The 57,128-nt window shown below is 71.5% G+C and carries 50 protein-coding genes and 1 riboswitch (1 of these 51 cut by a window edge); of the genes, 35 read left to right on the top strand and 15 right to left on the bottom strand.

The features are described 5' to 3' along the window. Nucleotides 1-378, top strand: partial view of a S1 family serine peptidase gene (locus AC069T_RS13820; protein WP_478782929.1) — the final stretch only. The gene continues 441 nt to the left of window position 1, outside the view; the window shows 378 of its 819 coding nt (coding positions 442-819); the start codon falls outside the window, past its left edge; the stop codon is at nucleotides 376-378. 112 nt (nucleotides 379-490) lie between these two features. On the opposite strand, the gene AC069T_RS13815 is transcribed toward AC069T_RS13820, so the two are convergent. After that, complete coding sequence (locus tag AC069T_RS13815) at nucleotides 491-721, bottom strand: DUF7455 domain-containing protein (RefSeq protein WP_358851474.1); 231 nt, start codon at nucleotides 719-721, stop codon at nucleotides 491-493. Between the two features lie 438 nt (nucleotides 722-1,159). On the opposite strand from AC069T_RS13815, the gene AC069T_RS13810 reads away from it, so the two are divergent. The 6 genes from AC069T_RS13810 to AC069T_RS13785 all read left to right on the top strand — a co-directional run bounded on the left by AC069T_RS13810 (nucleotide 1,160) and on the right by AC069T_RS13785 (nucleotide 7,804). Then, nucleotides 1,160-3,283 carry a DNA gyrase/topoisomerase IV subunit B gene (locus AC069T_RS13810; protein ID WP_478782928.1) on the top strand — a complete coding sequence of 708 codons (2,124 nt, stop codon included), beginning with the start codon at nucleotides 1,160-1,162 and terminating at the stop codon, nucleotides 3,281-3,283. Nucleotides 3,284-3,533: 250 nt separating this feature from the next. Then, nucleotides 3,534-3,749, top strand: a complete 216-nt coding sequence (locus tag AC069T_RS13805; RefSeq protein ID WP_478782927.1) for a hypothetical protein — start codon at nucleotides 3,534-3,536, stop codon at nucleotides 3,747-3,749. Then, nucleotides 3,746-4,897, top strand: coding sequence for a sensor histidine kinase (locus tag AC069T_RS13800; RefSeq protein ID WP_478782926.1), 1,152 nt, complete (start codon nucleotides 3,746-3,748; stop codon nucleotides 4,895-4,897). Before AC069T_RS13805 ends, AC069T_RS13800 begins: the two co-directional genes overlap by 4 nt. After that, a complete protein-coding gene (locus AC069T_RS13795; RefSeq protein ID WP_478782925.1) occupies nucleotides 4,894-5,580 on the top strand; it encodes a response regulator transcription factor in 687 nt (228 codons plus the stop codon). The genes AC069T_RS13800 and AC069T_RS13795 overlap by 4 nt, the downstream gene beginning before the upstream one ends. Before the next feature lie 68 nt (nucleotides 5,581-5,648). Then, a complete protein-coding gene (locus tag AC069T_RS13790; RefSeq protein WP_478782924.1) occupies nucleotides 5,649-6,215 on the top strand; it encodes a DUF485 domain-containing protein in 567 nt (188 codons plus the stop codon). Then, entirely contained in the window at nucleotides 6,212-7,804 is a 1,593-nt protein-coding gene (locus AC069T_RS13785) for a solute symporter family protein (protein ID WP_478782923.1), read from the top strand. Before AC069T_RS13790 ends, AC069T_RS13785 begins: the two co-directional genes overlap by 4 nt. Before the next feature lie 153 nt (nucleotides 7,805-7,957). Here AC069T_RS13785 and AC069T_RS13780 read toward each other — a convergent pair whose 3' ends face one another. From AC069T_RS13780 to AC069T_RS13765, 4 genes are all read right to left on the bottom strand, one after another. Further along, on the bottom strand, nucleotides 7,958-8,635 hold the full coding sequence (locus AC069T_RS13780; protein WP_478782922.1) for a response regulator: 678 nt from the start codon (nucleotides 8,633-8,635) through the stop codon (nucleotides 7,958-7,960). Next, on the bottom strand, nucleotides 8,632-10,419 hold the full coding sequence (locus AC069T_RS13775; protein ID WP_478782921.1) for an ATP-binding protein: 1,788 nt from the start codon (nucleotides 10,417-10,419) through the stop codon (nucleotides 8,632-8,634). Before AC069T_RS13775 ends, AC069T_RS13780 begins: the two co-directional genes overlap by 4 nt. Nucleotides 10,420-10,551: 132 nt before the next feature. Then, the gene (locus AC069T_RS13770) at nucleotides 10,552-11,496 is read right to left on the bottom strand and encodes a sucrase ferredoxin (RefSeq protein ID WP_478782920.1); all 945 of its coding nucleotides are present in this window, start codon (nucleotides 11,494-11,496) and stop codon (nucleotides 10,552-10,554) included. Nucleotides 11,497-11,628: 132 nt separating this feature from the next. Further along, entirely contained in the window at nucleotides 11,629-12,891 is a 1,263-nt protein-coding gene (locus AC069T_RS13765; protein WP_478782919.1) for a citrate/2-methylcitrate synthase, read from the bottom strand. Nucleotides 12,892-12,999: 108 nt separating this feature from the next. On the opposite strand from AC069T_RS13765, the gene AC069T_RS13760 reads away from it, so the two are divergent. After that, nucleotides 13,000-14,178: a citrate synthase gene (locus tag AC069T_RS13760; protein ID WP_478782918.1), complete on the top strand. Its 1,179-nt coding sequence runs from the start codon at nucleotides 13,000-13,002 to the stop codon at nucleotides 14,176-14,178. A 334-nt stretch (nucleotides 14,179-14,512) separates the two neighbouring features. Next, complete coding sequence (locus tag AC069T_RS13755; RefSeq protein WP_478782917.1) at nucleotides 14,513-15,646, top strand: CobW family GTP-binding protein; 1,134 nt, start codon at nucleotides 14,513-14,515, stop codon at nucleotides 15,644-15,646. Nucleotides 15,647-15,653: 7 nt separating this feature from the next. On the opposite strand, the gene AC069T_RS13750 is transcribed toward AC069T_RS13755, so the two are convergent. Beyond that, the gene (locus tag AC069T_RS13750) at nucleotides 15,654-18,110 is read right to left on the bottom strand and encodes a DNA gyrase/topoisomerase IV subunit A (protein ID WP_478782916.1); all 2,457 of its coding nucleotides are present in this window, start codon (nucleotides 18,108-18,110) and stop codon (nucleotides 15,654-15,656) included. A 475-nt stretch (nucleotides 18,111-18,585) separates the two neighbouring features. Between AC069T_RS13750 and AC069T_RS13745 the strand changes: the two genes are divergently transcribed. The 4 genes from AC069T_RS13745 to AC069T_RS13730 all read left to right on the top strand — a co-directional run bounded on the left by AC069T_RS13745 (nucleotide 18,586) and on the right by AC069T_RS13730 (nucleotide 23,404). Next, nucleotides 18,586-19,953 carry a M16 family metallopeptidase gene (locus AC069T_RS13745; RefSeq protein WP_478782915.1) on the top strand — a complete coding sequence of 456 codons (1,368 nt, stop codon included), beginning with the start codon at nucleotides 18,586-18,588 and terminating at the stop codon, nucleotides 19,951-19,953. Beyond that, nucleotides 19,950-21,338 carry a M16 family metallopeptidase gene (locus AC069T_RS13740; protein ID WP_478782914.1) on the top strand — a complete coding sequence of 463 codons (1,389 nt, stop codon included), beginning with the start codon at nucleotides 19,950-19,952 and terminating at the stop codon, nucleotides 21,336-21,338. The genes AC069T_RS13745 and AC069T_RS13740 overlap by 4 nt, the downstream gene beginning before the upstream one ends. Before the next feature lie 246 nt (nucleotides 21,339-21,584). Beyond that, a riboswitch (cyclic di-AMP (ydaO/yuaA leader) is annotated at nucleotides 21,585-21,744 on the top strand. 12 nt (nucleotides 21,745-21,756) lie between these two features. Next, nucleotides 21,757-22,524: a M23 family metallopeptidase gene (locus AC069T_RS13735; protein ID WP_478782913.1), complete on the top strand. Its 768-nt coding sequence runs from the start codon at nucleotides 21,757-21,759 to the stop codon at nucleotides 22,522-22,524. A 184-nt stretch (nucleotides 22,525-22,708) separates the two neighbouring features. Then, nucleotides 22,709-23,404: a GntR family transcriptional regulator gene (locus AC069T_RS13730; RefSeq protein WP_478782912.1), complete on the top strand. Its 696-nt coding sequence runs from the start codon at nucleotides 22,709-22,711 to the stop codon at nucleotides 23,402-23,404. A gap of 243 nt (nucleotides 23,405-23,647) precedes the next feature. On the opposite strand, the gene AC069T_RS13725 is transcribed toward AC069T_RS13730, so the two are convergent. Then, nucleotides 23,648-23,929, bottom strand: a complete 282-nt coding sequence (locus AC069T_RS13725; protein ID WP_389461127.1) for an HPr family phosphocarrier protein — start codon at nucleotides 23,927-23,929, stop codon at nucleotides 23,648-23,650. A gap of 205 nt (nucleotides 23,930-24,134) precedes the next feature. Between AC069T_RS13725 and AC069T_RS13720 the strand changes: the two genes are divergently transcribed. From AC069T_RS13720 to AC069T_RS13705, 4 genes are all read left to right on the top strand, one after another. Further along, nucleotides 24,135-27,014, top strand: coding sequence for a bifunctional acetate--CoA ligase family protein/GNAT family N-acetyltransferase (locus AC069T_RS13720; RefSeq protein WP_478782911.1), 2,880 nt, complete (start codon nucleotides 24,135-24,137; stop codon nucleotides 27,012-27,014). 87 nt (nucleotides 27,015-27,101) lie between these two features. After that, nucleotides 27,102-27,689, top strand: a complete 588-nt coding sequence (locus AC069T_RS13715) for a DUF5998 family protein (protein WP_358851493.1) — start codon at nucleotides 27,102-27,104, stop codon at nucleotides 27,687-27,689. Beyond that, a complete protein-coding gene (locus AC069T_RS13710) occupies nucleotides 27,689-28,876 on the top strand; it encodes an alkaline phosphatase family protein (RefSeq protein ID WP_478782910.1) in 1,188 nt (395 codons plus the stop codon). Before AC069T_RS13715 ends, AC069T_RS13710 begins: the two co-directional genes overlap by 1 nt. A 70-nt stretch (nucleotides 28,877-28,946) precedes the next feature. After that, complete coding sequence (locus tag AC069T_RS13705) at nucleotides 28,947-29,594, top strand: thymidine kinase (protein WP_478782909.1); 648 nt, start codon at nucleotides 28,947-28,949, stop codon at nucleotides 29,592-29,594. Between the two features lie 34 nt (nucleotides 29,595-29,628). On the opposite strand, the gene AC069T_RS13700 is transcribed toward AC069T_RS13705, so the two are convergent. Next, a complete protein-coding gene (locus tag AC069T_RS13700; protein ID WP_478782908.1) occupies nucleotides 29,629-30,432 on the bottom strand; it encodes a VOC family protein in 804 nt (267 codons plus the stop codon). 314 nt (nucleotides 30,433-30,746) lie between these two features. On the opposite strand from AC069T_RS13700, the gene AC069T_RS13695 reads away from it, so the two are divergent. After that, on the top strand, nucleotides 30,747-31,574 hold the full coding sequence (locus AC069T_RS13695) for a sulfurtransferase (protein WP_478782907.1): 828 nt from the start codon (nucleotides 30,747-30,749) through the stop codon (nucleotides 31,572-31,574). 125 nt (nucleotides 31,575-31,699) lie between these two features. Here AC069T_RS13695 and sepH read toward each other — a convergent pair whose 3' ends face one another. Next, nucleotides 31,700-32,758 carry a septation protein SepH gene (sepH, locus tag AC069T_RS13690; protein ID WP_478782906.1) on the bottom strand — a complete coding sequence of 353 codons (1,059 nt, stop codon included), beginning with the start codon at nucleotides 32,756-32,758 and terminating at the stop codon, nucleotides 31,700-31,702. Between the two features lie 471 nt (nucleotides 32,759-33,229). Between sepH and AC069T_RS13685 the strand changes: the two genes are divergently transcribed. Beyond that, a complete protein-coding gene (locus tag AC069T_RS13685; RefSeq protein WP_478782905.1) occupies nucleotides 33,230-34,027 on the top strand; it encodes a hypothetical protein in 798 nt (265 codons plus the stop codon). Here the strand turns inward: AC069T_RS13685 and AC069T_RS13680 are convergent. Together AC069T_RS13680 and AC069T_RS13675 are read right to left on the bottom strand one after the other, a co-directional pair. After that, on the bottom strand, nucleotides 33,951-35,270 hold the full coding sequence (locus AC069T_RS13680; protein WP_478782904.1) for a D-arabinono-1,4-lactone oxidase: 1,320 nt from the start codon (nucleotides 35,268-35,270) through the stop codon (nucleotides 33,951-33,953). The genes AC069T_RS13685 and AC069T_RS13680 overlap by 77 nt on opposite strands. Further along, entirely contained in the window at nucleotides 35,230-36,468 is a 1,239-nt protein-coding gene (locus AC069T_RS13675) for an MFS transporter (protein ID WP_478782903.1), read from the bottom strand. Before AC069T_RS13675 ends, AC069T_RS13680 begins: the two co-directional genes overlap by 41 nt. 128 nt (nucleotides 36,469-36,596) lie before the next feature. Between AC069T_RS13675 and AC069T_RS13670 the strand changes: the two genes are divergently transcribed. Further along, nucleotides 36,597-37,724 carry a ferrochelatase gene (locus AC069T_RS13670; RefSeq protein ID WP_478782902.1) on the top strand — a complete coding sequence of 376 codons (1,128 nt, stop codon included), beginning with the start codon at nucleotides 36,597-36,599 and terminating at the stop codon, nucleotides 37,722-37,724. A gap of 8 nt (nucleotides 37,725-37,732) precedes the next feature. Beyond that, nucleotides 37,733-38,545, top strand: coding sequence for an inositol monophosphatase family protein (locus AC069T_RS13665; protein WP_478782901.1), 813 nt, complete (start codon nucleotides 37,733-37,735; stop codon nucleotides 38,543-38,545). 119 nt (nucleotides 38,546-38,664) lie between these two features. On the opposite strand, the gene AC069T_RS13660 is transcribed toward AC069T_RS13665, so the two are convergent. Then, nucleotides 38,665-38,838, bottom strand: coding sequence for a hypothetical protein (locus AC069T_RS13660; protein WP_476750106.1), 174 nt, complete (start codon nucleotides 38,836-38,838; stop codon nucleotides 38,665-38,667). A gap of 420 nt (nucleotides 38,839-39,258) precedes the next feature. Here AC069T_RS13660 and AC069T_RS13655 point away from each other — a divergent pair, with 420 nt between their 5' ends. The 4 genes from AC069T_RS13655 (at nucleotide 39,259) to AC069T_RS13640 (ending at nucleotide 42,771) form a co-directional block, all read left to right on the top strand. Continuing rightward, entirely contained in the window at nucleotides 39,259-39,912 is a 654-nt protein-coding gene (locus AC069T_RS13655) for a response regulator transcription factor (protein WP_358853048.1), read from the top strand. Then, nucleotides 39,912-41,156: a sensor histidine kinase gene (locus tag AC069T_RS13650; RefSeq protein WP_478782993.1), complete on the top strand. Its 1,245-nt coding sequence runs from the start codon at nucleotides 39,912-39,914 to the stop codon at nucleotides 41,154-41,156. Before AC069T_RS13655 ends, AC069T_RS13650 begins: the two co-directional genes overlap by 1 nt. Nucleotides 41,157-41,549: 393 nt before the next feature. After that, complete coding sequence (locus AC069T_RS13645) at nucleotides 41,550-41,846, top strand: DUF4193 domain-containing protein (RefSeq protein ID WP_005481602.1); 297 nt, start codon at nucleotides 41,550-41,552, stop codon at nucleotides 41,844-41,846. A gap of 13 nt (nucleotides 41,847-41,859) precedes the next feature. Next, nucleotides 41,860-42,771 carry a hypothetical protein gene (locus tag AC069T_RS13640; protein ID WP_478782900.1) on the top strand — a complete coding sequence of 304 codons (912 nt, stop codon included), beginning with the start codon at nucleotides 41,860-41,862 and terminating at the stop codon, nucleotides 42,769-42,771. A gap of 54 nt (nucleotides 42,772-42,825) precedes the next feature. Here the strand turns inward: AC069T_RS13640 and AC069T_RS13635 are convergent, their stop codons facing one another. Further along, complete coding sequence (locus tag AC069T_RS13635; protein ID WP_478782899.1) at nucleotides 42,826-43,290, bottom strand: DUF3093 domain-containing protein; 465 nt, start codon at nucleotides 43,288-43,290, stop codon at nucleotides 42,826-42,828. A gap of 58 nt (nucleotides 43,291-43,348) precedes the next feature. Between AC069T_RS13635 and AC069T_RS13630 the strand changes: the two genes are divergently transcribed. The 8 genes from AC069T_RS13630 to AC069T_RS13595 all read left to right on the top strand — a co-directional run bounded on the left by AC069T_RS13630 (nucleotide 43,349) and on the right by AC069T_RS13595 (nucleotide 51,218). Beyond that, nucleotides 43,349-43,933 (top strand): PaaI family thioesterase, encoded by a 585-nt coding sequence (locus AC069T_RS13630; RefSeq protein WP_476750103.1) that lies wholly within the window; start codon nucleotides 43,349-43,351, stop codon nucleotides 43,931-43,933. After that, the gene (dut, locus tag AC069T_RS13625; RefSeq protein WP_476750102.1) at nucleotides 43,930-44,454 is read left to right on the top strand and encodes a dUTP diphosphatase; all 525 of its coding nucleotides are present in this window, start codon (nucleotides 43,930-43,932) and stop codon (nucleotides 44,452-44,454) included. Before AC069T_RS13630 ends, dut begins: the two co-directional genes overlap by 4 nt. Before the next feature lies 1 nt (nucleotide 44,455). Beyond that, on the top strand, nucleotides 44,456-45,217 hold the full coding sequence (locus tag AC069T_RS13620; RefSeq protein WP_478782898.1) for a DUF3710 domain-containing protein: 762 nt from the start codon (nucleotides 44,456-44,458) through the stop codon (nucleotides 45,215-45,217). Between the two features lie 205 nt (nucleotides 45,218-45,422). Next, nucleotides 45,423-46,643 carry an alginate lyase family protein gene (locus AC069T_RS13615; protein ID WP_478782897.1) on the top strand — a complete coding sequence of 407 codons (1,221 nt, stop codon included), beginning with the start codon at nucleotides 45,423-45,425 and terminating at the stop codon, nucleotides 46,641-46,643. Nucleotides 46,644-46,797: 154 nt separating this feature from the next. Further along, on the top strand, nucleotides 46,798-49,350 hold the full coding sequence (locus AC069T_RS13610; protein ID WP_478782896.1) for a DUF4118 domain-containing protein: 2,553 nt from the start codon (nucleotides 46,798-46,800) through the stop codon (nucleotides 49,348-49,350). After that, complete coding sequence (locus AC069T_RS13605; RefSeq protein ID WP_478782895.1) at nucleotides 49,338-50,054, top strand: response regulator; 717 nt, start codon at nucleotides 49,338-49,340, stop codon at nucleotides 50,052-50,054. The genes AC069T_RS13610 and AC069T_RS13605 overlap by 13 nt, the downstream gene beginning before the upstream one ends. A gap of 45 nt (nucleotides 50,055-50,099) precedes the next feature. After that, complete coding sequence (locus AC069T_RS13600; RefSeq protein WP_478782894.1) at nucleotides 50,100-50,498, top strand: OB-fold nucleic acid binding domain-containing protein; 399 nt, start codon at nucleotides 50,100-50,102, stop codon at nucleotides 50,496-50,498. A gap of 3 nt (nucleotides 50,499-50,501) precedes the next feature. Then, nucleotides 50,502-51,218, top strand: coding sequence for a DUF3159 domain-containing protein (locus AC069T_RS13595; protein WP_478782893.1), 717 nt, complete (start codon nucleotides 50,502-50,504; stop codon nucleotides 51,216-51,218). A gap of 289 nt (nucleotides 51,219-51,507) precedes the next feature. Here AC069T_RS13595 and AC069T_RS13590 read toward each other — a convergent pair whose 3' ends face one another. Both AC069T_RS13590 and AC069T_RS13585 read right to left on the bottom strand, forming a co-directional pair. Beyond that, a complete protein-coding gene (locus AC069T_RS13590) occupies nucleotides 51,508-52,185 on the bottom strand; it encodes a potassium channel family protein (protein WP_358853058.1) in 678 nt (225 codons plus the stop codon). Then, nucleotides 52,185-52,856, bottom strand: coding sequence for a potassium channel family protein (locus AC069T_RS13585; protein ID WP_478782992.1), 672 nt, complete (start codon nucleotides 52,854-52,856; stop codon nucleotides 52,185-52,187). The genes AC069T_RS13590 and AC069T_RS13585 overlap by 1 nt, the downstream gene beginning before the upstream one ends. A gap of 378 nt (nucleotides 52,857-53,234) precedes the next feature. On the opposite strand from AC069T_RS13585, the gene AC069T_RS13580 reads away from it, so the two are divergent. Both AC069T_RS13580 and AC069T_RS13575 read left to right on the top strand, forming a co-directional pair. Next, nucleotides 53,235-55,286 carry an APC family permease gene (locus AC069T_RS13580; protein WP_478782892.1) on the top strand — a complete coding sequence of 684 codons (2,052 nt, stop codon included), beginning with the start codon at nucleotides 53,235-53,237 and terminating at the stop codon, nucleotides 55,284-55,286. A gap of 92 nt (nucleotides 55,287-55,378) precedes the next feature. Further along, the gene (locus AC069T_RS13575; RefSeq protein ID WP_478782891.1) at nucleotides 55,379-56,707 is read left to right on the top strand and encodes a class I SAM-dependent RNA methyltransferase; all 1,329 of its coding nucleotides are present in this window, start codon (nucleotides 55,379-55,381) and stop codon (nucleotides 56,705-56,707) included. Nucleotides 56,708-57,128 lie beyond the last annotated feature (421 nt).

Here is a 57,128-nt window from a genome sequence, read left to right as displayed (position 1 = left end):
ATCAGTCCGGCGCCGAAGGGCGACCCCTCGTACGCCCCCGGGACGGTCGCCGAGGTCTATGGCTGGGGAGACACCACGGGCGCCGGGGACTACGCGGGCAGCCTGCGGGCCGCACGCGTGAGGGTGCTGCCCGACGCGGACTGCGCGGAGGCGTACCCGGGCAGCTCGGACGGCACGTACCGGGCCGCCTCCATGCTGTGCGCCGGGGAACTCGCAGGCGGCCGGGACGCCTGCCAGGGGGACAGCGGGGGGCCGCTGGTCGCTCACGGGCGGCTGATCGGCCTGGTGTCGTGGGGCAGCGGCTGCGGGCGGGCGGGGAGCCCCGGCGTCTACACGCGGGTGTCGGACGCGATCCGCAGGCTCGACGGAGGTCGCTGAGCGCCGAAAACGCGATGCGGTACGAGTACGGGCGGCCACCCCCTGTGTAGAGGGGGTGGCCGCCCGCAGACCGGCCTGATGCCGGGCACTCGCTCGTCGTCGACGCGAAGTGTCAGCGTTCCTCTTCGTTGACGCTCGCAGGAACGGTCGTCAGCCGCTCCGTCTCGTCCTGTATCTCAGCGGCGATCTTCTTGAGTTCCGGCTCGAACTTGCGACCGTGGTGGGCGCAGAAGAGCAGTTCTCCGCCGCTCAGGAGGACGACGCGCAGATATGCCTGGGCGCCGCAACGGTCGCAGCGGTCAGCGGCCGTCAGCGGGCTCGCGGGGGTCAGAACAGTAGTCACGTCGCCTCTTCTCTAGCTCGACGAGCTGTCGTACCAGGGTCAACATCCAACCAGGCCGAAAACGTTCCCGCTCGCGGCTTCTCCTTGAAAATTTCTTTCCGAGGTGGCTGTCTGCTGCCGGTTGGCGGCGAATGTGCCGTATTACGTGGTTCGCGTCGTACGGGTTCGCGTTGTCTGTCAGTGTCGGTCCTCCGGCTGGCTTGCCGGTTGTTCATGAGGACGTGCCCGGAGCCTAAATGGTTCATGCCCGGAAGGGAACGTGATATGTACTTCACTCCATCGAGGGATCGAACACCTATGCGACTCTCGACTAGTCTAAGTTCGGACGAGGGTGGCGCTACAACGGCTCTACCAGGCCTCGGTACCCTCTGAGCGGCGAACCAAGCCGGGCCCTTACCCAAAAGGGTGCCATGTGAAATTCAGCGAGGAGCGAACCGCGTGACCGCCGAGACGTCCGTGCCGTCCACAGCGTTGCTGACCGGAGCAGACCGGGACGGTTCCAACTACACCGCGCGGCACCTGCTCGTCCTGGAAGGACTCGAGGCCGTACGCAAGCGCCCTGGCATGTACATCGGCTCGACCGACAGCCGTGGCCTGATGCACTGCCTCTGGGAGATCATCGACAACTCGGTGGACGAGGCCCTCGGAGGGTACTGCGACCACATCGAGGTGATCCTGCACGACGACGCGTCCGTCGAGGTGCGGGACAACGGCCGAGGCATTCCCGTGGACGTCGAGCCCAAGACCGGCCTCTCCGGCGTCGAGGTCGTCATGACCAAGCTGCACGCCGGCGGCAAGTTCGGCGGAGGCTCGTACGCCGCCTCGGGCGGTCTGCACGGTGTGGGCGCCTCGGTGGTGAACGCGCTGTCCGCCCGGCTGGACGTCGAGGTCGACCGCAACGGCTACACGCACGCCATCAGCTTCCGCCGCGGTGTGCCGGGCGCATTCGCCGGCATGGGGGCGGACGCCAAGTTCGACGCCGGCAGCGGCCTGCGCAAGACGAAGAAGATCCCCAAGGCGCGTAACGGCACACGCGTGCGTTACTGGGCCGACATCCAGATCTTCCTCAAGGAGGCCAAGCTCTCCCTGGAGAACCTGCACCAGCGCGCCCGCCAGACCGCCTTCCTCGTGCCGGGCCTCACCATCGTCGTCCGGGACGAGTTCGGGCTCGGTGAGGGCGGCAGCAAGGGTGAAGAGTCGTTCCGCTTCGACGGCGGCATCAGCGAGTTCTGCGAGTACCTGGCCGCCGACAAGCCCGTCTGCGACGTGCTGCGCTTCTCCGGGCAGGGCAGCTTCAAGGAGACTGTTCCGGTCCTCGACGACCACGGTCAGATGACGCCCACCGAGGTCACCCGTGATCTCGGTGTCGACGTCGCCCTGCGCTGGGGTACCGGCTACGACACGACGCTCAAGTCGTTCGTGAACATCATCGCCACCCCCAAGGGCGGCACCCACGTCGCCGGCTTCGAGCAGGCCGTCGCCAAGACGGTCAACGAAGTGCTTCGGGCGAAGAAGCTGCTGCGCGTCGCCGAGGACGACATCGTCAAGGACGACGCCCTGGAGGGCCTCACCGCCGTCGTCACGGTGCGTCTCGCCGAACCTCAGTTCGAGGGGCAGACCAAGGAGGTGCTCGGCACCTCGGCCGCCCGCCGCATCGTGACGAACGTGGTCTCCAGGGAGCTCAAGGCGTTCCTGACGTCCACGAAGCGGGACGCGGCCGCGCAGGCGCGGGTCGTCCTGGAGAAGGCCGTCTCCGCCGCCCGTACGCGCATCGCGGCCCGCCAGCACAAGGACGCGCAGCGTCGCAAGACGGCGCTGGAGTCCTCCACGCTGCCCGCCAAGCTCGCGGACTGCCGCAGTGACGACGTCGAGCGCAGTGAGCTGTTCATCGTGGAGGGCGACTCCGCGCTCGGCACCGCGAAGCTGGCACGGAACTCCGAGTTCCAGGCGCTGCTCCCTATTCGCGGCAAGATCCTCAACGTGCAGAAGTCGTCCGTCACTGACATGCTCAAGAACGCCGAGTGCGGTGCGATCATCCAGGTCATAGGGGCGGGGTCCGGGCGGACCTTCGACATCGACGCGGCGCGTTACGGGAAGATCATTCTGCTCGTCGACGCCGATGTGGACGGTGCGCACATCCGGTGCCTGCTGCTGACGCTGTTCCAGCGCTACATGCGGCCGATGGTGGAGGCCGGGCGGGTGTTCGCCGCGGTGCCGCCGTTGCACCGCATCGAACTCAGTCAGCCCAAGAAGGGGCAGGACAAGTACGTCTACACGTACTCGGACCGTGAGCTGCGCGAGACGCTGCTGGAGCTGCAGCGCAAGAACGTGCGCTACAAGGACTCGATCCAGCGGTACAAGGGTCTCGGTGAGATGGACGCCGACCAGCTGGCCGAGACGACGATGGACCCGCGCCACCGCACGCTGCGCCGGATCAACATCTCCGACCTCGAAGCGTCCGAGCAGGTGTTCGACCTGCTGATGGGGAACGATGTGGCGCCGCGCAAGGAGTTCATCTCCAGCTCGGCGGCTACGTTGGACCGGTCGCGGATCGACGCGTAGGGAGCTGTCCGGCGGGGGCCTTTCTTCCGTGGGCGGGAGCGGGCGCGTGCCCCGGGATCCGAGGCCCGGCAACGCGAGTGACCAGGTGGAACTACTCAGCGTGTCCACCCGTGGGTGGAGGTCTTGGCCGTGGGAGATCCACCCTTGATCCACCCGGGGGCCGATCTGCCGGCCACGCGATCTCCGTAGCGTCGAAGGCGTCGACAGCTTCCGCTGACGGCACTCGCTCTCTTCGCCCGCGGAGGCCCGGATGCCGGGGTTTGCCAACGACACCGAGCCAGACCCCGGCGCCGTACAGACCGGCCCGCAGGCCGATGCCTCCGCCCTGCTGCTCGCCCTGGCGGCCACCCTGCTCGTCCGCTCCGGGATCCTGCTCCGGCGCTCTCAGGCGCTGCCTGTGGTGGCCACGGGGAGTGCGCCCTGCGGTGACCGCGTACCGCGCGCCGCGTGGAAGGAGTCCGTATGACGGAGAACGCGTGGACGCGCTGGCCCTCCCGCGAGGCTCTGTCCCCGGACGGGGTGCCGAGGCCCCGTCGAGCGCTGGCCTGGGCCGTCCGCCTGCTGGCCCTCGGCGCCCTCCTGTGGACGACGTTCTCGGACGATCGGCTTCAGGGCTGGGGCGTCGCTGCGGCGGCGCTGGGCGTCGTGTTGTGCGCCCTCGCCGCCTGGGGCTTCTTGCACAACACACTCGAACACCGCCTCCTGCCCTCGCTGGGCCTGTTCGCGCTGTTGCTCGTGGTCGCGACGGCGGCCCAGGGGACGGGCTTGCAGATTCCCGCCCTCGTCCTGTGCTGTGCGTGTGCCGTCAGTGCCATCGAGCGGCTGCCTCTCGCGGCCGCACTGCCCACCACCTCCGTGGCGCTCACCGGGTACGCGCTGATCAACGACGACGGCCGGCTGACGACCCTGGCGACGGTCGGCGGCCTCGCCCTGGCCGGCTACGTCCTGCGGCTCGACGCCGAGGCGCGCGGCAGCGCCCAGCGGCTGCTCGCCCAGGAGCGGGCGGCGCGCGCGGCCGAGGCGGAGTCGGCCGCCCTCGCGGAACGGGCCAGGATCGCCCGGGAGATCCACGACGTGCTGGCGCACAGCCTCTCCGCACAGCTCGTGCACCTGGAGGCGGCCCGGCTCCTGATCGAACGGGGCGCCGGCCAGGACCGGGTACTCGAACGGGTGGTGGCCGCCCGGGGGATGGCCAGGGAAGGCCTCGCCGAGACACGACAGGCTCTTTCCGCGCTGCGCGGTGAGATGTCCCCGCTGGAGGACTTCCTCAGCGAACTCGTCGCCACGGCCGACGCCGCGGACGTCACGGTGACGGGTGAGCGACGGCTGCTGCCCGCGGAGGCGTCACAGGCGGTGCGCAGGGTCGCACAAGAGGCCCTGACGAACGTCCGGAAGCACGCGCCGGGGGCCGAGATCCACATGTGCCTGGACTACGGGGACCACGAAGTGCGGCTGGACGTGCGGGATTCGGGCGGGCCGCCGGGAGAGATGACCGGCTCCGGTGCCGGGTACGGTCTGCTGGGCATGCGGGAGCGTGCCGAGTTGCTGGGCGGTTCGCTGGAGGCCGGACCGCGGGAGGAGGGATTCGTGGTGACGCTGAAGGTGCCCCTATGACGGAGGACCCGGGGCGGAAGCCGGCGCGGGTCGTCGTGGCGGACGACCAGACCGTGGTGCGCGAGGGCATCGTCATGCTGCTGGGGCTGCTGCCCGGAGTCGAGGTCGTCGGAGCGGCGGCCGACGGTGACGAGGCTGTGGCGCTCGTCGCCGAACTGGCTCCGGATGTGGTCCTGATGGACCTGCGGATGCCGCGCTGTGACGGAGTCGAGGCGACCCGGCGCATCAGGGCCGAGTATCCCGGCACCCAGGTCGTCGTACTCACCACATTCGGGGACGACGACTCGCTGTTCCCCGCGATCAGAGCCGGCGCCCGGGGCTATCTCACCAAGGACGCGGGCGGCGACGAGATCGTGCGAGCGGTGCAGAGCGTGTGCTCCGGGGATGCCGGGCTGTCGCCCAGCATCCAACGGCGCCTGCTGGAGCGGCTGTCGCAGACCGAGCCGGAACCGCCGGCAGGGCCGTCGGAGGCGCCCGACGGGCTCACCACCCGCGAGGTGGAGGTGCTGGTCCTGATCGCCGAAGGCCTCTCCAACCATGAGATCGCCCGCAAGCTGCATGTGTCCACGGCCACCGTGAAGACCCACATCAACAATATGTTCGCCAAGACGGGACTCAAGGACCGTGCACAGGCGGTCCGTTATGCCTACGGGAAGGGGCTGGTGCGGCCATCACTGACGTGAGTCACCTGATGGAGTGAAGACCACGGATTGAAGAGGCCGGGATCTTCCCGTTCTGTCCATCCTTGGGCATGCAGTCAAGGAACGATCGGCACCGCCTGCGCGGAGAGGGTCCTGAAGGCCCGACCGAGGACCACGAGCGGCGTGAGCGTGTCCCCGTCCAGGCGGCGAAGGGCGGAAGTGTCGGGTACGACGACCCCTGGTACGACGCTCTGGCGTCCGGCTGGGGCGAGATGGACGGTACGGGCGCGCCCGCTCCCGTCGACCCGCCCGCGCGCCGGGAGGACGAGGGGAGGGCAGGCGGTGCGGCCGAGGTCTATCTCGAAGTGCAGCGCAGCGCGGCCTTCCAGGAAGTACGGAGCCGGTACCGGCGGTTCGTGATCCCGGGTGTCGCGGTCTTCCTCACCTGGTACGTGGGCTACGTGGTCACCGCGACGACCGCGCCCGGGCTGATGGCGCGCCCCGTGGCGGGCGCGGTGAACGTGGCGATGCTCGCGGGGCTCGGGCAGTTCCTCACCACCTTCCTGCTCACCTGGGCGTATGCGCGTCACGCACGGCTGCGCAGGGACCGGGCCGCGCTCGACCTGCGCTGGGACACTCAGGAGCTGACGCGAAGTGCCGGGGGTGGGCAGCGGTGACGGGACACCACCAGACGCTGGCGCTGCTGCTGTTCAGCGTGTTCGTGGCGGTGACGCTCGGGATCACGACGTGGGTCAGCCGCAACCGGCATGGTTCCGCCGAGGAGTTCTACGCGGGCGGGCGGCTCTTCTCCCCCATGGAGAATGGTTTTGCCATCTCAGGTGACTATATGTCGGCCGCGTCCTTCCTCGGCGTGACGGGACTCATCGCGCTCTTCGGGTACGACGGGCTGCTGTACGTCGTGGGCTTTCTCGTGGCCTGGCTCGTGGTGCTCTTCCTGGTCGCCGAACTGGTGCGCAACTGCGGCCGGTTCACGCTCGCCGACGTGGTCGCGGCGCGCATGAGCGAGCGTCCGGTGCGCATCGCAGCGGGAACTTCGTCGGTGACCGTGTCCGTTCTGTATCTGGTGGCGCAGATGGTCGGAGCGGGCAGCCTGGTCGCCCTGCTCCTCGGAGGCACCAGCGAAGCGGCGCGGAACTGGACGGTGATCGGCGTCGGCGCGCTCATGGTGATCTATGTGTCGATGGGAGGGATGCGGGCGACCACGTGGATCCAGATCGTCAAGGCAGTCCTGCTGCTGGGCGGGGCGGTCGCGCTGACGGTGCTCGTGCTCGTGCGCTTCCACGGGGACTTCGATCAGCTGCTGCGCACCGCGGCCGCGCGCAGCGGGCACGGTGACGCGTTTCTCGTACCGGGACTGAAGTACGGGGAGACCTGGACCGCGCGCTTCGACTTGATCAGCCTGGGGCTCGCCCTGGTGCTCGGTACGGCCGGGCTGCCGCACATCCTGTCCCGTTTCTACACGGTGCCGACCGCGAGGGCGGCGCGTCGCTCGGTGGTCTGGGCGGTCGGACTCATCGGCGGTTTCTACCTGATGACGATCGTGCTGGGCTTCGGAGCAGCCGCGATCGTCGGCCCCGAGGCGCTACGCGGGTCGAACGCCGCCGGGAACACGGCGATGCCGCTGCTGGCGCTCGATCTGGGGGGTGGTGCGTCCTCCACGGGGGGGACGGTTCTGTTCGCGATCGTCGCCGCGATCGCCTTCGCCACGATCCTCGCCGTGGTCGCGGGGATCACCCTCGCCTCCTCGGCGTCCGTGGCCCACGATCTGTACGCGTCGCTCAGACGACGGCGTGCGAAACCGCGCAGCGAGGTCGCCGTGGCACGCGTCGCGGCGGTCGGTGTCGGGGTGGTCGCGATCGCGCTCGGACTGCTGGCCCGCGACCTCAATGTGGCGTTCCTGGTGGGCCTCGCGTTCGCGGTGGCCGCGTCGGCGAACCTGCCGGTACTGATGTACTCGCTGTTCTGGCGGAACTTCACGACGCGCGGCGCCGTCTGGGCGGTGTACGGCGGTCTGGTGCCGGCGCTGCTTCTCGTCGTGCTGTCGCCGGTGGTGTCGGGAAGCCCCGAGTCGTTGTTCCCGGGCGTCGACTTCCAGTACTTCCCGTTGCAGAACCCGGGACTGGTCTCGATTCCGCTGGGCTTCCTGGCGGGCTGGATGGGCACGGTCACCTCGGCGGAGCCGCCGGACGCAGCCAAGCACGCCGAGGCCGAGGTGCGGTCACTCACCGGCGCCGGAGCGGTCTGAGGGCGCGGCCAATCCACGTACGGAGGCGTGGGGCCCATGGCCGGGGCGCAGCTCGCCCGACGGGCCGACCAGCTCGGCGTGGACGCGCTCGTGGCTGGGTGATGGGTACCGGGGTGCCGGGTGTCATTCGGGCGCCTCGCCCGGCGAAGCTGCCTACGGGGTCACCCACGCGTACCGGTGCTCCGGGCGGCCCGCGTCGCCGTACTTGAGGGTCAGCCTGGTGCGTCCCGTACGTTCCAGGAGCTTCAGGTAGCGCTGGGCGGTCTGCCGGCTCAGTCCGGTCCGCTCGGCGATCTCCAGGGCGGACAAGGGGCCCTCGGCGTTCACCAGGACGCGGCGCACGAGTTCGGCGGTGGTGGGGGAGTGCCCTTTGGGCAGCTCGGGTGCGGCGCCCGTGGACAGGGCGCCGAACATCCGGTCCACCTCGGCCTGTTCGGCCAGGCCGCCGCCGTCGAGCGTGCGGCGCAGCTGCGCGTACGCCTCCAGCTTGGCGCGCAGCCCCGCGAAGGCGAACGGCTTGACCAGATACTGCAGTGCGCCCTGCCGCATCGCCGCCTGAACGGTCGCGACGTCCCGCGCCGCGGTCACCATGATGACGTCGGTCTGGTGACCGCGCCGCCGCATCTCCTGCACGACGGCGAGACCGGTGCCGTCCGGCAGGTAGTGGTCCATCAGGACCAGATCCACACGCGGGAGCAGCTCCATCCGGCGCAGCGCCTCGGCGGCGGTGTGCGCCTCGCCGGCCACATGGAAGCCGGCCACCTTCTGCACGTACGCGGCGTGCACGCGCGCGACGCGGACGTCGTCGTCCACGACCAGTACTTCGATCATCGCGACCTCTCCTCGGCGGGGGCGGCCTCCGGAGAGGACCCCGGCGCGTCCGGCCCGACGGCACCCGGGGCGGGTGCGGGCTCCGCCCCCGGCACCGCTCCCGCAGCCGCTCCGCGCCCCGGTCCGGCGGTCGTGCCCGGCGTCGGGATCTGCCCCGACCCCGGAGCGAGACCCGGTTCGGTGAGGGCCTCCGGCAGGACGACGGTGAACTCCGCGCCCCCGCCGGCCGCCTCCGCCACCTGCGCGCTGCCCCCCTGCCTCTCGGCCAGCCGGCGCACGAGGGAGAGGCCGATTCCGCGCTTGCCGTACGCCGGGGGCTTCTTCGTGGACCATCCGTCCGTGAAGATCAACTGCCGTCGCTCGGCCGGAACGCCGGGTCCGGTGTCCCGCACCCGCAGCACGGCCGTGCGTCCCTCGACGCGCAGTTCGACCTCCACGCGTGCGTGGGGCGTGCCCGCCACGGCGTCCAGCGCGTTGTCGACGAGATTCCCGACCACGGTGACCAGTCCTCCGGGATCGATCAGCAGGTCCGGCAGGAACGTTCCGTCCGATATCCACAGGGTCACTCCGCGTTCGGCGGCGACGGTGGCCTTGCCCACCAGCAGGGCGGCGAGCAACGGATCGTGGATCTTCTCGGTGACCTCTTCCGCGGTGGCCCGGTGGTCGCCGACCACCTCGCCGACGAACTCCACCGCGTCCTCGTACATCTCCAGTTCGAGCAGTCCCAGGAGCGTGTGCATGCGGTTGGCGTGTTCGTGGTCCTGGGCGCGCAGGGCGTCGATGAGTCCGCGCGTCGAGTCGAGCTCGCGGCCCAGCTGCTCGAGCTCGGTGCGGTCCCGCAGGGTGGCGACGGCGCCGCCGTCGTCGGTGGGCATCCGGTTGGCGACCAGCACGCGCTGACCGCGGACGGTGAGGAGATCCGTGCCGGTGAACCTTCCGGTCAGCACGTCGGTGGTACGGCCCGGCCCGAGCGTGTCGTCGAGCGGCCGCCCGACGGCGTCCGCGTCGAGCCCCAGCAGGCGCTGCGCCTCGTCGTTCAGCAGCCGTACCCTGCCACCGCGATCGAGGGCGACCACGCCCTCCCGGATGCCGTGCAGCATGGCCTCACGTTCCGCGAGGAGTGCCGAGATGTCCGAGAAGGCGAGGTCCCGGGTCTGCCGCTGCACTCTGCGGGAGATCAGATACGCGGCCAGCGCGCCGACGGCCATGGCCCCGCCCGCGTACGCGAGGAGTTCGGGGATCGCGTGGATCAGCCGGGCGCGCACGCTGTCGTACTCGATGCCGACCGAGACGGCACCCACGATGTCGCCGTCGGCGTCGCGCAACGGCACCTTGCCGCGGGCGGAGCGGCCCAGGGTGCCGGTGTCGATCTGCATGACGTCCTTGCCCGCCAGAGCCTGGCGGGGGTCGGTCGAGACGACGTCCCCGATCTGTGCGGGGTCGGTGTGCGACCAGCGCACGCCCCGCATGTTCATCACGACGACGTACTCGGCGCCACTGGCCCGCCGGATGCGCTCCGCCGCCCGCTGGACGGGTCCGTCGGCCGACGGCCGGGTGGACCGCAGATCGTCGGCGATCTGCGGCTGGGCCGCCGTGGTCTGCGCGATCGCGAGCGCCCGGCGCATCGCCTGGTCGTCCAGCTGGTCACTCAGCGGCGCGAGGAAGAGCCCGGTCGCGAGCACGGCGACTCCGGCGGCGATCGCCACCTGCATCAGCAGCACCTGCGAGAACATGCGCCGCGGCAGACCGAGGCGAAGGCGTCGCGCGGGGGGAGTGGAGCTCATGCCTAGACGGTACGGGGGCGGCGGGGGAGGCCGTAGGGGGTGTGGCGGGGATCTCGTGGGGACACGCGCGTGTGCCGGGCCGAACGGTGATCCGAGGGTGCGGCGGGCCCGGCCGAGTGGCGTCGGCCCCGGTCAGTGCAGGACGGGCAGATCGGCCCGGTGCAGTTCACGTACGGCCACGACGTCCATGCGGGCCGGGGAGCCGAGCGCCGAGCCGCAGCTCTCCTGGCGGGGTGGCTCGGACGCGCCCATGGCGACGACGACACGCCACACGCGGCCGTCGCTGTGGGCGACCGTCACCTCCCACCTCGGCGCCGTCCCGTCCGTCCGGATGACGGTCAGCGCGTCGGCCGCGTGTTCCCGGGCCGCCTCGCGCACCGCCAGCTCGGCCGCTTGTGCCGGGCGTTCCCAGGCGGAACTGCCCCGGCACCCCTCGGTCACGACGCGCCCTTCCCGTACGCCCCGGAGGACCTCCTTGACGTGATGGGCCCCCGCGCGCCCGTACGCGTATCCGAAGGGCAGGACGAGCAGCGTGGGCGAGAAACGGTGGCCGCCGAGGTGGGTGACCTCCCAGGCGCCGTCCACGCCGGAGGCGGCGAGTTCGGCGGCCAGGGGGCGGCCGAGGAGCGCGCAGCAGCGGTCGCGCTTGCCGTTGGTGCAGACGAGCGCGAGCGGACCGGCCGTGTGCGGGCGGCCCCGCAGAGCCGAGTCGAAGGTGAGGTGCTCGCCGCGGCCGAGCGCGGCGAAGTCGAGGCCGAGCAGGCGCTCCGGATCGGACACCGTTGCGCCGTGGAGCCAGGTGTTTCCGGGGGCGGTGTGAGCCGCGTACACCCGGCGCTCGGCAGTGGTGCCGCAGTCGGCGTGCCTGCCCGGGCGCCGGATGAGTGCGATCCGTACGCCGGTGCCCTCCGCGGCGGCTTCGAGGGCACGGCCCAGCGCGGGGTCCAGATGGCTCGAGGTGAGCGCTTTGGCACCCCAGGGTCCCGACTGCTCCAGCAGCAGCCAGGTCCTCGCGGTGGCCGCGGTGCCCGCGAGGGGCTCGTCGAGCTCCCGGGACGCGGTCGTGCACGTACTCACAGAGGTGAGCCTAACCTGACTTGCCCGTCAAAAGCTTCCGGCCGCGCTAAGAGGGGCGCATTGACGTGACACCCCCGGCGCGCGAGGGGGCGTGAAGCCCACGAGCCCACCGGGTTCCCCGCAGCGTCCCGCTCACCCACCGGGGAGCGGCTGAGGCGGTCGTGCTCCTACGTAGTGCCCGCTCGGCCGCATGCGCAGGGGCCGTTCCTCGTACTCCTCCAGGGTGTGGGCGATCCAGCCGGCCGTGCGGGCCACGGCGAAGACGGTCTCGCCCGCCGTGGAGGGCATACCGGAGGCGACCGTCAGGACGGCCAGGGCGAGGTCGACGTTGGCGTGCAGGGGGGTGTGGCGGGCGGCGGTGGCCGCGACGTCCTGGGCGGCGGCGAGGGCCGGTGCGGCGTGCGGCACCTCGGCGAGGAGAGCGAACAGGGCACGCGCGCGGGGATCCTCGCCGGGGTAGAGGCGGTGTCCGAGCCCGGGGACACGGCGACCGGCGCGGAGTTCGTCGGCGATCACGGGGACCGCGGTGCCCCGGTCCAGCACCTCCAGCAGCAGTCGGTGCGCAAGTCCACTGGCCGATCCGTGCAGGGGGCCCTCCAGGACGCCGAGGCCCGCCGAGACGGCGGCGTAGGCGTGTGCCCGGGCCGAGGCGGCGACACGGACGGCGAGCGTCGAGGCGGCCAGGTCGTGGTCGACGAGCAGCCCGAGCGCCGTGTCCAGCGCGCGCAGGGAGGCCGCGTCGGGGCTGCGGCCGGTGAGGCGTGCCCACAACCGGTGGGCCAGCGGTCCCTCGTCGCGGTGGTCGTACCGCAGCGGGGCCAGCGCGGCCACGAGGGTGGGGATGAGAGTGCGTGCGGTGCCGAGTACCGCGCTCTCGGAAAGGTCGAAGCGCAGAGGGTCCGCGGCCGCGGCGGCGATGGCCGCGACCCGCAACCGGTCGGTGGGACTGCTGTGTTCGGGCAGCGCGTCGACGGCGCGGCGGGCCAGGGCGACGGAGGCTTCCGGGGCGGTGAAGGTGACACCGGGGCGCAGCTGTCCGGTCCACAGCCACTCGGCGATCTCCTCGTAGGAGTGGCGCGCGGCGAGTTCGGTCGCGTCGACCCCCCGGAAGTAGTAGCGGTCCTGGTCGATCAAGGTGATGCGGGTACGAACCGAGAAGTCAGCCGCGCTCGAACTCCCTCCCGCCCCGCGCCCGTTGCGGCGTGCGAGCGCCTCGACCTCGTGGGCGTCGAAGGTGCTGCCGCGCCCGCCGGGCTCGCGCCGACTGCTGAGCTGGCCCCGGCTGACGTACGCGTAGACCGTCTCCGGCTTCACGCCCAGCAGCTCGGCGGTCTCTCCGGTGCTGATCCGCCGTTCCACGTCGCGGGTGGGCGACGACAGTTCTCGATCCCTCATGGCGTCACCGTATCCATACCTCGACAACCTTGATGTTCATTGACTGAATCAATATTGACAGCGATTGAGTCAAGCATGGACAGTCGAATCAAGTACAGGGAGGAAACCATGCCGAACAACCGGGCCGCTGCCACCACGTCCTTCACTCCCGTCGATGTCCCCCGAGGGCTCGCGGGTGTCGTCGTCACCGACACCGCTCTCGGGGACGTCAGAGGACGGGAGGGCTTCTACCACTACCGCCAGTACTCGGCCGTCGAACTCGCGCAGACCCGGGGCTTCGAAGACGTCTGGCACCTGCTGCTCCACGGCGAACTGCCCGACGCGGCTCAGCGCGCCGCGTTCCTCGGGAGGACGACGGCGCTGCGACGGCTGCCGGACGAGGTGCGCGCGGCACTGCCGGCCGTCGCCGCGGGAAGCGCCGGCAGCGGGCCCCTTGCCGGAATGCGCACCGCCCTGTCGCTGCTCGGAGCGTCCCTGGGGTTCCGGCCGGTGTACGACACCGGCGCCGACCGGCGTCGCGCCGACACCCTCGCCGCCTCCGCGGCCGTGCCGACACTGCTCACGGCGCTGTACCGGCTCGGGCAGGAGCTCGATCCGGTGGAGCCGCGCGAGGATCTCTCGTACGCGGCCAACTACCTCTACATGCTCACGGGCACGGAGCCGGACAAGACGCGGGCCAGGGCGATCGAGCAATACCTCATCTCCACCATTGACCACGGATTCAATGCGTCAACGTTCACGGCGCGGGTGATCGCGTCGACAGGCGCGGATGTCGCCGCGTGTCTGGTCGGCGCGGTGGGAGCACTCTCCGGCCCCCTTCACGGTGGCGCTCCGAGTCGTGCCCTGGACACCCTCGACGCCATCGGCACGCCCGAACGCATCGATTCCTGGATCCGCGAACGCGTCCTCGCAGGCGACCGCATCATGGGTTTCGGCCACCCCGTCTACCGCACGGAGGACCCCCGCTCCCGCATGCTCCGGGGTATCGCCGAGGGTTTCGGCGGGCCGCTGGTCGACTTCGCGGTGGAGGTCGAACGCCGGGTGGAGGCGATCCTCGCCGAGCTGAAGCCGGGCCGGGAACTTCACACGAACGTGGAGTTCTACGCGGGCGTCGTCATGGAACTGTGCGGGCTGCCCCGTGAGATGTTCACGCCGACCTTCGCCGCGGCGCGGGTCGTCGGCTGGAGTGCCAACATCCTGGAACAGGCGGAGGACCCGAAGATCATCCGGCCGGCGGCGCGGTATGTCGGGGAGCCGGCACCTCAGCGAGTGCCGGCGGCGGCCTGAAGGCCGGTCCTGTCCGGCGCCCGGCGCCCGCGTCCGGCGCCCGGCGCCCGCGTCCGGCGTCCGGCGTCCGGCACTCGGCGTCCGGCGATCCGAGCCGGCCGGCGCAGCAGTTCTGCCGAGCGGCGCCGATCGGCAGGGGGGCGCAGAGGAGGCGTACGGAGGGAAGTGCAGGTGGGTGTCCCGGCGCCAGGCCCGACGTGTGGCCGACGAGCGCTGCGGGCGACGGTTCACTTCGGGGCGTTTTCTCCCGCTCGTATCCTGGGTCGGCATTCGTCGCGAGCACGGGAATCCGGTCCATGAGCCGGTGCACGCTCAGGTCCAGAGAGGGCGCACGTTGAGTCAGCCGAGTGAGTCGAGTCCGCAGATCCCGGTCGTGGTCCTCGCCGGGTTCCTGGGTTCCGGCAAGACCACCTTGCTCAACCATCTGCTGCACCACAGCGGAGGCAGCCGTATCGGCGCGATCGTCAACGACTTCGGGGCGATCGAGATCGACGCCATGGCGGTGGCCGGAGCACTGGGCGACTCCACCGTCGCTCTCGGGAACGGCTGTCTGTGCTGCGCCGTCGACGCCAGCGAGCTCGACGACTATCTGGAGCGGCTCGCCCGGCTCTCGGCCGGGATCGACGTCATCGTCATCGAGGCGAGCGGGCTCGCCGAGCCGCAGGAACTCGTGCGGATGGTGCTGGCCGGCGAGAATCCGCGGGTCGTCTACGGCGGTCTCGTCGAGGTCGTCGACGCCGCCGAGTTCGACGCCACTCGCGCAAGACACCCCGAGATCGACCGGCATCTGGGCCTCGCCGACCTCGTCGTCGTCAACAAGCTGGACCGGGCAGTCGCGGGGCGCGGGGCCGGCCGGCACGCCTCCGGCGCGGAGGGCACCGGGGACGAGCCGGTCGCCGACGGTGAGCACGTGCTCCGGGTCGTCCGTGAGCTCGCCGACCGCGCCGCCGTCGTCCCGGCGACCTTCGGCCGTATCGACCCCGAGTTCCTCTTCGACTGCAGGCCGACAGAGGAGCGCATCGGGCAGCTGTCCTTCGACGACCTCCACGTCCACGGCGACGGAGAGGGGCACGGCGACGGGGGCGGCGACCACGGCGGGCATCTGCACTCCGCCTACGAATCCGTGTCCTTCACCTCCGAAGTCCCGCTCGGACCCCGCCGGCTGATGGACTTCCTCGACAGCAGGCCCGAGGGGCTCTACCGCATCAAGGGGTACGTCGACTTCGGCGCCGCCGACCCGCGCAACCGGTACGCCGTGCACGCCGTCGGGCGGTTCCTGCGCTTCTATCCGGAGCCGTGGACCGACGGCGACGAGCGGCTGACCCAGCTCGTGCTCATCGGCGCAGGAATCGACGCCCACGCCCTCGGCAAGGAGCTGGAGGCATGCAAGGAGGACGCCCCGCACGCCGATGAGCACAGCATGTGGGGCGTCCTCCGCTACGTACAGGAGCAGCGTCTGCAGGAGTGAGCCGGGGCTACACCGGTCCGGCCACCACCGCCACCGTCTTCGCCAGGGACACCCCCGAGCCGTCGCGGCGCGGGTCCATCTCGGGCAGCTCGGCCGGCATGCCGTTCTTCTGCGCCGCCCGCGCCGGAGCGGGGCCCGCCCAGGCCAGCGACAGGCAGTCCTCGCCCTTGAGGAACCGCTGGCAGCGCACGCCGCCCGTGGCGCGCCCCTTGCGCGGGTACTGGTCGAACGGGGTCAGCTTCGCGGTCGTCTGGACCGAGTCGTCCAGTGTGCCGCGCGAGCCCGCCACCGTGAAGACGACCGCGTCCGCCGCGGGGTCGACCGCCGTGAACGAGATCACCTTGGCGCCCTCGGTGAGCTTGATGCCCGTCATACCGCCCGCGGGACGGCCCTGCGGGCGGACGTGTGCGGCCTGGTAGCGCAGCAGCTGGGCGTCGTCGGTGACGAAGACCAAGTCCTCGTCGCCGGTGCTCAGCTCGACGGCTCCGACGATGCGGTCGCCGTCCTTGAGCGTGATGACCTCCAGCTCGCCCCTGTTGGAGGGGTAGTCGGGGACCACGCGCTTGACCACGCCCTGCGCCGTGCCGATCGCCAGTCCGGGCGACGACTCGTCGAGCGTCATGAGGCAGACCACCGTCTCGTCCGCCTCCAGGGAGGGCAGGAACTCCGAAATCGGCGCGCCTCCCGAGAGGTTGGGCGCCGACGCCGTCTCCGGCAGCTGCGGGAGGTCGATCACGTTCAGCCGGAGCAGGCGGCCGGAGGAGGTGACCGCGCCGATCTCGCCGCGGGCCGTCGCCGGCACCGCGGAGACGATCACGTCGTGCTTGCTGCGCTTGCCGTCCGCGTCCTCGCCGAAGGGGTCGCCGTTCGCCGTACGGGCGAGCAGGCCCGTGGAGGACAGCAGGACCCGGCACGGGTCGTCCGCGACCTGGAGGGGGACGGCGGCGGCGGGGGAACCGGCGGAGGCCAGCAGCACCGTGCGCCGGTCGGTGCCGAACTTCTTGGCCACCGAGGCCAGTTCGTTCGAGACCAGCTTGCGCAGCTCCGCGTCCGAGTCCAGGATGCCGGTCAGTTCGTCGATCTCGCCGTTCAGCCGGTCGCGCTCGGTCTCCAGCTCGATGCGGTCGAACCTGGTGAGCCGGCGCAGCGGCGTGTCCAGGATGTACTGCGTCTGGATGTCGCTGAGCGAGAAGCGTCCGATCAGGCGCTCCTTGGCCTGGGCGGAGTTGTCGCTGGAGCGGATCAGCCGGATGACCTCGTCGATGTCGATCAGGGCGATCAGGAGCCCGTCGACGAGGTGCAGCCGGTCGCGCTTCTTGGTGCGACGGAACTCGCTGCGGCGGCGCACGACGTCGAAGCGGTGGTCGAGGTAGACCTCGAGCAGTTCCTTGAGTCCCAGGGTGAGGGGCTGGCCGTCGACCAGAGCCACGTTGTTGATGCCGAAGGACTCCTCCATCGGCGTCAGCTTGTAGAGCTGTTCGAGGACGGCCTCCGGCACGAAGCCGTTCTTGATCTCGATGACCAGGCGCAGGCCGTGCGCACGGTCGGTGAGGTCCTTGACGTCGGCGATGCCCTGCAGCTTCTTCGCGCCGACCAGGTCCTTGATCTTGGCGATCACCTTCTCCGGGCCCACGGTGAAGGGCAGTTCGGTGACGACGAGGCCCTTGCGGCGCGGTGTCACGCTCTCCACGGAGACCGTGGCGCGGATCTTGAAGGTGCCGCGACCCGTCTCGTACGCGTCCCTGATCCCGGAGAGCCCGACGATCCGCCCGCCGGTGGGCAGGTCGGGCCCCGGGACGTACTTCATGAGCGTGTCCAGGTCGGCGCCCGGGTGACGGATCAGGTGCCGGGCGGCCGCGATGACCTCGCCGAGGTTGTGCGGCGGCATGTTGGTCGCCATGCCGACGGCGATGCCCGAGGCGCCGTTCACCAGCAGGTTGGGGTAGGCCGCCGGGAGGACGCCGGGCTCCTGCTCCTGCCCGTCGTAGTTCGGTGCGAAGTCGACGGTGTTCTCGTCGATCGACTCCGTCATCAGGGACGTCGCGTCCGCCATCCGGCACTCGGTGTACCGCATGGCGGCGGGCGGGTCGTCGTTGCCGAGGGAACCGAAGTTGCCGTGGCCGTCGACCAGGGGGAGCCGCATGGAGAAGGGCTGGGCCAGCCGCACCAGGGCGTCGTAGATCGACGCGTCGCCGTGCGGGTGGAGCTTGCCCATGACCTCGCCGACGACGCGGGCGCACTTCACGTAGCCGCGGTCGGGACGCAGGCCCATCTCGTTCATCTGGTAGACGATGCGGCGGTGCACGGGCTTGAGGCCGTCACGCGCGTCCGGCAGGGCCCGGGAGTAGATCACCGAGTACGCGTACTCGAGGAAGGAGCCCTGCATCTCGTCGACGACGTCGATGTCGAGGATCCGCTCCTCGAAGTCGTCGGGCGGCGGGGTCTTCGTGCTGCGGCGGGCCATCGCTGCTGCGGCTCCTTCACCAACATGAACGGGTTCTGACGCGCACCATTGTGGACCGCTCCACTGACAACGCGGACCACTACCCGTCCCTAACCGCTCCCGCCGGGGCCGGCGGCCCCGCCCGCCGGCGGCCCGCACGGCCACTCCCGTCGGCTCGGCCGACCCTCCGCTCGCCGCCCGCACCGGCCACTCCGGTGGTCCGGCCCGACCCTCCGCTCGTCGCCCGCACGGCCGCTCCGGGTGGCCCGGCCGCCCCGCGGAGGACCGTCCGGCCTGCCCCCGCCGCGGCGCCGCGAGCGACCACCCACCGGGGCACCGCCCCGCGGTGACCGCCTCGCGCAGGCGTCCGGATCCCGCCGCGGAAGTCTCGCTGTGGGCGTACGAGGTGCGGGAACTTCGCCAGGCGTCTGCGCGCTTGCATACAGTGGCAGGACCGACAGGAATTCTGCAGTTTTCCGCGATCGAAGGGACGTACATGCCCATGGGTCACACGGCCACAGCTGAGGCAGGCTCCGGCGGCCTGACAGCGACCGAGCACCGCCTGGCCAACGGCCTGCGCGTGGTGCTCTCCGAGGACCATCTGACCCCGGTCGCGGCGGTGTGCCTCTGGTACGACGTCGGCTCGCGCCACGAGGTCAGCGGCCGGACCGGCCTCGCCCACCTCTTCGAGCACCTGATGTTCCAGGGGTCGGGCCAGGTGAAGGGCAACGGCCACTTCGAACTCGTACAGGGCGCCGGCGGCTCGCTGAACGGCACGACGAGCTTCGAGCGCACCAACTACTTCGAGACCATGCCCGCGCACCAGTTGGAGCTCGCTCTCTGGCTGGAGGCCGACCGCATGGGCTCGCTGCTCGCCGCGCTCGACGAAGAGTCCATGGAGAACCAGCGGGACGTCGTCAAGAACGAGCGCCGGCAGCGCTACGACAACGTGCCCTACGGCACCGCGTTCGAGAAGCTGACCGCCCTCGCCTACCCGGAGGGCCACCCTTACCACCACACCCCGATCGGGTCGATGGCGGACCTGGACGCGGCCACCCTGGAGGACGCCCGCGCGTTCTTCCGGACCTACTACGCGCCCAACAACGCCGTCCTGTCGGTCGTCGGGGACATCGACCCCGAGCAGACCCTCGGCTGGATCGAGAAGTACTTCGGCTCCATCGCCGGGCACGACGGGAAGCCCGCCCCGCGCGACGGCTCGCTGCCGGACATCATGGGCGAGCAGCTGCGCGAGGTCGTCGAGGAGGAGGTCCCGGCCCGCGCGCTGATGGCCGCCTACCGCCTCCCGGAGGACGGCACGCGCGCGTGCGACGCGGCCGACCTGGCACTCACCGTCCTCGGGGGCGGCGAGTCGTCCCGCCTCTACAACCGGCTCGTCCGCCGTGACCGCACCGCCGTCGCGGCCGGGTTCGGCCTGCTGCGGCTCGCCGGGGCGCCCTCCCTGGGCTGGTTCGACGTGAAGACGTCCGGTGACGTCGAGGTCCCGGTCATCGAGGCGGCCGTCGACGAGGAGCTCGCCCGGTTCGCCGAGGAGGGCCCCACCACCGAGGAGATGGAGCGCGCCCAGGCCCAGTTGGAGCGGGAGTGGCTGGACCGGCTGAGCACGGTCGCGGGCCGCGCCGACGAACTGTGCCGGTACGCCGTCCTGTTCGGCGACCCGCAGCTCGCCCTCACCGCGGTGGAGCGCGTGCTCGCCGTCACCCCCGAGGAGGTGCAGGAGGTCGCCAAGGCCCGGCTGCGCCCCGACAACCGCGCGGTGCTCGTGTACGAGCCGGTCGCCGCCGACGAGGCGGAGGCCCCAGCGGCCGCCGAAGCCACCGACGAGGACGAGGAGTCGGCCAAGTGACCGAGCTCGCGACGATGGAGTTCCACCCCCGGCCGCAGGCAGGCGAGGCCAGGCCGTGGGCGTTCCCGGCACCCGAGCGCGGCACGCTCGACAACGGCCTGACGGTCCTGCGCTGCCACCGCCCCGGCCAGCAGGTCGTCGCCGTGGAGGTGCTCGTCGACGCACCTCTGGAGGCCGAGCCCGCCGGTATCGACGGTGTCGCCACGATCATGGCCCGTGCCTTCTCCGAGGGAACCGACAAGCACTCCGCAGAGGAGTTCGCAGCCGAGCTCGAGCGCTGCGGCGCCACCCTCGACTCGCACGCCGACCACCCGGGCGTGCGCCTCTCGCTGGAGGTCCCGGTCTCCCGGCTCGAGAAGGGGCTCGGCCTGCTCGCCGACGCCCTGCGGGCACCGGCCTTCACGGACAGCGAGATCGAACGGCTGGTGCGCAACCGGCTCGACGAGATCCCGCACGAGACCGCCAACCCGGCCCGCCGCGCGGCCAAGGAGCTCTCCAAGGAGCTGTTCCCGGCCGGCTCGCGCATGTCGCGTCCGCGCCAGGGCACCGAGGCGACGGTCCAGAAGATCGACTCTGCGGCCGTGCGCGCCTTCTACGAGAAGCACGTGCGTCCCGCCACCGGCACCGCCGTGGTCGTCGGCGACCTCACCGACGTCGACCTCGACGCGCTGCTCGCCGACACACTCGGCGCCTGGACCGGCTCCTCGGCCGAGCCCCGTCCGGTGCCGCCGGTCACCGCCGACGACCGGGGCCGCGTGATCATCGTCGACCGCCCCGGCGCCGTACAGACGCAGTTGCTCATCGGCCGCGTCGGAGCCGACCGGCACGACCGGGTGTGGCCCGCCCAGGTGCTCGGCACGTACTGCCTCGGCGGCACCCTCACCTCGCGCCTGGACCGCGTCCTGCGCGAGGAGAAGGGCTACACCTACGGAGTGCGGGCGTTCGGCCAGGTGCTGCGCTCGGCTCCGGACGGCTCGGGTGCCGCGATGCTCGCCATCAGCGGATCCGTGGACACGCCCAACACCGGTCCGGCTCTCGACGACCTGTGGAAGGTGCTGCGCACGCTCGCCGCGGACGGTCTGACGGACCCCGAACGCGACGTGGCCGTGCAGAACCTGGTGGGCGTCGCACCGCTCAAGTTCGAGACGGCGGCGGCGGTCGCGAGCACGCTCGCCGACCAGGTCGAGCAGCACCTGCCGGACGACTACCAGGCGACGCTCTATCAGCAGCTCGCCGCCACAGGCACCGTGGAGGCCACCGCGGCCGTCGTGAACGCCTTCCCGGTCGACCGCCTGGTGACGGTCCTGGTGGGCGACGCCGCGCAGATCGAGGAGCCCGTCAAGGCCCTCGGCATCGGTGAAGTGAGCGTCGTACGGGCCGAGTAGAGCTCCGTGGACGCCGGGACCCTGGTGACTGATGAGTCACCGGGGTCCCCGCGTTTACCCGCCGTCCATTCGGGGTTCCGCGCGCGCTTACCCGGCTTCGTCCGCGTTATGTCCGTATTGCCGGGGCGTTGCCCTTCTGCCCTGTGGCGTGCACTACAAAAGCCGTGATCCGTTTGTCGATTGAAAGACGCCCCCCTTAGCGTCATTCCGACTGTTCGTCAGGCAGTGCGCCGCGTCCGCGGCACCGGACAGTCATCGCCGAGTCCCCGTACGGCGCGAGCCAGGGGAGCCGGGGACCCATCGCAGTCCCTGGGGTGAATCGGGCGTCCTTCCCCAAGGAGGCCCGTAGGAGACCTTCCTGCTCCGAACCCGTCAGCTAACCCGGTAGGCGAGAGGGAAGGAAAGGACCAGCCCCTTCATGGCGTTCACCCGTGCCACCGGGAAGCACCGTCGTCCCAGCCGGATCACGCGTACCACCAAGAGTGCGGCAAGCGTGGCGGCTCTCACCACCACCGGTGTCATCGGAACCCTGGCCGCCCCGGCGTTCGCCGCGGACGCAGCCTCCGTCCAGCAGACCGGGCTGACCCAGGCCGTCACCATCGGCGACACGGTCGCCGAACAGGTCGACGCGCAGGCCGCCGCCCAGCAGCACGCCGCCGACGAGGCCGCGGCGCTGAAGAAGGCCGAGGAGGCCGCGAAGCGGCGGGTCATGGCCGAAGCCAAGAAGGAGCGCGAGGTCAGGGCCCGTGCCGCCCGCGCCGCCGAGCGCAAGCTTCTCAACACCTTCGTCGCGCCGGTCGCCGGCTCCTACGTCTCCACCGGCTACAAGACCGGCGGCAGCCTCTGGTCCTCCGGCAGCCACACCGGCGTCGACTTCCACGCCGCGTCGGGGACCGTCGTCCAGGCCGTCGGAGCCGGCACCGTCGTCACGACCGGCTGGGCCGGCGCCTACGGCAACCAGGTCGTGATCAAGATGCACGACGGGACGTACACCATGTACGGCCACCTGTCGTCCGTCAACGTCTCCGAGGGGCAGACCGTCACCCCGGGCCAGCCGATAGCCCTCTCCGGGTCGACCGGCAACTCCACCGGGCCCCATCTCCACTTCGAGGCCCGTACGACGGCCGAGTACGGCTCGGACATCGACCCCGTCTCCTACCTCCGCTCGCACGGCGTCAGCCTCTGACACCCCGCGACTTCCGAAGGCCCCGGCTCGACGAGCCGGGGCCTTCGGCGTTTCGGACGCGCGTCCGTCCAAAAAATGCATATGGATTCCGGTCCGCCATCGGAAATTCCGGCCCGCTGCAATAGAGTCGCTGAACAAGCGTCAATCGACGGCGTTTCGCGAGGATTAAGGCGGAGGTCCGCTCATGCGCATTCCGGCGCACTCGGTATGCACGGCGATCCGTGACGACATCGTCGCGGGTGTCTACGAGCGCGGCAGCCGGCTCACCGAGGAACTGCTCGCCCGCCGCTACGGCGTCTCGCGCGTCCCCGTGCGCGAGGCGCTGCGCACGCTGGAGGCCGAGGGGTTCGTCGTCATCCGCCGGCATGCGGGCGCGTGCGTCGCGGAGCCCACCGAACAGGAGGCGACGGACCTCCTGGAGATGCGGATGCTGCTGGAGCCCCTGGGCGCGGCGCGGGCCGCCCAGCGCCGCACCGAGGCCCACCTCAAGGTTCTGCGGGGCCTGGTCAGGCTCGGGCAGGAGCGGGCCAGGAGAGGCCACAGCGAGGATCTGCGGTCCCTGGGGGGCTGGTTCCACGAGACGCTCGCCCAGGCGTCCGGGAGCCCCACGCTGACCTCGACGCTCGCCCAGCTGCGGCACAAGATCGCCTGGATGTACGCGGTGGAGGCGCCGGCCGACGCCGCGGAGGCCTGGGCGGAGCACGGCGGCATCGTGGACGCCGTCGCGCGCGGGGACGGTGAGCGGGCGCGCGCGATCACCGCGCTGCACGCCGAGCGCGCCGCCTCCGCGCACCGCTTCCGCTCCGCGCGGAGCGCCCGACTCGCGGACCGCGTGAGGACTTCGCAACCTCCCGTAAACATTTCGGGCCCGCGGCATTAACAAAAGCGCCGTATACAAAGAGGGATATTGGGCAGGTGACTGTTTCCGCTGCCCTCTTTTCGCGCGCCGGGAATTCCCGTCGCGCCTTTTCGGGTGCCCGTCGCATTGTCCCGACGGCGCGCTGATATCGACCAGCCGCCGGCCGGAGACGAGCGACGGGATCCGGAAAGGCGCGAGAACGGCGAAGCCGCGTCGACCGGCCGGGCCGACGCGGCTTCGCCGCACGAGAGGGTGTCCGAGGGGTCAGACGGTCTCGGGAAGCTCGTCGAGGCCCTCGGAGACCAGCTTGGCCAGGCGGTCGAGGGCCGCGTCCGCGCCCTCCGCGTCGGAGGCGAGGACGATCTCCTCGCCGCCCTGGGCGCCGAGGCCGAGGACCGCGAGCATCGACGCGGCGTTGACGGGGTTGCCGTCCGCCTTGGCGATCGTCACGGGGACGCCGGAGGCCGTGGCCGCCCGGACGAAGATGGAGGCGGGGCGGGCGTGGAGGCCCTCGGCCCAGCCGACGTTGACGCGGCGCTCAGCCATGTGATGCTGCCCTTCCGGTGTTCCAGGGTTGTCTAGACCAGTGTCCCATACGGTGAAGCGTGCCCGGGCGGACCGCGGGCCGCACCCCGGCGGGAGCCTCCAGGACGGGCCCCGAAGGAGTCACCCGGCACGCCCCCCGGAGGTGGTGGCGGACCCCCAAGCCTGCCCCGCGACGTCGTCGGACGCGAGCCGTACGCTGGGGCCCATGCAGACCTCGTCGGACCGGCACGAGTACCCCGCCCACTGGGAAGCCGACGTGGTGCTGCGCGACGGCGGCACGGCGCGCATCCGCCCCATCACCGTCGACGACGCCGAGCGCCTGGTCAGCTTCTACGAGCAGGTCTCGGACGAGTCGAAGTACTACCGCTTCTTCGCGCCCTACCCGCGGCTGTCCGCCAAGGACGTCCGCCGCTTCACGCACCACGACTTCGTGGACCGGGTGGGACTCGCGGCCACGATCGGCGGCGAGTTCATCGCCACCGTACGGTACGACCGCATCACCCCCGACGGCCTGCCCGCCTCCTCCCACCCCGCGCCCGGCGCGGCAGAGGGCCCACCCGTCTCCGACGAGGCCGAGGTGGCCTTCCTCGTGCAGGACGCCCACCAGGGGCGCGGTGTCGCCTCGGCCCTGCTGGAGCACATCGCGGCGGTGGCCCGGGAGCGCGGCATCCGCCGCTTCGCCGCCGAGGTGCTGCCGGCCAACAGCAAGATGATCAAGGTGTTCACGGACGCGGGCTACCGGCAGAAGCGCAGCTTCGAGGACGGGGTCGTCCGGCTCGAGTTCGGACTGGAGCCGACGGACCGCTCGCGTGCCGTCCAGTGGGCGCGGGAGCAGCGGGCCGAGGCGCGGTCCGTGCAGCGGCTGCTCGCGCCCGGCTCGGTGGCCGTGATCGGCGCGGGCCGCTCGCCCGGCGGAGTGGGCCGCAGCGTCCTCGACAACCTCCGCGAGGCCGGGTTCACCGGTCGCCTGTACGCGGTGAACAGGGCGTTCGAGGAGAAGGAGCTGGAGGGCGTCCCGGCCCACCGCTCCATCCGGGAGATCACCGAGCCCGTCGACCTCGCGGTCGTCGCCGTCCCCGCGGAGCACGTGCCCGACACCGTCGCGGAGTGCGGGGAGCACGGCGTGCAGGGACTCGTCGTGGTCTCCGCCGGATACGCCGAGAGCGGCCCCGAGGGACGCGAGCGCCAGCGCGAGCTGGTCCGCCAGGCCCGCACGTACGGCATGCGGATCATCGGGCCCAACGCCTTCGGGGTCATCAACACCTCGCCCGGGGTGCGGCTCAACGCCTCGCTCGCCCCGGAGATGCCCCGCGCCGGGCGGATCGGCCTGTTCGCCCAGTCCGGCGCCATCGGCATCGCGCTGCTGTCCCGGCTGCACCGGCGCGGCGGCGGCGTCACGGGCGTGACCGGCGTGTCGACCTTCGTCTCGTCCGGCAACCGCGCGGACGTCTCCGGCAACGACGTGCTCCAGTACTGGTACGACGACCCGTACACCGACGTCGCCCTGATGTACCTCGAATCCATCGGCAACCCGCGCAAGTTCACCCGGCTCGCCCGGCGGACCGCGGCGGCCAAGCCCCTGGTCGTCGTCCAGGGCGCACGGCACGGCGGAGCCGCCCCCCAGGGCCACGCCGTCCGGGCCACCCGGCTGCCGCACGCGACCGTCTCCGCGCTGCTGCGGCAGGCCGGTGTCATCCGCGTGGACACCATCACCGAGCTCGTCGACGCGGGTCTCCTGCTCGCCCGCCAGCCGCTCCCGCCCGGGCCCCGGGTGGCGATCCTCGGCAACTCGGAGTCGCTCGGGCTCCTCACGTACGACGCGTGCCTCGCCCAGGGACTGCGGCCGCTGCCTCCGCTGGACCTGACGACGGCGGCCTCGGCGGACGACTTCCACGACGCGCTGGCCCACGCGCTGGCCGACGACGCGTGCGACGCGGTGGTGGTGACCGCCATCCCGGCGGTGGGGGAGACGCCCGCGGCTGACGAGGCCCTCGCCGGGGCGCTGCGCTCCGCCGCCGCGGCGGCCCCCGCCAAGCCGGTGCTCGTCGTCCACGTCGAGCTGGGCGGGCTCGCCGAGGCGCTGTCCGCCGCCGCGAGCACCGCCCCCCAGCCGGCCGCCGCCGGTTCCCGGCCCCCCGCCGTCCCCGCCGCGTCCGAGCGGAGCGAGTCCCCTCGCCGGGCCGGGGCCACCGCTACGGCCACCGACGATCCCGCCGCGAGCCCCCGGCTCATCCCGGCCTACCCCGCCGCCGAGCGCGCTGTCCGGGCCCTGGCCGAAGCCGTGAAGTACGCCCAGTGGCGCCGCGACGCCGCCGAGCCCGGCAGGGTCCCCGAGTACGACGACATCGACGAGAAGGGCGCCGCCGAGCTGATCGACGGCCTGCTCGCGCGGAACGAGGGGCGCACGCTGGGCGCGGACGAGACGTGCGAGCTGCTCGGGCGCTACGGGATCGCGGTCCGCCGGGCACTGCCCGCCCCCACGCCCGAGGACGCGGCACAGGCCGCGCGCACCCTCGGCTACCCCGTCGCCCTCAAGACCACCGCCCCGCACCTGCGCCACCGCGCCGACCTGGGCGGCGTCCGGCTGGATCTGACGGACGAGGAGCAACTGCGCCGGGCGTACGCCGAGTTGACCGAGCTGTTCGGCGCGCCGGAGGAGCTGCGGCCGGTGGTGCAGGCGATGGCGCCGCGCGGAGTCGACACGGTCGTGCGGGCCGTCATCGACCCGGCGGCCGGAGCCGTCCTCTCCTTCGGTCTCGCCGGGGCCGCGTCCCAGCTGCTCGGCGACACGGCGCACCGGCTGATCCCGGTCACCGACCGGGAGGCGACCTCGCTGGTGCGGTCGATCCGGACGGCGCCGCTCCTGTTCGGCTGGCGCGGTTCGGCGCCGGTCGACACGGCGGCGCTCGAAGAGCTGATGCTGCGCCTGTCGCGGCTGGTCGACGACCACCCGGAGGTCGTCGCGGTCTCCCTGGAGCCGGTGGTCGTCGCACCGCGCGGCCTGAGCGTCCTGGGAGCCACCGTCCGGCTCGCCCGCCCGCCCGCCCGCGACGACCTCGGCCCGCGCACACTGCCCGTCATCTGAGCGCCCGCGCCGTCGGCAGGCGCCCCGTCCGGCACGGCACCCGCGAGCGGTGCCGTGCAGTCGGCGCACCACCGTAGGATGGACGTCATGGCCAAGACCAGTACGACGACCCAGGGGCTGCGAGCGGCGATCGAGCGCAGCGGCTACTACCCGGCTCTCGTGGCCGAGGCGGTGGAGGCCGCCGTCGGCGGTGATGCCGTCAAGTCGTTCCTGGTCCACCAGGAGACGACGTTCGACGCGAACGAGGTCCGCAGGCACGTCACGGTGCTGGTCCTCACCGCCAATCGTTTCGTCGTGAGCCACACCGACGAGCAGGCGGCGGACACCACCTCGCCGACGCCGTACGCCACGACGTCCACGGAGTCCGTCAAGCTCAGCCGGATCTCGTCGGTCGTGCTCAGCCGCGTGGTCGCCAACCCCGAGTCCTACGTCCCGGGCACGCTGCCCCGCGAGGTCGTCCTGACCATCGGCTGGGGCGCGGTCTCCCGCATTGACCTGGAGCCGGCGGCCTGCGGCGACCCCAACTGCGAGGCGGACCACGGCTACACGGGCAGCTCCACGGCGGACGACCTGAGCCTGCGCGTCAGCGAGGCCGGGGACGGCCCCGAGACGGTCCGCCAGGCCCTCGCCTTCGCGCAGTCCCTCTCCGAGGCGACCGCGGACATCGCGAGCTGATGGCTCTGCCCGCCTGGGACCACCCGGAACCTCTCGCCGTCGACTCCGCGCCCGTCCCCGAGTACGGCACGGGTTCGCTGGCCGATCTGCTGCCCACGCTCGCCGCGGGCATGGGCGTACCGGGTACGACCGCCGCCATCGCGGAACTGGCCGCGGCCGACCGCAACTGCGTCTTCCTGATCGACGGCCTCGGCTGGGAGCAGCTGAGGGCGCATCCGGACGAGGCCCCCTTCATGACCTCCCTGCTGGCGTCCTCCCGCGGCGGCACGGGCCGTCCGATCACCGCCGGCTACCCGGCGACCACCGCGACCTCCCTCGCCTCGGTCGGCACCGGTCTGCCGCCCGGCGCGCACGGCCTGCCGGGCTACACCGTCCGCAATCCGGAGACGGACGCGCTCATGAACCAGCTGCGCTGGAATCCGTGGACGGAGCCGCGCGTCTGGCAGCCGTACCCGACGGTCTTCCAGCTGGCGGACGCGGCCGGCGTGCACACCGCCCAGGTCTCCTCGCCCGGCTTCCAGAACACGCCGCTGACGAAGGTCGCGCTGAGCGGCGGCACGTTCCACGGCCGGCTCACCGGCGAGGAGCGCATGGACTTCGCGGCCGAGCAACTGGCCGCGGGTGGCCGCTCGTTGGTCTACACGTACTACGCCGAGGTGGACGGCAAGGGCCACCGCTTCGGTGTCGACTCCGACCCGTGGCGCGGCCAGCTCATGTACGTCGACCGCCTGGTCCAGCGCCTCGCGGAACAGCTCCCGCCGCGCACGGCCCTGTACGTCACCGCCGACCACGGCATGATCGACATCCCGTTCGACGAGCAGCACCGCATCGACTTCGACGAGGACTGGGAGCTGAGGGCCGGGGTCGCCCTGCTCGGTGGCGAGGGCCGCGCGCGCCACGTCTACGCCGTGCGGGGCGCCCAGGCGGACGTCCTGACCTGCTGGCGCGAGGTGCTCGGCGAGCAGTTCTGGGTGGCGTCGCGCGACGAGGCGATCGCCGCGGGCTGGTTCGGGCCGCAGATCGACGAGCGGGTGTACGGGCGGATCGGCGACGTGGTCGCGGCGGCCCGGGACGACGTCCTGCTCATCGCCTCCGAGCGCGAGCCGAAGGAGTCGGCCATGGTCGGCAACCACGGCTCGATGACCCCCGTCGAACAGCTGGTCCCGCTCCTCCAAGTACGCTCCTGAGCCGTCCGCACCGATGCGCACGCCGTTGAATCCCCGCCGACCTCCCCCGCCGAAAGGTGCTCAACCCGCCATGCCCGAGCTGGTGTTCTTCTCCGGAACCATGGACTGCGGGAAGTCGACACTGGCTCTCCAGATCGAGCACAACCGCTCCGCGCGGGGGCTGCAGGGCCTGATCTTCACGCGTGACGACCGTGCGGGGGAGGGCAAGCTCTCCTCCCGCCTCGGCCTGGTCACGGACGCCGTGGAGGTGGCGGCCGGCCAGGACGTGTACGCGTACGTGGTCGACCATCTCTCGCAGGGCGGCCGCGCGGACTACGTCATCGCGGACGAGGCCCAGTTCCTGGCGGAGGACCAGATCGACCAGCTGGCCCGCATCGTGGACGACCTCGGTGTCGACGTCTTCGCCTTCGGCATCACCACGGACTTCCGCTCCAAGCTCTTCCCCGGCTCGCAGCGCCTGGTGGAACTGGCCGACCGGGTCGAGGTCCTCCAGGTCGAGGCCCTGTGCTGGTGCGGCGCCCGGGCCACGCACAACGCCCGCACGATAGGGGGCGAGATGGTCGTGGAAGGCGCCCAGGTGGTGGTCGGCGACGTCAACCAGTCGGACGCCGTCGGATACGAGGTGCTGTGCCGTCGCCACCACCGGCGCCGGATGACGGCGGCCACCGCCCGGGCGGGCGCCCTGTCCCCGGACGTCCTGCCCATCGCCTCAGCCTGACGCCAGGGCCCGCCCCGCCGCGAGTCCGGGCGGTTCAGCGCGCCGTGTGGAGCACCGAGAACACCGCGCCCTCCAGGTCCGCCACCGTGGCCATGCGGCCGTGCGACGAGTCGTGCGGAGGCTTCAGGACCCGGCCGCCGAGCTCGACGACGCGGGTGACGGCGTCCTCGGCGTCGGCGACCTCGAAGTACGTCAGCCAGTGCGCACCCCGGTCCCGGGGCAGGGCGCGGCCCACGCCGTGAATGCCGGCCACCGGGTGGCCGCCGAGCAGGAGCGTGACGTAGTCCAGGTCGGCGGAGTCGGCCGGTTCCAGCTCGAAGCCGAAGACGCCCTGGTAGAACTTGGCGACGCTCGCCGAGTCGCGGGTCAGCAGTTCGTTCCACGCCGGTGTGCCGGGCACTCCGCTGATGCCCGTGCCGAGATGGGCCGCCGCCTGCCAGACGCCGAAGACGGCTCCCGTCGGGTCGGACGCGATGGCGAGCCGGCCAGCGTCGGCCGCGTCCAGCGGACCCACCCCGACGGTCCCGCCGGAGTGCCGCAGGGTCTCCGCCGTCACGTTCACGTCGTCCGAGGCGAAGTAGGGAGTCCAGGCGACGGGCAGCTGCCGGTCGGGCGGCAGGTGACCGATCCCGGCCACTTCGCAGCCGTCGAGGAGCGCCCTCGCGTACGGGCCGAGCTGCTCGGGGCCCGGCTCGAACTCCCAGCCGAACAGCGCTCCGTAGAACTCCTGGGTCGCGGCCGTCCCGTGCACCATCAGGCTCACCCAACAGGGCGTGCCGGGTGTGCGCCGGGCGTGCGTGGTGCCGTTCAGGCCGGCCGACCCCCGTGCCTCGGTCATCGTCACTCTCTTCTCGGCCCTCGTGGGGGCCGGTCGACTTCCGCCTGTGCGTGCGCGTACATCCGCCCCGGGCACGCACGCCCCGCGCCGATGCCGGCACCGCCGGTCGCTCCGGCCGCGCCGCCGGGCGCCGTACTACCGCGAGAGGATGCCCGCTATGCGGGCACTCATCCGCTTCCGCGACATTGTCGACCGGGGACCATCAGCTGTACAGCACGTGCCCGATCGCACACTCCTCGTGATCGGGGCTGTCCGGCCGAGCAGAGTAGCCGGACCTGGACGACGCGGCCACCCCGTGCGCGAGGATGGTGGCCATGAACGCCATCATCTCCGCCTCCGAACTCGCCGATGCTCTGGCAGGGCCGAACCCGCCGGTCCTTCTCGACGTCCGCTATCAGTTGGGCAGTCCGAACCTGCGGCCCGAGTACGAGAAAGCGCATCTGCCGGGGGCCGTTTTCGTCGATCTGGACTCCGAGCTCGCAGGTCCGCCCGGTGCCGGGGGCCGGCATCCGCTGCCGGACCTGGAGGTGTTCGGAGCGGCGATGCGGACCGCCGGGGTCCGGGCCGGCCGGGACGTCGTGGTGTACGACGGCGGCCTCGGCTGGGCCGCCGTACGTGCCTGGTGGCTGTTGCGCTGGACGGGGCATCCGGCGGTGCGTGTGCTTGACGGCGGCCTGGCCGTCTGGGGCGGGCCGTTGACGTCCGAGGTGCCGGACCCGGTCCCCGGGGACTTCGTGCCAACGCCGGGAGGGCTGCCGCTGCTGGACGCGGACGGCGCCGCCGCGCTGGCCCGCACCGGGCTGCTCCTCGACGCGCGGGCCGGCGAGCGCTATCGCGGCGAGGTCGAGCCGATCGACCGGGTCGCCGGTCACATCCCGGGAGCGGTCTCGGCGCCGACCACGGAAAATCTGGCCGAAAGCGGATGCCTCCTGCCTGCCGAGGAACTCGCCGAGCGCTTCAAGTCCCTCGGTGCGACGGGCGGGACGGAGGTCGGCGTGTACTGCGGTTCCGGGGTCTCGGCCGCCCAGCAGGTTCTCGCGCTCGCGGTCGCGGGCATCCCGGCGGCGCTCTACGTGGGTTCCTGGTCGGAGTGGTCCCGGGACGCGGGCCGCCCGGTCGCCGTGGGCCCCGACCCCCAGTAGCGGGGCGGCGGCCGGCCCACGGACACGGAAAAGGGGGCTCGCGCCCGGCCGGGCGCGAGCCCCCTTTTCCGTACGACGTGCCTCTCGTGCGACGGTACACGTGCCGGTACCTGACGTACGAGCGGCTACTCCTGCTTCTTCCGGCGGGTGCCGAAGACGATCTCGTCCCAGCTCGGCACTGCCGCGCGGCGGCCCGGCCGGACTCCGTCGGCCTCGGCCTGGCGGTCGGTGGAACCGACGAGACGGTCGCGGTGGCTGCCGACCGACCGCGGCATGAGGACGTCCGCGTAGGCCGAACCGGCACCGGCCGAGGCCGCGGGAGCAGGCGGCTCCTCCGCCTCGGGCTCGGACTCCGGCGGTTCCTCCGCTGCGGGGAACTCCGTGCCGGCGGGACGCTCGGGCACCACCATGTCGCCGCGGAAGCTGGGCACCGCCTCCAGCAGACTGGTGAGCGAATCGCGCTCGCTCGCGGCTTCCTCGGCCGGTTCGGGCGACGCCGCGGGCAGGCCGGGCCGCTCCATCTGCCGGTCCAGGGCGCGGTCCAGCGGGCGGTCCCGCGGCAGCCGGGCGATCCGCGGCACGAACGGGAAGCTGGGCTCGGGCGCCGCGAGGTCCTCGGACTCGCCGATCAGCGAGCGCGCCTCCTCGTCGACGGCCTGGACGAGCCGCCGGGGCGGGTCGTACGTCCAGCTCGCCGAGTGCGGCTCACCCGCGACCAGGTAGACGAGCAGCACTTCCCAGGTGCCGTCGTCGCGCCGCCACGAGTCCCACTGGACGCTGTCCTTCTCGGCCCCGCGGATCAGCAGCCGCTCCTGCACGGCCTCGCCGAGCTGAGGACCGGCGTTCTCACCGGGACGGCGGACCGGAGTCTTCCGGGCCCGCTCGGCCATGAAGGCACGCTCGGCCAGCACGGGACCCTCGAAGCGGCGCACGCGGTCGACCGGGATGCCGGCGAACTGCGCGACCTCCTCGGCGGAGGCGCCGGCGCGTATACGCGCCTGAATGTCTCGGGGGCGGAGATGGCTCTCCACCTCGATCTCGATCTGGCCGAGGCGGGGACGGTCGCCGCGCACGGCGGCGCGGAGACGTTCGTCGATCGGAAGCGTGTACTCCGTGCTGTCCGCAGCCTTCAGCACCAGCCGTGTGCCGTCATTGGAGACGGCCACGACACGCAGTTCGGGCATGGGGACCTCCCGGGTGGTGCCTGCCGACGTCACGTGCGTCGCTGCTTCCGCTAGTCGAGTGTGGCCTGCCCGGGTGCAGCCTGCCACAACCTTGCCGAGTTGCCCGGCGTGTCGGGCACGGGCCCGTGATCGCCGTTATGGCACGGTTACCTGTTCGCAACGCTGAGTGACGAACCTCATCACCCTGTGCAACGATCCCCCTTCGGCGGTCCTGCAAGGCCCCGGACACCCTGGCGGGAGTCCGGACTCCAGGGCTCGCAACAGTACTCCATTCGGGCCACCTGCGTGGATCGGCGCGCCGCGCGACTTCGCGTGGCGGCCCTCAGTCAACTGCCCGATGTGCGCCCTTCGTACCCCCGATCGTGGCGCACTTCACGAAACAACCAGAAACGGAACTATTGGTTTCGCCCATACGTCCATTTCTCGTGCAGTCAGTCCGCCAAGTACGGGAAAGGCAGGCAAGGTTCGGGAATGGGTGAAACGTCGGATGCCTCACAGGAGCCGAAGAGGAAGCGGGTGGACCTGAGTGTCCCGCAGGTGGCGGGCAGCGCGGTGGCCGCGGTGGTGGCGGCCAGACTCGCCTCGTACTTCGGGGTGTACGGGACGATCCTCGGCGCCGGGGTGGTGAGCGCGATCGCGACGTGCGGGGGCACGGTCTTCCAGCACTTCTTCAGCCGCACCGGCGAGCAGATACGCGAAGTGAAGGTCCAGGGGCGGCCGAAGCCGGCGACGGGGTCCCGGCCGAGGAGGCCGGAGCCCGTGGAACCGACCGCTCCCGCGCACGAGTTCGGTGCGGGAACGGTCTATCGCGCGCGGGTCACCGGCTGGAAGCGGCCGCTGGTCGCCGCCGCGCTCGTCTTCGGCGTCACCATGGCGGGCATCATCACGTACGAGCTGGTGTCCGGTGACAGCTTCAGCGGGAGCGGCAGCACCACGGTCGGCGACGCCCTGTCCGGCCACCACAGGAAGCCCTCGCCGGACCGCACTCCGTCGCCGGATCCCTCGCAGTCGCCGTCCCCGGACGGCAGCGGCTCTCCGGACGACGGCGTGCCCTCACCGAGCGGCGACGGTGACACCGGGTGGAGTGCCACGCCGACCCCCGCTCCCACGGAGAGCCCGGACCCCGGGGAGGCCGCCACCGATGACGGCTCCGGCGCCGGCACCTCGGCCCCGGCCCCCTCGTCCGGCGCGACTACGGCCCCAGTACCCGGCGCAAGTAGTCGTTCCCGAACCGCCGTTCCGGGTCCAGACGGTCTCTCAGAGCGGTGAACTCGCCGAAGCGCGGGTAGACCCCGGCGAAGTAGCCGGCGTCACGGGTGTGCACCTTGCCCCAGTGCGGCCGCCCGTCGTGCGCCGTGAAAATCCGCTCGGCCGCCGTGAAGTACGCCTGATAGGGCGTCCCCTTGAACATGTGGACGGCGATGTACGCGCTCTCCCGGCCGGACGCCGTGGAGAGCGTGATGTCGTCGGCGGGGGCGGTGCGGACCTCGACCGGGAAGCTCACCCGCAGCGGCGACCGGTCGACCATCGTCTTCAGCTCCCGCAGCGTCTCGACGAGGGCCTCGCGCGGGACGGCGTACTCCATCTCCATGAAGCGCACCCGTCGGGGAGAGGTGAAGACCTTGTACGGGATGTCGGTGTACGTCCGGGCGGACAGGGCGCGGCTGGAGATCTTCGCGATGGCCGGGATGGTGGCGGGCACGGCGCGGCCGAGCAGATTGACCGCCTGGAAGACGCCGTTGGAGAGGAACTCGTCCTCGATCCAGCCGCCGACCCGGCCGAGCGGCTTCTCGGGGCCCGCGCTGCGGTTGTTGCGCTTGGTGTTGCAGTTGCCGGTGTGCGGGAACCAGTAGAACTCGAAGTGCTCGTTCTCCGCGACGAGCGCGTCGAAGTCCGCGGTCACCCGGTCGAAGCTCATCGGCTCCTCACGGGCGGTGAGCAGGAAGACGGGCTCCACGGCGAACGTGATCGCGGTGACGATGCCGAGCGCGCCGACCCCGATGCGGGCGGCGGCGAAGACCTCGGGGTTCTCCTTCTCGGAGCAGGTGAGGACCGAGCCGTCCGCCAGGACCAGTTCGAGGGCCCTGATCTGGGCGGCGATCGAGGCGGAGTCGCGGCCGGTGCCGTGGGTGCCGGTGCTGGTCGCGCCCGAGACCGTCTGCTCCATGATGTCGCCCATGTTCGTGAGCGACAGTCCCTCGCGGGCGAGCGCCACGTTCAGACGCTTGAGCGGGGTGCCCGCCTCGACGGTGACGGTGCCGGCCGCACGGTCGATCCCGCGGATGCCCGTCAACAGGTGCGGGCGGACCAGCACCCCGTCGGTCGCGGCGGCCGCCGTGAACGAGTGGCCGCTACCGACGGCCTTCACCCGCAGCCCGTCCTCGGCCGCTTTGCGCACGGCCGCGGACAGTTCCCCCACAGAGGCCGGAGCGACCTCCCGGACCGGGCGGGCCGTGACGTTCCCGGCCCAGTTACGCCACGTTCCGCTCTTCCCGCTCGCTGTGCTGCTCATGGGTCCCTCCCCGCTGCGGAACCGGCCTGTTCAGCCGGCGGTAACCGAGAAGCCCCACCACGACCGCGACGGCCCCGGACACCGCCGGAACCCCGTACCCGGCCTTCGCGCCGGCGGCGTCGATCACCCAGCCGGACACGGAGGAGCCGAGCGCGACCCCGACCGCGAGCCCGGTGCTCACCCAGGTCATGCCCTCGGTCAGTTTCGCGCGTGGAACGTGCTGCTCGATGAGGGACATCGTCGTGATCATCGTCGGTGCGATGGACAGGCCCGCCAGGAACAGCGCCACGGCCAGAAACAGCAGGTTCCCGACCAGTAGGAGGGGGATCATACTCACGGCCATCGCACAGATGCCCAGCAGCCACCGGCGCTCGGGCGGCCCCGAGAACCGCAGCAGCCCGAAGACGGCCCCCGCCACACAGGAGCCGGCGGCGTACAGCGCGAGGACGACGCTCGCGGCACCCTTGTGGCCCCGCTCCTCCGCGAAGGCCACGGTGACCACGTCGACCGCGCCGAAGATGGCCCCCGTCGCCACGAAGGTGGCCACCAGCACCTGGAGTCCGGCCGAGCGCAGCGCCGAGCCGCGGGAGTGGTGCTCGCGCGGATGGGGCACCGGCTCGGTGGCGCGCTGGGACGTCAGCCAGAAGACGCCGGCTCCCAGGAAGCACGCGGCGAGCAGCGGACCGGCCTCCGGGAACCAGACAGTCGAGAGACCGATGGAAATGATCGGCCCGAAGATGAAGCAGATCTCGTCGACCACGGACTCGAAGGAGTACGCGGTGTGCAGGTGCGGGGTGTCCCGGTAGACGGCCGCCCAGCGCGCCCGGATCATCGCGCCGACGCTCGGGACGCAGCCGATGCCCGCCGAGCACAGGAACAGCACCCAGTCGGGCCACTCGTAGTGCGCCGCGCACAGCAGCCCGGCGGCCGCGGCCAGGGCGAACAGTGTCACCGGGCGCAGCACCCGGCGCTGCCCGCGGCGGTCCACCAGACGCGAGACCTGGGGTCCCATCACGGCGGCGGCCAGGGCCATGGTGGCCGACAGGGCGCCCGCGAGGCCGTACCGGCCGGTGAGCTGGGAGATCATCGTGACCACGCCGATGCCCATCATGGACAGCGGCATCCTGCCGAGGAAGCCCGCGGCGGAGAAGCCCTTGGAGCCTGGGGCGGCGAACAGGGCGACGTAGGGGCTGGGCACGGGGACTCCGGGGGTCCAGGTAAGGCGTGAAGATGGCTGATACAGCTTACGGGGCCGGGCGGCCCTCACGCATGCGGGTTCCGCGGGCCGGGATCCCGGTTGTCGGTGGCGGGTGGCAGGATCGAGACATGCCAGACGCGCTCGATGCCACCCCTTACGACGCCCTGCTCCTGCTCTCGTTCGGCGGCCCGGAGGGCCCGGACGACGTGGTCCCGTTCCTGGAGAACGTGACGCGCGGACGGGGCATCCCCAAGGAACGGCTCAAGGAGGTGGGGCAGCACTACTTCCTGTTCGGCGGGGTCAGTCCGATCAACGAGCAGAACCGCGCCCTGCTGGAGGCGCTCCGCGAGGACTTCGCCGAGCACGGCCTCGACCTGCCGGTGTACTGGGGCAACCGCAACTGGGCTCCCTACTTGACGGACACCCTGCGCGAGATGGTCACCGACGACCGCCGACGCGTCCTCGTCCTTGCCACCAGCGCGTACGCCTCGTACTCGGGCTGCCGGCAGTACCGCGAGAACCTGGCGGACGCCATGGCCGCCCTCGGTGCCGAGGGGCTCGAACCGCCGCGGATCGACAAGCTGCGGCACTACTTCAACCACCCGGGCTTCGTGCGCCCCATGGTCGACGGCGTCCTGAAGTCCCTCGCCGAGCTGCCCGAGGACGTGCGCGGCGGCGCGCACCTCGCCTTCACCACCCACTCCATCCCGGACGCGGCCGCCGACACCTCGGGCCCCGCCGAGGGGCACGGCGACGGCGGTGCCTATGTCCGGCAGCACCTGGACGTCGCGCGGCTGATCGCCGACGCCGTGCGCGAGGAGACCGGCATCGAGCACCCCTGGCGGCTGGTCTACCAGTCGCGCTCCGGAGCCCCGCACATCCCGTGGCTCGAGCCGGACATCTGCGACCACCTGGAGGAACTGCACGGCGCCGGGGTCCCGGCCGTCGTGATGGCCCCCATCGGGTTCGTCTCGGACCACATGGAGGTCCTCTACGACCTCGACACGGAGGCCATGGCCAAGGCCGGGGAGCTGGGTCTGCCGGTGCGCCGCTCGGCCACCGTGGGCGCCGACCCCCGCTTCGCCGCGGCCGTCCGCGACCTGGTTCTGGAGCGCGCCGCCGCCGAGAACGGCCGGGAGGTGGCTCCCTGCGCCCTCGGCGCACTGGGCGCGAGCCACGACCTGTGCCCGGTCGGCTGCTGCCCCGCCCGCGCCCCCCGCCCCGCCGCCGCGGGCGCCGACAGCCCCTACGCGTGAGGAACACCGTGACCGACACCGCACACGACCGCCTCAAGGGCGAGCTGCTGGAGCTCGCGCTGGAAGCCGCCCACCGGGCGGGCGACTTCCTGTGCCACGGCCGCCCCGACGACCTCGGGGTGGCGGCGACCAAGTCCAGCGCCGTCGACGTCGTCACCGAGATGGACATCGCCTCCGAAAAGCTGATCACCGCCCTGATCACCGAGCGCAGACCGGACGACGGCGTGCTGGGCGAGGAGGGCGCGAGCGTCGAGGGCACCAGCGGCGTCCAGTGGGTGATCGACCCGATCGACGGCACGGTCAACTATCTGTACGGCCTGCCCAGTTGGGCCGTCTCGATCGCTGCCCGCAAGGACGGCGAGACCCTCGTCGGCGTGGTCCACGCGCCCGTGCGGGGCGAGACCTGCCGCGCGGTGCTCGGCCAGGGCGCGTTCGTGAACGACCGGCCCGCGCGTGTGCGGCCCGCGCCGTCCTTCGGGCTGGCCCTGGTCGGCACCGGCTTCGGCTACCTCGCCGAGCGCCGGGCCAGGCAGGCGGAGGTCCTGCGGGAGCTGGTCCCCGAGGTGCGGGACATCCGCCGGGGCGGCTCGGCCGCGATCGACCTGTGCGACGTGGCGACGGGCCGCCTCGACGCGTACTACGAGCGCGGGCTGAACCCCTGGGACTACGCGGCGGGCGACCTGATCGCCCGCGAGGCGGGCGCGCTGACCGGTGGCCGCCCCGGGGAGCCCCTCTCGACCGAGCTGACCGTCGCGGCCCCGCCCGGCCTCTTCGAGGCCCTCCAGACCCGCCTCGAGGACCTCGGCGCCTGGCACGACTAGCCGAGGAGTGCCGCCCCTCTTGGGGGAGGCGCGGGAGGCGCACGACCGCGTATGCGCGAACGCGAAGCGGGGCCCCGGCACTGGATCGATGCCGGGGCCCCGCTCCTCGTGCGATCCGGTCAGACGTGCGCGACGCCGACCTGCACGCCGTGCTCGGCCGCCAGGCGGCGCAGGTCGTCCAGCTCTCCCTGCTCGACCTCCGCGAGGAAGTCGTCGCCTGTCTCGCGAGCCCGCGTCAGGTCGGACTCGGTCGCCTTTATGCGCTGCAGAAGCCCTGCGGTGAATGCGTCCATGCTGCGCCCCCTCGTCCTGGGTCGTGGGCCGGTGGCACGGGGGTGTGCCATTCGGAAGGGGCGATCACGTCTCCATACGGGTGCCCAGCGCTACCCAGCCGGGCGGCGACGGTGCCGGACACCCACGCCCGCTCTGCGGAAGCGGTTGGACAACCACGAGATGGCGTGCCACAAGCAGAGCGTGATCGCGGGGTGTAAAGCCGTCCTCCCCGCGCTCTCTTCCGCGGAAACCTCAACCGCGGGAGAAAATCCTGCACTCCCGGGCCCCCACCCGCCTTACAGCCGACTTATGGCCGAAAAGGGCAGGATGGATGCCCCAGCCCCCGATCTCGGCTGTGCCCGGGCGGGGGACCCCCGTCAGACCCTGCCCTCGGGCGCCTGTACGGCGCTGCGCGGGCGGACAGAGGAAGGACAAGCGACGTGCGCGTACTCGTCGTCGAGGACGAGCAGCTGCTCGCCGATGCGGTGGCCACCGGACTGCGCCGGGAGGCCATGGCCGTCGACGTCGTGTACGACGGAGCGGCCGCCCTGGAGCGCATCGGCGTCAACGACTACGACGTGGTGGTCCTGGACCGCGACCTCCCGCTCGTGCACGGCGACGACGTCTGCCGCAAGATCGTCGAACTCGGCATGCCCACGCGCGTGCTGATGCTCACCGCGTCCGGCGACGTCAGCGACCGGGTCGAGGGCCTGGAGATCGGCGCCGACGACTACCTCCCGAAGCCCTTCGCCTTCAGCGAGCTCACCGCGCGCGTGCGGGCCCTCGGACGGCGTACGAGCATGCCGCTGCCGCCCGTCCTGGAGCGCGCCGGCATCAAGCTGGACCCCAACCGCCGTGAGGTCTTCCGCGACGGCAAGGAGGTCCAGCTGGCGCCCAAGGAGTTCGCCGTCCTGGAGGTGCTGCTGCGCAGCGAGGGCGCCGTCGTCTCCGCCGAGCAGCTCCTGGAGAAGGCCTGGGACGAGAACACGGACCCGTTCACCAATGTCGTCCGGGTGACCGTGATGACGCTGCGGCGCAAGCTCGGCGAGCCCGCGGTGATCGTCACGGTCCCCGGCTCGGGCTACCGGATCTGATCCTCGTGACCGCACCCGCGCCGCCGACGGCGCCCCCCAAGCCCACCTGGGACCCCAGGAAGCCACAGGCACCGTTCCCGTGGCTGCGGCCCACCATCCGCATACGGCTCACGCTGCTGTACGGCGGGATGTTCCTGATCGCCGGCATCCTGCTGCTGTCGATCATCTACCTCCTCGCGGCGCAGGCGCTGCACGAGGGCAGTGGCATGGACTTCAAGGTGTCCGGCACCAACCTCGAACTGGCCAGCGGCAACTGTCCGCAGCTGAGCGGTGCCGGCAGCATCGACGAGCTGAACGCGATGCTCAAGGAGTGCACCGCCGTCCGGCGCCAGCACGCGCTCGACGGACTGCTCAGCCGCTCGCTGCTCGCCCTGCTCGGTCTCGCCGTGATCGCCTTCGCCTTCGGCTACGCCATGGCCGGGCGGGTCCTGTCGCCGCTCGGCCGGATCACCCGCACCGCACGCGCGGTGGCGGGCTCGGACCTGTCCCGGCGCATCGAGCTGGACGGTCCGGACGACGAGCTGAAGGAGCTGGCCGACACCTTCGACGACATGCTGGAGCGGCTGCAGCGGGCCTTCACGGCCCAGCAGCGGTTCGTCGGCAACGCTTCGCACGAGCTGCGCACCCCTCTCGCGATCAACCGCACGCTCCTGGAGGTGCACCTGTCCGATCCGGGCGCGCCCGTGGAGCTGCAGCAGCTGGGCAAGACCCTGCTCGCCACCAACGAGCGCAGTGAGCTGCTCGTGGAGGGCCTGCTGCTGCTCGCCCGCAGCGACAACCAGATCGTCGAGCGCAAGCCGGTGAACCTCGCGGAGGTCGCCTCGCAGGCCACCGACCAGGTGCGGGGTGAGGCCGAGGCGAAGGGCGTGGAGATCCGCGGTGAGCGCGCCCCGGCGGTCGTCCAGGGCAACGGCGTGCTGCTGGAGCGGATCGCCCTGAACCTCATCCAGAACGCCGTGCGGTACAACGTGCCCGAGGGCGGCTGGGTGGAGGTCACCACCGAGGTGCAGCACGGCCGGGCGGTCCTCGTCGTGACGAACACGGGGCCCGTGGTCCCCGCGTACGAGGTCGACAACCTCTTCGAGCCCTTCCGGCGGCTGCGCATGGAGCGCACCGGCAGCGACAAGGGCGTCGGCCTCGGTCTGTCCATCGCGCGGTCCGTGGCCCGCGCGCATGGCGGGCACATCTACGCCGAGCCCCGGGAGGGAGGTGGGCTCGTGATGCGGGTCACCCTGCCGATCTGAGACCATGTCGCCGACACACGACGTTGTTCGCTCTGCGCGGAATTCCCGGGCCGTCCGCCCAGGAGCCCCGTGTGTGATCGATCACAAGAATGATTTTCTGGCCATATACTCTCCGTGATCACGCGGACCGCCGGAAAGCCGGGAAAATCCGGGTTTTCAGAGGTCGTGATCACGGGAAGTACACGGTGAGACCGCTTTGAAGTGCGCCATTCGGACCGTGTACGGTCCCCATCGCCATCCAAGCCGATCACTCCTGAGGAGTCCGGTTGGGTGTCGATTGAGTAACAGACCTTGATGTGAGGCAAAATCTCCGCCTCGGGTCGGGCACAAGTCCGGCCTCTCACGCGTTACGTGCGCTGGAGACACCGCAGACACCCAGAGGGGGAGAGCGACATGGCAACGGATTACGACACCCCACGCAAGACCGACGACGACGTCGACTCGGACAGTCTTGAAGAACTGAAGGCCAGGAGGAACGACAAGTCGACGTCCGCCGTGGACGTCGACGAGTTCGAGGCCGCCGAAGGCCTGGAGCTGCCCGGTGCGGACCTCTCGAACGAAGAGCTGGCCGTCCGGGTGCTGCCCAAGCAGCAGGACGAGTTCACCTGCATGAGCTGCTTCCTGGTGCACCACCGCAGTCAGCTGGCCCGCGAGAAGAACGGCCAGCCGATCTGCCGCGACTGCGACTGAGGCAGGGTCGGCCGTGACTGGCTCGACCCCACCTTGGAAGCGCCGCTTCCGCAGGACGGAAGCGGACGACGGGCCGTCCAGCGGCTCTGAGAGCGTGCGTGACGACGGGCGGGGCTCATCCGAAGCAGGATCAGCCTCGCTCGAACCGGCGCCCGCCCCAGGCGGACTGCCGACCCCCGTGGAGACCCCTGCGCCCGCCGCCAGGCGACGCGCCGCGGTCGTCCGGGACGGAGTGAGGGAAGGCGTCCGCAAGGGCGGCAGCCGGGCCAGGGCGGGCCTGGCGTTCCTCGCCGACCGCATCATCGACATCGCCCCGCGAATCCCCGTACGGGACCTCGCGGCCCTGCGCAGACAGTTCCCGGGCCTCGGGCCCGAGCAGCTCGCCGACAAGATCGTCGCGGGCGCCGCCGCCGCGACCTCCACCGTCGGGGCCGGCATCGGCGCGGCCGCCATGATGCCCGTACCCCCCGCGATGCCCACCGAGCTGGCCGCCGAGATCACCGGCGTGGCTGCCATCGAGCTGAAGATGATCGCCGAACTGCACGAGGTCTACGGCCTGCGCCCGCCGGGGAACCTGAAGCAGCGCAGCACCGCGTACCTGAGCTCGTGGTCCGGGGAGCGCGGCATCGACGTGACCAAGCCGCTGACCGTCCAGACCGCACTGGGCGGCCAGATGAAGCGCGAGCTGCGCCAGCAGATCATGAAGCGCATGGTCCGCGACCTGCCGAACCTGCTGCCCTTCATGGTGGGAGCCGCGGTCGGAGCGGTCATGAACCGCCGGGACACCAAGCGCGTCGCGGAACGCATCCGCAAGGACCTGCGCAAGGCCCAGGTGCCGTGGGACGCCCTGCCGGAACTTCCACCGCTGGAACAGCCGGCGGAACCCCTGCTCCCGGGCGAGTTCCCCGAGGAACCGGGCCGCTGAGACCCCCGCGGACACGCGAGGGCACTCCCGGGCGGGCGGCCGGGGCCGCGGGACCTACCGGGCCGTCGCCCGGGCCGCCTCCAGCGCCGCCGCGAGCCGCTCCGGCTCCCGCGTCGACAGGTACAGGTACGGCGTCGGGTCCTGCGGATCGGTCACCACCACCCGCAGCGCCCGCGGGATGTACGCCCGCAGGAGCATGAAGGCGCGGGTGTCCGCCTTGTGGGTGCGCCAGGCCCGGGTCTCCTCCGGGTCCAGCACCTCGGCCTCGCCGAGCGCCGCGACCGGGATCTTCGCCTCGCCCGCGATGAGGGAGTCGCCCACCACCCGGATGCGGACCGAGCCGTACGAGCTCGCCATGACCGCCGAGACCGCGGTGCCGCCGACGAGTCCGCCGAGCAGCGGCAGGGTGCCGAACGGCAGCAGGATCAGCGCCATCGCGACGCCGACCATCAGGCAGATCAGCCACCAGCTGCGGGGCGCGGTGAGGCGTTCTTCGTACGGCGAGGCGGAAGGCTGCATGAAACCAAGCTTGGCACGGTGTCGGCCGTGGCCCGACGCGCGGGTAAGGTCTGCGCCTGTGAGTGGTACTTCCGCAGCTCTGAGGCCCCCCGCCGACGCCGTCGCACCGGTGCGGCACCCCGACGCGCCCGCCCCCGGCGAGCTCCTCGGCGCGCACTACGGACACTGTTTCGGGTGCGGTGAGAAGCAGGCCCACGGGCTGCACCTCGAAGCCCGCGCGGGGGAGGGGGTGCGGATCACGGCCGAGTTCACCGTGCGCCCGGCCCACCAGGGCGCCCCGGGCCTCGCCCACGGCGGCGTACTGGCCACCGCGCTCGACGAGACACTCGGTTCGCTGAACTGGCTGCTGCGCACCATCGCGGTCACCGGCCGGCTGGAGACCGACTTCGTACGGCCCGTGCCCGTGGACACCGTCCTGCACCTCGAGGCCGAGGTCGTCGCCGTTGCGGGCCGCAAGATCTACTCGACCGCCACCGGACGGATCGGCGGGCCCGAGGGGCCGGTCGCCGTCCGCGCGGACGCCCTCTTCATCGAGGTGAAGGTCGACCACTTCATCGATCACGGCAGGCCCGAGGAGATCCGGGCGGCCATGGACGACCCCGACCAGATCCGGCGCACCCGCGCCTTCGAGGTGAACCCGTGAACCGTGCACCCCGTCCAGAACTGGACGTGCTCATCCGGCGCGTCGACCCGGACGTACCGCTGCCCGCGTACGCGCAGCCCGGTGACGCGGGAGCGGATCTGCGGACCACCGAGAGCCGTGAGCTGAAGCCGGGGGAACGAGCCGTTCTGCCCACCGGGGTGTCTGTCGCGCTCCCGGAGGGGTACGCGGCCTTCGTGCACCCGCGTTCCGGCCTCGCCGCCCGCTGCGGTGTCGCCCTCGTGAATGCCCCGGGGACGGTGGATGCCGGGTACCGTGGGGAGATCAAGGTGATCGTGGTGAATCTCGACCCGTACGAGTCCGTGCGGTTCGAGCGCTTCGACCGGATTGCCCAACTGGTCGTCCAGCAGGTCGAGAAGGTCCGCTTCCGGGAGGTCGCGGAGCTTCCCGACTCGGAGCGGGCCGCAGGGGGCTTCGGGTCCACCGGCGGTCATGCCGCCGTGGGCGGCGGGGCGGGTGGGAATCGATACGCTTCGGTCGTATCCGACCGGGAAGGACAGTGACGTGTTCGGACGTCGCAAGAAGGGCAGTGCCGCCGAGGACGCGGCGGGCGAGGCCGAGCAGGTCGTCGACGCTGTCGGCACTGAGGCGGACGAGGCGGAGCGGGAGCGCGTGAGGCTGGAGCCGGAACCGCGTCCCGACGGCCCCTGGGACGACTCCGAGGTGCGGGACCCGGCCGAGGGTCGGGTGGACCTGGGCGGTCTCTTCGTACCCGGGGTCGACGGCATGGAGCTGCGCGTCGAGGTCGCGGGCGACGCGATCGTCGCGGCCACCGTCGTCCTCAAGGACAGCGCGATCCAGCTGCAGGCCTTCGCCGCTCCCAAGCGCGAGGGCATCTGGGGCGAGGTCCGCGAGGAGATCGCCTCGGGCATCACGCAGCAGGGCGGTGTCATCGACGAGGTCGAGGGCCCCCTGGGCTGGGAGCTGCGGGCTCAGGTGCCGGTGCAGCTGCCCGACGGCACGGGCGGTTTCCAGGTCGTCCGGTTCGTCGGTGTGGACGGCCCCCGCTGGTTCCTGCGCGGAGTGATCTCCGGGCAGGGCGCGGTGCAGCCGCAGGCCGCGGGCCTGCTCGAGCAGATCTTCCGGGACACGGTGGTCGTCCGCGGTGAGGGCCCGATGGCCCCGCGCGACCCCATCGTCCTGAAGCTGCCGAACGACGCGCAGATGGTCCCCGAGGGCGTTCAGCAGGAGGACCAGGCCGGATCCCGCTTCTCCGGCGGCATGGGCCAGCTGCAGCGCGGACCGGAGATCACCGAGGTGCGCTGACCGCGCCGCGCACGCCTCCGGACGTGGATCGGGCCGTATCCCTGACGGGATGCGGCCCTTTCTCGTGTCCGGCTCCTTGTTCTCGTGTCCGGCGTTCTCATGTCCGGCCTCTTGACGGGCAGTTGGTCCATACCTAGGGTCCCGGCCATCGGTTGCGTTCAACGACGCGCCCATCGTTCACATACGAGAACGGATGGCCCCCCACATGCCCGACACCCCCACCCCGCACCGCCGCAGACGGCGTCCCGCCCTGCTCGCCACCGTCGCCGCCGTGACCACCACCCTGGTCGGCGGCTTCCTCGCCTGGCCGGCCGCGCAGACCGCCGAGGCCGCCCCGGCGGCCTTCGCGCACCCCGGAGTCACCGTCTCCCGCGGCCAGCTGGACTTCGCCCGCACCCAGGTCAACGCGGGCGCCCAGCCCTGGAAGAGCGCCTACGACCAGATGATGGCGAGCAGGTACGCCTCACTGACCCGCACCGCCAAGCCCCGCGCGACCGTCGAGTGCGGCTCGTACTCCAATCCCAACTACGGCTGCAGCGACGAGCGCGAGGACGCGATGGCCGCGTACACGGACGCCCTCGCCTGGTACATCACCCGCGACGAGCGGTACGCGAAGAAGTCCATCGAGCTGATGGACGCCTGGTCGGCCACGATCAAGGACCACACCAACAGCAACGCGCCCCTGCAGACCGGCTGGGCGGGCTCCTCGTGGCCCAGGGCCGCCGAGATCATCAAGTACACGTACACCGGGACGTGGGCGAACTCCGGGCGCTTCGCGACGATGCTGCGCGACGTCTACCTGCCCGAGGTCATCAACGGCTCCAACTCCAACGGCAACTGGGAACTGTCGATGATGGAGGCCGCAGTCGGCATCTCCGTCTTCCTGGAGGACAGGACGTCCTACGACAAGGCCATGGCGAAGTTCCGCACGCGCACGGCCGCGTACATCTACCTGGCCTCCGACGGCTCCGTGCCGAAGACCGTGCCGAGCCAGAACCTCGACACCACGGCGAAGATCGTCAACTACTGGCAGGGCCAGTCCACCTTCGTCACCGGCCTCACCCAGGAGACCTGCCGCGACTTCACGCACACCGGGTACGGCATCTCCGCCATCGGGCACATCGCCGAGACCAGCCGCATCCAGGGCGCCGACCTCTACTCCACCGACGTCGGGGAACGGCTGCGGCAGGCCCTCGGCTTCCAGTCCAGGTACCAGCTGGGCGAAGCGGCACCGAGCTGGCTGTGCGGCGGCTCCCTCACCCTCGGGCTCGGACCGGTCACCGAGGTCGGGTACAACGCCCTGCACAACCGGCTCGGCATCGCGATGACCAACACCCAGCGGCTGACCGAGCAGAACCGCCCGGCCGGCAGCAACAACCTCTTCGTGGCATGGGAGACGCTCACCCACGGGAACAACCCGAACTGACCCTGCCCGGCCGGGCGTGCGGTGAGCGCCGTACGCCCGGCCGTCAGGGTTGCGTCAAAGTCGTCCCGCACGGCGCCCACCACCCCTTTCGCCGGATCCCGCGGCCGTAAGGTCGACGGGGCGGACATCGCCGGCACGGGAAGACAATGGGGCCATGGGACGCGGCAAGCTTCGGATCCACCTCGGTGCGGCACCGGGCGTCGGCAAGACGTACGCGATGCTCGCCGAGGCGCACCGCAGGGCCGAGCGGGGCACCGACTGCGTCGTCGCCTTCGTGGAGCACCACGACCGGCCGCGCACGGAGGCCATGCTCCGCGGCCTCGAACAGGTGCCGCGCAGACAGCTCGACCACCGCGGCTCCCGGTTCACCGAAATGGACGTGGACGCCGTCCTGGAGCGCGCCCCCGCCGTCGCCCTGGTGGACGAGCTGGCCCACACGAACGTCCCCGGCTCGCGCAACGTCAAGCGCTGGCAGGACGTCGAGGAACTGCTGGCCGCCGGCATCGACGTCATCTCCACCGTCAACATCCAGCACCTGGAGTCCCTCGGCGACGTCGTCGAGTCGATCACCGGGGTGCGGCAGCGCGAGACCGTCCCGGACGAGGTCGTGCGACGGGCCGACCAGATCGAGCTGGTCGACATGGACCCGCAGGCACTGCGCCGCCGGATGGCCCACGGCAACGTGTACAAGCCCGAGAAGATCGACGCCGCCCTCTCGCACCACTTCCGCCCGGGCAACCTGACCGCGCTGCGCGAGCTGGCGCTGCTGTGGGTCGCGGACCGGGTCGACGCCCGCCTGACCGAGTACCGCAACGAGCACCGGGTCTCGGCGATCTGGGGTTCCCGGGAGCGGATCGTGGTCGGGCTGACCGGCGGACCCGAGGGGCGGACGCTCATCCGCCGGGCGGCCCGCCTCGCGGAGAAGGGCGCGGGCGGCGAGGTGCTGGCCGTCTACATCGCCCGCAGCGACGGCCTGACCTCCGCCTCCCCGAAGGAGCTGGCCGTCCAGCGCACCCTCGTGGAGGACCTGGGCGGCACCTTCCACCACGTCGTCGGCGACGACGTGCCGGCCGCGCTGCTCGCCTTCGCCCGCGGCGCCAACGCCACTCAGATCGTGCTCGGTTCCTCGCGCCGCAAGGCCTGGCAGTACGTCTTCGGACCCGGCGTCGGCGCCACGGTCGCCCGGGAGTCGGGCCCCGACCTCGACGTGCACATCGTCACCCACGAGGAGGCCGCCAGGGGACGCGGCCTGCCGGTCGCCCGGAGCGCCCGGCTCGGTGGCTCCCGGATCGTCGGGGGATGGCTGACGGGTCTGGCGGGACCGGCCCTGCTGGCGCTGGCGCTCACCCACACCGCCACCGATCTCGGCATCGCCAACGACATGCTGCTGTTCCTGTCGCTGACGGTGACCGCGGCCCTGCTCGGCGGACTGCTGCCGGCCCTGGCCTCCGCCGCCGTAGGCTCCCTGCTGCTGAACTACTACTTCGCCCCGCCCCTGCACCGCTTCACCGTCTCGGACCCCAAGAACATCCTCGCCATCGCGGTCTTCTTCGGCGTCGCCGTCGCGGTGGCCTCGGTGGTCGACCTCGCGGCCCGGCGGACCCACCAGGCGGCCCGGCTGCGTGCCGAGTCGGAGATACTCTCCTTCCTCGCCGGCAGTGTGCTGCGCGGCGAGACCAGCCTCGAGGCACTCCTGGAGCGGGTCAGGGAGACCTTCGGCATGCGGTCGGCGGCACTGCTGGAACGTACGAGCGACGTCGACCCGTGGACCTGTGCCGGCAGTGCCGGGCCCCGCCCCCCGGAGCGCCCCGAGGACGCGGACGTGGACGTGCCGGTCAGCGCCCACCTGGCGCTCGCCCTGTCGGGGCGGGTCCTGCCGGCGGAGGACCGGCGGGTGCTCGCCGCCTTCGCCGCGCAGGCCGCAGTGGTCCTGGACCGCCGCCGCCTCCGGTCCGAGGCCGACCGGGCCCGCGCGCTCGCCGAGGGCAACCGCATCCGCACCGCCCTGCTCGCCGCCGTCAGCCACGATCTGCGCACCCCGCTGGCCGGGATCAAGGCGTCCGTCTCGTCCCTGCGCTCCGACGAGGTGGAATGGTCCGAGCAGGACCGGGCGGAGCTGCTGGAGGGCATCGAGGACGGCGCCGACCGCCTCGACCACCTGGTGGGCAACCTGCTGGACATGTCCCGCCTCCAGACCGGCACCGTCACCCCGCTGATCCGCGAGATCGACCTCGACGAGGTCGTTCCGATGGCGCTCGTCGGCGTGCCCGAGGACAGCGTGCGGCTGGACATCCCGGAGACGCTGCCGATGGTCGCCGTCGACGCGGGACTGCTGGAGCGCTCGGTCGCCAACCTCGTGGAGAACGCCGTCAAGTACAGCCCTCCCGGCGAACCGGTGCTGGTCCTCGCCAGCGCCCTCGCGGACCGGGTCGAACTCCGCGTCGTGGACCGCGGCCCCGGAGTCCCGGACGAGGCCAAGGAACGCATCTTCGCGCCCTTCCAGCGCTACGGCGACGCCCCGCGCGGCGCCGGGGTGGGACTCGGCCTCGCGGTCGCCCGCGGCTTCGCCGAGGCCGTCGGCGGCACCCTCGACGCCGAGGACACCCCCGGCGGCGGACTCACCATGGTGCTCACGCTCCGGGCCGTGGGCAACCGGTCCGGCGGGGCCACCGAGACAGCAGAAAGGCGGGCCCCATGCGGCGCCTGACCGGGACGGACGCCCGCACCCCCACGAGGGTGCTCGTGGTCGACGACGAACCGCAGATCACCCGTGCCCTCGTGATCAACCTCAGGGCACGCAAGTACGAGGTCGACGCGGCCCCCGACGGTGCCACCGCGCTGGAACTCGCCGCCGCCCGGCCCCCGGACGTCGTCGTGCTCGACCTCGGGCTGCCCGACATGGACGGCGTCGACGTGATCAGGGGCCTGCGCGGCTGGACCCGCGTGCCGATCCTGGTGCTCTCCGCCCGCCACTCCTCGGACGAGAAGGTCGAGGCCCTCGACGCCGGCGCGGACGACTACGTCACCAAGCCCTTCGGCATGGACGAACTCCTCGCCCGGCTGCGCGCGGCCGTCCGCCGGGCCGAGCCGGCCGGGCCCGGCGAGAGCGACGTGATCGTCGAGACGGACGCCTTCACCGTCGACCTCGCCGCCAAGAAGGTGCGCCGCGCCGGCCACGACGTACGCCTGACCCCCACCGAGTGGCACCTGCTGGAGGTCCTGGTGCGTCACCCCGGCCACCTGGTCGGGCAGAAACAGCTGCTCCAGGAGGTGTGGGGGCCCTCCTACGGCACCGAGACGAACTACCTGCGGGTCTACATGGCCCAGCTGCGGCGGAAGCTGGAGCCGGACCCCGCGCACCCGCGGCACTTCGTCACGGAACCGGGCATGGGCTACCGGTTCGAACGCTGACCCGTGCGGGTACGTGGCTCCCGGCGCCCCCGGTACGCTTTCGGTATGAGTGCTGTTCCCCGTTCCGACAAGCCGGTGGGCCGGTTCCGGCGCATGCTCGACCGGCTCTCCTCCTCCCAGCAGGACCTGGAGTCCGAGGAGCTGCGGGAGGACACCGACACCACCGGATGCACGCGCATCGGCGACTGCCAGGACCGGCAGATCGTCACGGTTACTGGTACCTTGCGCACGGTCACGCTGCGGCCGCGGGCCGGCGTCCCGGCCCTGGAGGCCGAGCTGTTCGACGGCTCGGCCGCGCTGGACGTGGTGTGGCTCGGCCGGCGCTCCATCGTGGGCATAGAGCCGGGACGCAAACTCATCGCTTCGGGCCGGATCTCCCTGAGCCGGGGCCGTAGGGTGCTGTTCAACCCGAAGTACGAACTCAGACCGCTCGGACGGGAGTAGCCGGTGACGTCGCTCGACAAGCCGACCGAAGACGCCCAGCAGGATTCCAGGGCGGTGACCGAGGCCGCGCTCTTCGAGGCGTTCGGCGGCGTGCGGGGCATGGTCGAGACGGTCCTGCCCGGCCTGCTCTTCGTCAGCATCTTCACGCTCACCAAGGACCTGCACTGGTCGGCGATCGCCGCCCTCGCGGTGTCCCTGCTGCTCGTCGTGGTCCGCCTGGTCACGAAGGACACGGTCAAGCACGCCTTCAGCGGTGTCTTCGGCGTCGCGTTCGGCGTGGTCTTCGCGATGATGACGGGCAACGCCAAGGACTTCTACCTGCCGGGCATGCTCTACACGCTCGGCCTGGCGCTGGCGTACATCATCACGACCCTGTGCGGCGTCCCGCTGATCGGACTGATCCTCGGCCCGGTCTTCAAGGAGAACCTCTCCTGGCGCAAGCGCAACCCCGGCCGCAAGAAGGCGTACGCGAAGGCCAGCTGGGCGTGGGGTCTGATTCTCCTCGCCAAGTGCGCCGTGCTCTTCCCGCTGTACTGGTGGGCCGACACCACCCAGCTCGGCTGGGTCCTGGTCGCCCTGAAGATCCCGCCCTTCCTCCTCGCCGTCTGGCTCACCTGGGTCTTCCTGGCCAAGGCGCCCGCGCCGATCGACGTGTTCGCGGAGATGGAGGCGGAGGAGCAGGCGGAACGCGCCAGGGACGCCGACCGCTCTGCCGAGTAGGACTCCCGGTCCGCCGGACAGAACTCCTGGTCCGCCGGACAGAACTCCTGGTCCGCCGGGCAGGACTCCTGGCTCTGCCGAGTAGGACCCCCGGCGAGGGCGGCCCGGTCACCGCAAAGGGCTGCGGCCTCGTCCTCCAGCGCCGGATGGACTGAATCACGAAGGGGGCGCCCGGAATTCTCCGGGCGCCCCCTTCGTCGTGTCCCCGCTGACGGGGGCGGCCCGCGTCACCGCAACGGCCCGCACCCTCGCCCTCGAACGCCGGACGGGCTGGGAGACCTCAGCGACCTCAGCTCGTCGCGTCCTCGCGGCGTACCGACAACAGGTCCTCCAGCTGTTCCTCGCGGGCCTGGGCGGCCACGAACAGCAGCTCGTCGCCCGCCTCCAGGGAGTCCTCCCGGGACGGGGTCAGGACGCGGGTGCCCCGGATGATCGTGACCAGCGAGGTGTCCTCGGGCCACTCGACGTCACCGACCTGCGTACCGGCCAGGGCAGACTCCGGCGGCAGTGTCAGCTCCACGAGGTTGGCGTCGCCGTGGCTGAAGCGCAGCAGACGGACCAGGTCGCCGACGCTGACGGCCTCCTCGACGAGGGCCGACATCAGACGCGGGGTGGAGACGGCGACGTCCACGCCCCACGACTCGTTGAACAGCCACTCGTTCTTCGGGTTGTTGACGCGGGCCACGACCCTCGGGACGCCGTACTCGGTCTTCGCGAGGAGGGAGACGACCAGGTTGACCTTGTCGTCACCCGTGGCCGCGATGACCACGTTGCAGCGCTGGAGCGCGGCCTCGTCCAGGGAGGTGATCTCGCAGGCGTCGGCCAGCAGCCACTCCGCCTGCGGGACGCGCTCGACCGAGATGGCGGTCGGCGCCTTGTCGATCAGCAGGATCTCGTGACCGTTCTCCAGGAGCTCGCCCGCGATCGAGCGGCCCACGGCGCCGGCACCGGCAATGGCGACCCTCATCAGTGACCGGTCTCCTCTTCAGGGCCCTCGGCGAACGCCGCCTCGACCTTCTCGACGTCGTCCGTACGCATCATCACGTGTACCAGGTCGCCTTCCTGCAACACCGTCTGCGAGGACGGCAGCATCGCCTCGCCGAGCCGGGTGAGGAAGGCGACGCGGACACCGGTCTCGTCCTGGAGCCGACTGATCTTGTGGCCCACCCAGGCGGCGGAGGCGTGCACCTCGGCGAGCTGCACCCCGCCGGTGGGGTCGCGCCACAGCGGCTCCGCGCCCGAGGGCAGGAGCCGGCGCAGCATCTGGTCGGCCGTCCAGCGGACGGTCGCGACGGTCGGAATGCCGAGGCGCTGGTAGACCTCGGCGCGGCGGGGGTCGTAGATACGGGCCGCGACGTTCTCGATGCCGAACATCTCGCGGGCCACCCGGGCGGCGATGATGTTCGAGTTGTCACCGCTGGAGACGGCGGCGAAGGCGCCGGCCTCCTCGATGCCCGCTTCGCGCAGCGTGTCCTGATCGAAGCCGACCCCGGTGACCCGGCGTCCGCCGAACCCGGAGCCCAGTCGTCGGAAGGCGGTGGGGTCCTGGTCGATCACGGCGACCGTGTGCCCCTGTTGCTCCAGGGTCTGGGCAAGAGCGGATCCCACTCTTCCGCAGCCCATGATGACGATGTGCACGACCGTCCTTCCGAAGTCAATGGTCACGGCTCAGGTGGAAAGGGTCTCAGACCGCCGCCCAAGCTACACACGCGCGGTGCGCGGAGGGCACCCCTGTGCACGTCGTCTGCGGTTTTCCCCGCTCAGCGGCGGCCGATGCTGCGCACGCTGACAAGAGTCAGGATTCCGAGGCCGACCAGTCCGGCGGCGGCGCCGATGAGCTCCGCGGTCGTATGCATGGAACCTCCAGAAGCAGACAGGGACGGGGTTTTGTCATATAGGCATGCGGATCTTGTGGACTGCGGAATCCGCAGCGGAAAACGTCCGCGATTTCACTCGTAGAGCAGATGCCGGGTGGCGGGTGGGCGGCCGCCCGTTCGAACGCTTACGATCCTCTGCGTGTCCAAACTGACCGACGTGCCCAAACGGATCTTGATCGGGCGCGCACTGCGCAGTGACCGGCTCGGAGAGACTCTCCTGCCGAAGCGCATCGCACTCCCCGTCTTCGCCTCCGACCCGCTCTCCTCTGTGGCGTACGCACCCGGAGAAGTCCTCCTGGTCCTGTCCATCGCGGGTGTGTCGGCCTACCACTTCAGCCCGTGGATCGCGGCCGCCGTCGTGGTGCTCATGTTCACGGTCGTGGCGTCCTACCGCCAGAACGTGCACGCCTATCCCAGCGGCGGCGGCGACTACGAGGTGGCCAACACCAACCTCGGTCCCCGGGCGGGCCTCACCGTCGCCAGCGCCCTCCTCGTCGACTACGTCCTCACCGTCGCCGTCTCCATCTCCTCCGGCATCGAGAACCTCGGCTCCGCCGTCCCCTTCGTGGTCGAGCACAAGGTGTTCTGCGCGGTCGCCGTCATCGTGCTGCTGACGCTGATGAACCTGCGCGGAGTGAAGGAGTCCGGCAAGCTCTTCGCGATCCCGACGTACGTCTTCGTGGCGGGCGTCTTCATCATGGTCGCGTGGGGCGCGTTCCGCGGGCTCGTCCTGGACGACACCATGCGCGCGCCGACCGCCGGCTACCACATCAAGGCCGAGCACCAGGGCATCGCCGGTTTCGCCCTCGTCTTCCTGCTGCTGCGGGCCTTCTCCTCCGGCTGTGCCGCGCTCACCGGAGTCGAGGCGATCTCCAACGGCGTCCCGGCCTTCCGCAAGCCCAAGTCGAAGAACGCGGCGAGCACCCTCGCGGCGATGGGTCTGCTCGCCGTCACCATGTTCTGCGGGATCATCGCCCTGGCCATGGTCACCAAGGTCCGGATGGCCGAGAACCCGGCCGTCGACCTGCTGAACAACGGCGTCGCGGTCGGCTCCGACTATGTGCAGAACCCGGTGATCTCGCAGGTCGCCGAGGCCGTCTTCGGCAAGGGCAGCTTCCTGTTCATCGTGCTCGCGGCGGCCACCGCGCTGGTCCTCTTCCTCGCCGCCAACACCGCGTACAACGGCTTCCCGCTGCTCGGCTCGATCCTCGCGCAGGACCGCTATCTGCCCCGCCAGCTGCACACCCGCGGCGACCGCCTCGCCTTCTCGAACGGCATCGTGCTCCTCGCCGGCGCGGCCATGCTCCTCGTCGTCATCTACGGAGCCGACTCGACCCGGCTGATCCAGCTCTACATCGTCGGCGTCTTCGTCTCCTTCACGCTCAGCCAGACCGGCATGGTGCGGCACTGGAACCGGCACCTCGCCGCGGAGCGCGACCAGAACAAGCGCCGCCGCATGGTCAGGTCCCGGGCGATCAACGCCTTCGGCGCCTTCTTCACCGGCCTCGTGCTGGTCGTCGTACTCGTCACCAAGTTCACGCACGGCGCCTGGGTCGCGCTGCTCGGCATGGTGATCTTCTACGCGACGATGAGCGCGATCCGCAAGCACTACGACCGGGTCGCCGAGGAGATCGCCGCTCCCGAGGGCCCCTCCGACGACAGTGTCCGCCCCTCCCGCGTCCACTCCGTCGTCCTGATCTCGAAGATCCACCGTCCGACCCTGCGCGCCCTGGCCTACGCCAAGCTGATGCGGTCCGACACCCTCGAGGCGCTCAGCGTCAACGTCGACCCCGCGGAGACGAAGACCCTGCGCGCGGAGTGGGAACGCCGCGGCATCACCGTCCCGCTGAAGATCCTCGACTCGCCCTACCGCGAGATCACGCGCCCCGTCATCGAGTACGTGAAGGGGCTGCGCCGCGAGTCCCCGCGTGACGCGGTCTCGGTGATCATCCCCGAGTACGTGGTCGGCCACTGGTACGAGCACCTGCTGCACAACCAGAGCGCCCTGCGCCTCAAGGGCCGGCTGCTGTTCACGCCGGGCGTGATGGTCACCTCCGTGCCCTACCAGCTGGAGTCCTCCGAGGCCGCGAAGAAGCGGGCCCGCAGGCGCCAGGACTGGAACGCGCCGGGCGCGGTGCGCCGTGGTCCGGCCGAGCAGCGGACGAAGGAACCCACCAAGCCGAAGGGCTGACGGGCTCGTGGTGAGCGGCCGGGCGACGTCCACGTAGACTGGTGGGCTGTTGTCCGGCCGTTCCCCCTTTTCGCATCTGGAGTCACCCCGCCATGCAGGCAGAACCGAAGAAGTCACTGGTGGGGGAGGAGTACGAGGTCGAGATCGGCCCCGTCGCCCACGGCGGGCACTGCATCGCCCGTACGGCCGAGGGCCAGGTCCTCTTCGTCCGGCACACGCTGCCCGGCGAGCGGGTCCGCGCCCGGGTGACCGAGGGCGAGGAGGGCGCCCGCTTCCTGCGCGCCGACGCCGTCGAGATCCTCGACGCGTCCAAGGACCGCGTCGAGGCGCCCTGCCCGTACGCGGGCCCCGGCCGCTGCGGCGGCTGCGACTGGCAGCACGCGAAGCCGGGCGCCCAGCGACGGCTCAAGGGTGAGGTCGTCGCCGAGCAGTTGCAGCGGCTCGCGGGCCTCACGCCCGAGGAGGCGGGCTGGGACGGCACGGTGATGCCCGCCGAGGGCGACAAGCTGCCGCCCGGCGAGGTGCCCTCGTGGCGCACGCGCGTGCAGTACGCGGTGGACCCGGACGGCAACGCCGGGCTGCGCCGCCACCGCTCGCACGAGGTCGAACCGATCGAGCACTGCATGATCGCCGCGGACGGCGTGAGCGAGCTGGGGATCGAACAGCGCGACTGGTCCGGCATGGAGTCCGTCGAGGCCATCGCCGCGACGGGGTCGCAGGACCGCATGGTGATCCTGGAGCCCCGGCCCGGCGCCCGGCTGCCCCTCGTGGAGCTCGACCGGCCCGTCTCGGTGATGCGGGTCGAGGAGCACGACGGCGGCATCCACCGGGTGCACGGCCGCGCCTTCGTGCGCGAGCGCGCGGACGACCGGACCTACCGGGTCGGCAGCGGCGGTTTCTGGCAGGTCCACCCGAAGGCCGCGGACACCCTCGTCAAGGCCGTCATGCAGGGCCTGCTGCCGCGCAAGGGCGACATGGCGCTCGACCTGTACTGCGGTGTAGGCCTCTTCGCGGGGGCGCTCGCCGACCGCCTCGGCGACAAGGGCGCGGTCCTCGGCATCGAGTCCGGCAAGCGCGCGGTGGAGGACGCCCGGCACAACCTCGCCGGCTTCGAGCGGGTCCGCATCGAGCAGGGCAAGGTCGAGTCGGTCCTCCCGCGTACGGGCATCACCGAGGTCGACCTGATCGTCCTCGACCCGCCCCGCGCGGGCGCGGGCAAGAAGACGGTGGAACACCTGGCGTCCCTGGGCGCCCGCAAGATCGCGTACGTGGCCTGCGACCCGGCGGCACTGGCCCGGGACCTGGCGTACTTCCGCGACGGCGGATACCGGGTGCGGACGCTGCGGGCGTTCGATCTGTTTCCGATGACCCATCATGTCGAGTGCGTCGCGATCCTTGAGCCCGCCGGGAAGGGCCGCTGACCTGCGGTTTCGTCTGATGTGCATTATGTGCGCTGTGGGCGTTACGGGCGATATCTTGACGCACGAGCGACGCACGTGACGCACGTATGACGCACGCCTGACGCATTTTCTGACAAGGTGTCAGACATGTGAAGGCCGCCCGCGCTCCCGAGGTGCTCCGGGGACAGGAGCGGCTTTCATGCGCTCAACGAGAGCCTGGTACGGAGCATCGTGGCGGTCGGGGAACCCGCCGAGTCGTGCGTCTTGCCGGAGGCAGGGCGGACGGAGTGGGGGATGTGGGATGTCGTTTTGATGTTGCCCTTCGTTGTGGCTGTCACGGGACGGCGGTGGAGCACCAATGAAGCGGGGGGGGGGGGGGGGGGGGGGGGGGGGGGGTTGGGGGGCCTCTTTTGATCTCCTTTCCCTCCCCGCCCGCACCCTA

It is taken from the genome of Streptomyces sp. NPDC043867, from assembly GCF_056435845.1.
This window is presented reverse-complemented; position numbering and strand designations above follow the sequence as displayed.

Bases quoted from the DNA above. Each gene is read 5' to 3' on its own strand.
- AC069T_RS13805 (WP_478782927.1), top strand. From the start codon at position 3,534: ATGCCGGGGTTTGCCAACGACACCGAGCCAGACCCCGGCGCCGTACAG.
- AC069T_RS13800 (WP_478782926.1), top strand. From the start codon at position 3,746: ATGACGGAGAACGCGTGGACGCGCTGGCCCTCCCGCGAGGCTCTGTCC.
- AC069T_RS13795 (WP_478782925.1), top strand. From the start codon at position 4,894: ATGACGGAGGACCCGGGGCGGAAGCCGGCGCGGGTCGTCGTGGCGGAC.
- AC069T_RS13790 (WP_478782924.1), top strand. From the start codon at position 5,649: ATGCAGTCAAGGAACGATCGGCACCGCCTGCGCGGAGAGGGTCCTGAA.
- AC069T_RS13780 (WP_478782922.1), bottom strand. From the start codon at position 8,635: ATGATCGAAGTACTGGTCGTGGACGACGACGTCCGCGTCGCGCGCGTG.
- AC069T_RS13775 (WP_478782921.1), bottom strand. From the start codon at position 10,419: ATGAGCTCCACTCCCCCCGCGCGACGCCTTCGCCTCGGTCTGCCGCGG.
- AC069T_RS13765 (WP_478782919.1), bottom strand. From the start codon at position 12,891: ATGAGGGATCGAGAACTGTCGTCGCCCACCCGCGACGTGGAACGGCGG.
- AC069T_RS13760 (WP_478782918.1), top strand. From the start codon at position 13,000: ATGCCGAACAACCGGGCCGCTGCCACCACGTCCTTCACTCCCGTCGAT.
- AC069T_RS13750 (WP_478782916.1), bottom strand. From the start codon at position 18,110: ATGGCCCGCCGCAGCACGAAGACCCCGCCGCCCGACGACTTCGAGGAG.
- AC069T_RS13745 (WP_478782915.1), top strand. From the start codon at position 18,586: ATGCCCATGGGTCACACGGCCACAGCTGAGGCAGGCTCCGGCGGCCTG.
- AC069T_RS13735 (WP_478782913.1), top strand. From the start codon at position 21,757: ATGGCGTTCACCCGTGCCACCGGGAAGCACCGTCGTCCCAGCCGGATC.
- AC069T_RS13730 (WP_478782912.1), top strand. From the start codon at position 22,709: ATGCGCATTCCGGCGCACTCGGTATGCACGGCGATCCGTGACGACATC.
- AC069T_RS13725 (WP_389461127.1), bottom strand. From the start codon at position 23,929: ATGGCTGAGCGCCGCGTCAACGTCGGCTGGGCCGAGGGCCTCCACGCC.
- AC069T_RS13720 (WP_478782911.1), top strand. From the start codon at position 24,135: ATGCAGACCTCGTCGGACCGGCACGAGTACCCCGCCCACTGGGAAGCC.
- AC069T_RS13715 (WP_358851493.1), top strand. From the start codon at position 27,102: ATGGCCAAGACCAGTACGACGACCCAGGGGCTGCGAGCGGCGATCGAG.
- AC069T_RS13710 (WP_478782910.1), top strand. From the start codon at position 27,689: ATGGCTCTGCCCGCCTGGGACCACCCGGAACCTCTCGCCGTCGACTCC.
- AC069T_RS13705 (WP_478782909.1), top strand. From the start codon at position 28,947: ATGCCCGAGCTGGTGTTCTTCTCCGGAACCATGGACTGCGGGAAGTCG.
- AC069T_RS13700 (WP_478782908.1), bottom strand. From the start codon at position 30,432: ATGACCGAGGCACGGGGGTCGGCCGGCCTGAACGGCACCACGCACGCC.
- AC069T_RS13695 (WP_478782907.1), top strand. From the start codon at position 30,747: ATGAACGCCATCATCTCCGCCTCCGAACTCGCCGATGCTCTGGCAGGG.
- sepH (WP_478782906.1), bottom strand. From the start codon at position 32,758: ATGCCCGAACTGCGTGTCGTGGCCGTCTCCAATGACGGCACACGGCTG.
- AC069T_RS13685 (WP_478782905.1), top strand. From the start codon at position 33,230: ATGGGTGAAACGTCGGATGCCTCACAGGAGCCGAAGAGGAAGCGGGTG.
- AC069T_RS13680 (WP_478782904.1), bottom strand. From the start codon at position 35,270: ATGAGCAGCACAGCGAGCGGGAAGAGCGGAACGTGGCGTAACTGGGCC.
- AC069T_RS13670 (WP_478782902.1), top strand. From the start codon at position 36,597: ATGCCAGACGCGCTCGATGCCACCCCTTACGACGCCCTGCTCCTGCTC.
- AC069T_RS13660 (WP_476750106.1), bottom strand. From the start codon at position 38,838: ATGGACGCATTCACCGCAGGGCTTCTGCAGCGCATAAAGGCGACCGAG.
- AC069T_RS13645 (WP_005481602.1), top strand. From the start codon at position 41,550: ATGGCAACGGATTACGACACCCCACGCAAGACCGACGACGACGTCGAC.
- AC069T_RS13635 (WP_478782899.1), bottom strand. From the start codon at position 43,290: ATGCAGCCTTCCGCCTCGCCGTACGAAGAACGCCTCACCGCGCCCCGC.
- AC069T_RS13615 (WP_478782897.1), top strand. From the start codon at position 45,423: ATGCCCGACACCCCCACCCCGCACCGCCGCAGACGGCGTCCCGCCCTG.
- AC069T_RS13610 (WP_478782896.1), top strand. From the start codon at position 46,798: ATGGGACGCGGCAAGCTTCGGATCCACCTCGGTGCGGCACCGGGCGTC.
- AC069T_RS13605 (WP_478782895.1), top strand. From the start codon at position 49,338: ATGCGGCGCCTGACCGGGACGGACGCCCGCACCCCCACGAGGGTGCTC.
- AC069T_RS13600 (WP_478782894.1), top strand. From the start codon at position 50,100: ATGAGTGCTGTTCCCCGTTCCGACAAGCCGGTGGGCCGGTTCCGGCGC.
- AC069T_RS13590 (WP_358853058.1), bottom strand. From the start codon at position 52,185: ATGAGGGTCGCCATTGCCGGTGCCGGCGCCGTGGGCCGCTCGATCGCG.
- AC069T_RS13575 (WP_478782891.1), top strand. From the start codon at position 55,379: ATGCAGGCAGAACCGAAGAAGTCACTGGTGGGGGAGGAGTACGAGGTC.